Origin of the sequence: Bradyrhizobium yuanmingense (genome assembly GCF_900094575.1) — a bacterium.
In the GTDB taxonomy this organism is placed as follows: Bacteria; Pseudomonadota; Alphaproteobacteria; order Rhizobiales; family Xanthobacteraceae; genus Bradyrhizobium; species Bradyrhizobium yuanmingense.
The window spans coordinates 458190-514666 of sequence record NZ_FMAE01000001.1; the positions used below are offsets into that span (position 1 = coordinate 458190).

52 protein-coding genes and 1 pseudogene (1 of these 53 only partly in view) are annotated in these 56477 nt (G+C 65.1%); 19 read left to right on the top strand and 34 right to left on the bottom strand.

What is annotated here, in order from left to right; all coding sequences use genetic code 11:
- Positions 1-2 precede the first annotated feature (2 nt).
- The 6 genes from GA0061099_RS01995 to GA0061099_RS02020 form a co-directional block, all read right to left on the bottom strand.
- Positions 3-842: an aldo/keto reductase gene (locus GA0061099_RS01995; protein ID WP_036025862.1), complete on the bottom strand. Its 840-nt coding sequence runs from the start codon at positions 840-842 to the stop codon at positions 3-5.
- Positions 843-1042: 200 nt separating this feature from the next.
- Complete coding sequence (locus tag GA0061099_RS02000; protein ID WP_074447508.1) at positions 1043-1939, bottom strand: SMP-30/gluconolactonase/LRE family protein; 897 nt, start codon at positions 1937-1939, stop codon at positions 1043-1045.
- Between the two features lie 217 nt (positions 1940-2156).
- Complete coding sequence (locus GA0061099_RS02005; RefSeq protein ID WP_036025864.1) at positions 2157-4859, bottom strand: nitrate reductase; 2703 nt, start codon at positions 4857-4859, stop codon at positions 2157-2159.
- A 1-nt stretch (position 4860) separates the two neighbouring features.
- Positions 4861-6078, bottom strand: coding sequence for an NAD(P)/FAD-dependent oxidoreductase (locus GA0061099_RS02010; RefSeq protein WP_074447509.1), 1218 nt, complete (start codon positions 6076-6078; stop codon positions 4861-4863).
- A gap of 10 nt (positions 6079-6088) precedes the next feature.
- Positions 6089-6517: a globin family protein gene (locus GA0061099_RS02015; protein WP_036004577.1), complete on the bottom strand. Its 429-nt coding sequence runs from the start codon at positions 6515-6517 to the stop codon at positions 6089-6091.
- A 129-nt stretch (positions 6518-6646) separates the two neighbouring features.
- The gene (locus GA0061099_RS02020) at positions 6647-8038 is read right to left on the bottom strand and encodes an MFS transporter (protein WP_036025866.1); all 1392 of its coding nucleotides are present in this window, start codon (positions 8036-8038) and stop codon (positions 6647-6649) included.
- 96 nt (positions 8039-8134) lie between these two features.
- On the opposite strand from GA0061099_RS02020, the gene GA0061099_RS39720 reads away from it, so the two are divergent.
- A complete protein-coding gene (locus GA0061099_RS39720; RefSeq protein ID WP_141697547.1) occupies positions 8135-8368 on the top strand; it encodes a hypothetical protein in 234 nt (77 codons plus the stop codon).
- 9 nt (positions 8369-8377) lie between these two features.
- On the opposite strand, the gene GA0061099_RS02025 is transcribed toward GA0061099_RS39720, so the two are convergent.
- From GA0061099_RS02025 to GA0061099_RS02035, 3 genes are all read right to left on the bottom strand, one after another.
- The gene (locus tag GA0061099_RS02025; RefSeq protein ID WP_036004558.1) at positions 8378-9172 is read right to left on the bottom strand and encodes an ABC transporter ATP-binding protein; all 795 of its coding nucleotides are present in this window, start codon (positions 9170-9172) and stop codon (positions 8378-8380) included.
- 11 nt (positions 9173-9183) lie between these two features.
- Entirely contained in the window at positions 9184-10080 is an 897-nt protein-coding gene (gene ntrB, locus GA0061099_RS02030) for a nitrate ABC transporter permease (RefSeq protein WP_074447510.1), read from the bottom strand.
- Positions 10081-10144: 64 nt separating this feature from the next.
- Positions 10145-11464, bottom strand: coding sequence for a CmpA/NrtA family ABC transporter substrate-binding protein (locus GA0061099_RS02035; RefSeq protein ID WP_036025871.1), 1320 nt, complete (start codon positions 11462-11464; stop codon positions 10145-10147).
- A 676-nt stretch (positions 11465-12140) separates the two neighbouring features.
- On the opposite strand from GA0061099_RS02035, the gene GA0061099_RS02040 reads away from it, so the two are divergent.
- Both GA0061099_RS02040 and GA0061099_RS02045 read left to right on the top strand, forming a co-directional pair.
- The gene (locus tag GA0061099_RS02040) at positions 12141-12980 is read left to right on the top strand and encodes a formate/nitrite transporter family protein (RefSeq protein WP_036025912.1); all 840 of its coding nucleotides are present in this window, start codon (positions 12141-12143) and stop codon (positions 12978-12980) included.
- 60 nt (positions 12981-13040) lie between these two features.
- Positions 13041-14777 (top strand): bifunctional protein-serine/threonine kinase/phosphatase, encoded by a 1737-nt coding sequence (locus GA0061099_RS02045; protein ID WP_036025873.1) that lies wholly within the window; start codon positions 13041-13043, stop codon positions 14775-14777.
- Between the two features lie 75 nt (positions 14778-14852).
- Here GA0061099_RS02045 and GA0061099_RS02050 read toward each other — a convergent pair whose 3' ends face one another.
- Positions 14853-15722 (bottom strand): SDR family oxidoreductase, encoded by an 870-nt coding sequence (locus tag GA0061099_RS02050; RefSeq protein ID WP_036025874.1) that lies wholly within the window; start codon positions 15720-15722, stop codon positions 14853-14855.
- A 102-nt stretch (positions 15723-15824) separates the two neighbouring features.
- Here GA0061099_RS02050 and GA0061099_RS02055 point away from each other — a divergent pair, with 102 nt between their 5' ends.
- Positions 15825-16715, top strand: a complete 891-nt coding sequence (locus tag GA0061099_RS02055; protein WP_036025875.1) for a LysR family transcriptional regulator — start codon at positions 15825-15827, stop codon at positions 16713-16715.
- A 16-nt stretch (positions 16716-16731) separates the two neighbouring features.
- Here the strand turns inward: GA0061099_RS02055 and GA0061099_RS02060 are convergent, their stop codons facing one another.
- Positions 16732-17649, bottom strand: coding sequence for a dioxygenase family protein (locus tag GA0061099_RS02060; protein WP_036025877.1), 918 nt, complete (start codon positions 17647-17649; stop codon positions 16732-16734).
- Between the two features lie 160 nt (positions 17650-17809).
- On the opposite strand from GA0061099_RS02060, the gene GA0061099_RS02065 reads away from it, so the two are divergent.
- Complete coding sequence (locus GA0061099_RS02065) at positions 17810-19084, top strand: serine hydrolase domain-containing protein (RefSeq protein WP_036025878.1); 1275 nt, start codon at positions 17810-17812, stop codon at positions 19082-19084.
- 274 nt (positions 19085-19358) lie between these two features.
- On the opposite strand, the gene GA0061099_RS02070 is transcribed toward GA0061099_RS02065, so the two are convergent.
- The 3 genes from GA0061099_RS02070 to GA0061099_RS02080 all read right to left on the bottom strand — a co-directional run bounded on the left by GA0061099_RS02070 (position 19359) and on the right by GA0061099_RS02080 (position 22271).
- Positions 19359-20678 carry a TRAP transporter large permease gene (locus GA0061099_RS02070; RefSeq protein WP_036025880.1) on the bottom strand — a complete coding sequence of 440 codons (1320 nt, stop codon included), beginning with the start codon at positions 20676-20678 and terminating at the stop codon, positions 19359-19361.
- Entirely contained in the window at positions 20675-21190 is a 516-nt protein-coding gene (locus GA0061099_RS02075) for a TRAP transporter small permease (protein WP_036025883.1), read from the bottom strand. Before GA0061099_RS02075 ends, GA0061099_RS02070 begins: the two co-directional genes overlap by 4 nt.
- 82 nt (positions 21191-21272) lie before the next feature.
- Positions 21273-22271, bottom strand: coding sequence for a TRAP transporter substrate-binding protein (locus GA0061099_RS02080; protein ID WP_036004529.1), 999 nt, complete (start codon positions 22269-22271; stop codon positions 21273-21275).
- Between the two features lie 272 nt (positions 22272-22543).
- Between GA0061099_RS02080 and GA0061099_RS02085 the strand changes: the two are divergent.
- From GA0061099_RS02085 to GA0061099_RS02115, 7 genes and pseudogenes are all read left to right on the top strand, one after another.
- Positions 22544-22824: pseudogene (locus GA0061099_RS02085) on the top strand (hypothetical protein); the annotation flags it as partial.
- A gap of 197 nt (positions 22825-23021) precedes the next feature.
- Positions 23022-23843 (top strand): FadR/GntR family transcriptional regulator, encoded by an 822-nt coding sequence (locus GA0061099_RS02090; RefSeq protein WP_036025887.1) that lies wholly within the window; start codon positions 23022-23024, stop codon positions 23841-23843.
- 154 nt (positions 23844-23997) lie between these two features.
- Complete coding sequence (locus tag GA0061099_RS02095; RefSeq protein ID WP_225149946.1) at positions 23998-24819, top strand: ABC transporter permease; 822 nt, start codon at positions 23998-24000, stop codon at positions 24817-24819.
- A complete protein-coding gene (locus tag GA0061099_RS02100) occupies positions 24816-25622 on the top strand; it encodes an ABC transporter permease (protein ID WP_036004520.1) in 807 nt (268 codons plus the stop codon). Before GA0061099_RS02095 ends, GA0061099_RS02100 begins: the two co-directional genes overlap by 4 nt.
- The gene (locus GA0061099_RS02105) at positions 25619-26377 is read left to right on the top strand and encodes an ABC transporter ATP-binding protein (protein WP_036025889.1); all 759 of its coding nucleotides are present in this window, start codon (positions 25619-25621) and stop codon (positions 26375-26377) included. Before GA0061099_RS02100 ends, GA0061099_RS02105 begins: the two co-directional genes overlap by 4 nt.
- Positions 26374-26706 (top strand): hypothetical protein, encoded by a 333-nt coding sequence (locus tag GA0061099_RS02110; protein WP_036025891.1) that lies wholly within the window; start codon positions 26374-26376, stop codon positions 26704-26706. The genes GA0061099_RS02105 and GA0061099_RS02110 overlap by 4 nt, the downstream gene beginning before the upstream one ends.
- Positions 26707-26710: 4 nt before the next feature.
- On the top strand, positions 26711-27766 hold the full coding sequence (locus GA0061099_RS02115; RefSeq protein WP_036025892.1) for an ABC transporter substrate-binding protein: 1056 nt from the start codon (positions 26711-26713) through the stop codon (positions 27764-27766).
- 79 nt (positions 27767-27845) lie between these two features.
- Here GA0061099_RS02115 and GA0061099_RS02120 read toward each other — a convergent pair whose 3' ends face one another.
- From GA0061099_RS02120 to GA0061099_RS02135, 4 genes are all read right to left on the bottom strand, one after another.
- Positions 27846-29393 carry a peroxidase family protein gene (locus tag GA0061099_RS02120; protein ID WP_036025893.1) on the bottom strand — a complete coding sequence of 516 codons (1548 nt, stop codon included), beginning with the start codon at positions 29391-29393 and terminating at the stop codon, positions 27846-27848.
- A 255-nt stretch (positions 29394-29648) separates the two neighbouring features.
- Positions 29649-29921 (bottom strand): hypothetical protein, encoded by a 273-nt coding sequence (locus GA0061099_RS02125; protein ID WP_036025895.1) that lies wholly within the window; start codon positions 29919-29921, stop codon positions 29649-29651.
- Between the two features lie 143 nt (positions 29922-30064).
- Entirely contained in the window at positions 30065-30796 is a 732-nt protein-coding gene (locus GA0061099_RS02130; RefSeq protein ID WP_036004503.1) for a cytochrome c biogenesis CcdA family protein, read from the bottom strand.
- Between the two features lie 206 nt (positions 30797-31002).
- Positions 31003-31269 (bottom strand): hypothetical protein, encoded by a 267-nt coding sequence (locus tag GA0061099_RS02135; protein ID WP_025034806.1) that lies wholly within the window; start codon positions 31267-31269, stop codon positions 31003-31005.
- A 485-nt stretch (positions 31270-31754) separates the two neighbouring features.
- Between GA0061099_RS02135 and GA0061099_RS02140 the strand changes: the two genes are divergently transcribed.
- The 3 genes from GA0061099_RS02140 (at position 31755) to GA0061099_RS02150 (ending at position 34325) form a co-directional block, all read left to right on the top strand.
- Positions 31755-32804: a LysR family transcriptional regulator gene (locus tag GA0061099_RS02140; RefSeq protein WP_036025896.1), complete on the top strand. Its 1050-nt coding sequence runs from the start codon at positions 31755-31757 to the stop codon at positions 32802-32804.
- A gap of 29 nt (positions 32805-32833) precedes the next feature.
- Entirely contained in the window at positions 32834-33205 is a 372-nt protein-coding gene (locus GA0061099_RS02145) for a helix-turn-helix domain-containing protein (RefSeq protein WP_020608151.1), read from the top strand.
- A 298-nt stretch (positions 33206-33503) separates the two neighbouring features.
- Positions 33504-34325, top strand: coding sequence for an enoyl-CoA hydratase (locus GA0061099_RS02150; protein WP_036025898.1), 822 nt, complete (start codon positions 33504-33506; stop codon positions 34323-34325).
- A gap of 33 nt (positions 34326-34358) precedes the next feature.
- On the opposite strand, the gene GA0061099_RS02155 is transcribed toward GA0061099_RS02150, so the two are convergent.
- The 8 genes from GA0061099_RS02155 to GA0061099_RS02190 form a co-directional block, all read right to left on the bottom strand.
- Positions 34359-35438, bottom strand: a complete 1080-nt coding sequence (locus GA0061099_RS02155) for an isocitrate/isopropylmalate dehydrogenase family protein (RefSeq protein WP_036025901.1) — start codon at positions 35436-35438, stop codon at positions 34359-34361.
- A gap of 133 nt (positions 35439-35571) precedes the next feature.
- Positions 35572-36639 (bottom strand): alcohol dehydrogenase, encoded by a 1068-nt coding sequence (locus GA0061099_RS02160; RefSeq protein ID WP_036025902.1) that lies wholly within the window; start codon positions 36637-36639, stop codon positions 35572-35574.
- Between the two features lie 75 nt (positions 36640-36714).
- Positions 36715-37686, bottom strand: coding sequence for an ABC transporter ATP-binding protein (locus GA0061099_RS02165; RefSeq protein ID WP_074447511.1), 972 nt, complete (start codon positions 37684-37686; stop codon positions 36715-36717).
- Positions 37683-38675 (bottom strand): ABC transporter ATP-binding protein, encoded by a 993-nt coding sequence (locus tag GA0061099_RS02170; RefSeq protein WP_036025921.1) that lies wholly within the window; start codon positions 38673-38675, stop codon positions 37683-37685. The genes GA0061099_RS02165 and GA0061099_RS02170 overlap by 4 nt, the downstream gene beginning before the upstream one ends.
- Positions 38672-39544 (bottom strand): ABC transporter permease, encoded by an 873-nt coding sequence (locus GA0061099_RS02175; protein WP_036004454.1) that lies wholly within the window; start codon positions 39542-39544, stop codon positions 38672-38674. The genes GA0061099_RS02170 and GA0061099_RS02175 overlap by 4 nt, the downstream gene beginning before the upstream one ends.
- On the bottom strand, positions 39531-40481 hold the full coding sequence (locus GA0061099_RS02180; protein WP_036025925.1) for an ABC transporter permease: 951 nt from the start codon (positions 40479-40481) through the stop codon (positions 39531-39533). Before GA0061099_RS02180 ends, GA0061099_RS02175 begins: the two co-directional genes overlap by 14 nt.
- 7 nt (positions 40482-40488) lie before the next feature.
- Positions 40489-42024, bottom strand: a complete 1536-nt coding sequence (locus tag GA0061099_RS02185) for an ABC transporter substrate-binding protein (protein WP_036025927.1) — start codon at positions 42022-42024, stop codon at positions 40489-40491.
- Positions 42025-42154: 130 nt separating this feature from the next.
- Positions 42155-43351 (bottom strand): CaiB/BaiF CoA transferase family protein, encoded by a 1197-nt coding sequence (locus GA0061099_RS02190; protein WP_036025930.1) that lies wholly within the window; start codon positions 43349-43351, stop codon positions 42155-42157.
- 191 nt (positions 43352-43542) lie between these two features.
- Here GA0061099_RS02190 and glgA point away from each other — a divergent pair, with 191 nt between their 5' ends.
- Entirely contained in the window at positions 43543-44958 is a 1416-nt protein-coding gene (glgA, locus tag GA0061099_RS02195) for a glycogen synthase GlgA (protein ID WP_036004476.1), read from the top strand.
- Between the two features lie 141 nt (positions 44959-45099).
- On the opposite strand, the gene GA0061099_RS02200 is transcribed toward glgA, so the two are convergent.
- The 3 genes from GA0061099_RS02200 to GA0061099_RS02210 all read right to left on the bottom strand — a co-directional run bounded on the left by GA0061099_RS02200 (position 45100) and on the right by GA0061099_RS02210 (position 48167).
- On the bottom strand, positions 45100-46047 hold the full coding sequence (locus GA0061099_RS02200; protein WP_036025966.1) for an oxygenase MpaB family protein: 948 nt from the start codon (positions 46045-46047) through the stop codon (positions 45100-45102).
- 91 nt (positions 46048-46138) lie between these two features.
- Complete coding sequence (locus tag GA0061099_RS02205) at positions 46139-47284, bottom strand: DUF3734 domain-containing protein (RefSeq protein WP_036025933.1); 1146 nt, start codon at positions 47282-47284, stop codon at positions 46139-46141.
- A gap of 58 nt (positions 47285-47342) precedes the next feature.
- A complete protein-coding gene (locus GA0061099_RS02210; RefSeq protein ID WP_074447564.1) occupies positions 47343-48167 on the bottom strand; it encodes a 3-hydroxybutyrate dehydrogenase in 825 nt (274 codons plus the stop codon).
- A gap of 180 nt (positions 48168-48347) precedes the next feature.
- On the opposite strand from GA0061099_RS02210, the gene GA0061099_RS02215 reads away from it, so the two are divergent.
- On the top strand, positions 48348-49235 hold the full coding sequence (locus GA0061099_RS02215) for a LysR family transcriptional regulator (RefSeq protein ID WP_036025934.1): 888 nt from the start codon (positions 48348-48350) through the stop codon (positions 49233-49235).
- 186 nt (positions 49236-49421) lie between these two features.
- Here the strand turns inward: GA0061099_RS02215 and GA0061099_RS02220 are convergent, their stop codons facing one another.
- On the bottom strand, positions 49422-50138 hold the full coding sequence (locus tag GA0061099_RS02220; protein WP_036025936.1) for a peroxiredoxin-like family protein: 717 nt from the start codon (positions 50136-50138) through the stop codon (positions 49422-49424).
- Positions 50139-50411: 273 nt separating this feature from the next.
- Between GA0061099_RS02220 and GA0061099_RS02225 the strand changes: the two genes are divergently transcribed.
- Positions 50412-50891 carry a cupin domain-containing protein gene (locus GA0061099_RS02225; RefSeq protein WP_036025937.1) on the top strand — a complete coding sequence of 160 codons (480 nt, stop codon included), beginning with the start codon at positions 50412-50414 and terminating at the stop codon, positions 50889-50891.
- A 212-nt stretch (positions 50892-51103) separates the two neighbouring features.
- On the top strand, positions 51104-52306 hold the full coding sequence (locus GA0061099_RS02230; RefSeq protein ID WP_036025970.1) for an MFS transporter: 1203 nt from the start codon (positions 51104-51106) through the stop codon (positions 52304-52306).
- Here GA0061099_RS02230 and ccoS read toward each other — a convergent pair.
- The 4 genes in view from ccoS to ccoG are tightly spaced (at most 15 nt apart) and all read right to left on the bottom strand, a layout consistent with a single transcriptional unit that may run on beyond the window.
- Positions 52303-52470 carry a cbb3-type cytochrome oxidase assembly protein CcoS gene (gene ccoS, locus GA0061099_RS02235; protein WP_008550618.1) on the bottom strand — a complete coding sequence of 56 codons (168 nt, stop codon included), beginning with the start codon at positions 52468-52470 and terminating at the stop codon, positions 52303-52305. The two genes, GA0061099_RS02230 and ccoS, sit on opposite strands and share 4 nt — an antisense overlap.
- On the bottom strand, positions 52470-54659 hold the full coding sequence (locus GA0061099_RS02240; protein ID WP_036025939.1) for a cation-translocating P-type ATPase: 2190 nt from the start codon (positions 54657-54659) through the stop codon (positions 52470-52472). The genes ccoS and GA0061099_RS02240 overlap by 1 nt, the downstream gene beginning before the upstream one ends.
- Before the next feature lie 11 nt (positions 54660-54670).
- Positions 54671-55156, bottom strand: a complete 486-nt coding sequence (locus GA0061099_RS02245; protein WP_036025940.1) for a FixH family protein — start codon at positions 55154-55156, stop codon at positions 54671-54673.
- A gap of 15 nt (positions 55157-55171) precedes the next feature.
- A protein-coding gene (gene ccoG, locus GA0061099_RS02250; RefSeq protein WP_036025971.1) for a cytochrome c oxidase accessory protein CcoG crosses the window boundary here: on the bottom strand, positions 55172-56477 show its 3' portion. The gene runs 161 nt beyond the window's last position; 1306 of the gene's 1467 nt are visible here — the last part of the coding sequence; the start codon falls outside the window, past its right edge; its stop codon occupies positions 55172-55174.

The window sequence follows — 56477 nt, forward strand, 5'->3', positions numbered from 1 at the left end:
CACTACAGCATGGGCAGGCCGCGCGGCTTCGGCCCGCGCGGAAACACCGCGTCGAGCGCCGCAATCTCGTCCTTCGTCAGCACGAGGTCGCCTGCTGCCGCATTCTCGCCGGCATGTTCCGCAGACGAGGCCTTCGGAATGGCGAACACCGTAGTCGCACGGGTGAGAAAGCTCAGCGCAACTTGGCGCGGCGTCGCACGTCGCGCCTCCGCGATGCGCGCCAGCACGGCGCCGCCCTTGCTGCTGCCTGCGGGGAAATCGTCGTGGCCGAAAGGGGAGTAGGCAACGACGGCAACATTATGCCGTTCACACCACGGGATCACCGCATGCTCGATCGCGCGTTCTTTCAGGTGGTAGAGCACCTGGTTGCAGGCGATCCGCCCCTCGCCGGAGACGTCGAGAATCTCATCGAGATCGTCGGCATCGAAATTGGAGACGCCCCAGGACTTGATCTTGCCTGATTGCACCAGCTCCTCGAACGCAGCGACGGTGTCCTGCAGCGGATAGGAGCCGCGCCAGTGCAACAGATAACAGTCGAGCCGGTCGGTCTTCAGCCGCTTCAGCGAGCGCTCGCAGGCGGTGATGGTGCCGCGGCGCGAGGCGTTGCTGGGCAGCACTTTCGAAACGAGGAACACTTCATCGCGCCGGCCTGCGATCGCATCCGCAATGACGAGCTCGGCATCGCCGTACATCTCGGCGGTGTCGATGTGGGTCATGCCAAGATCGAGCCCGCGCTGCAGCGCCGCGATCGCGCGCTTGCGGTCGCCGTGGTCGAGATACCAGGTGCCCTGCCCGATGACGGAGACGCTGGCGCCGATCTTGCCGAAGGGTTTCTTGTTCATGGTCGCTCCGATCTCCGCTGTTATTTTTCCCTCTCCCCGTTCTTACGGGGCCGCGACGAGCTTCGCTCGCGCTGAGAGGGTCGGGGTGAGGGGCTGCTTCCGCAAACTCGACAGCAAAGAGACTCGCGGAGGCCCCCCTCACCCGCCGCGCTTTGCGCGTCGGCCTCTCCCCGCAAGCGGGGAGAGGCGAAGAGTCCGCGCTACAATCCCCCGATATCCGCCACCAGCACGCTGCCGGTCGCGGACTCCGTGATATAGAGCCGATCCTTGTTTTCGCCACCGATCGCGACATTGGTGCAGTTCGGTCCCGCGCACGATTTGATGCGCGCGATCAGTTCCCCGTTCGGCGCGAACACGAAGACGTGGCCGAGCGAGGGGTGGCCGACGAACAGGCGGCCCTTGGCATCCATGGTCAAGCCGTCGGGGCCGCTGGTGCCGAACAGCGAGCAGAAGCGGCCGACCTTGGACACGCTGCCGTCCTTCATGAACGGCAGCCGCCACACCGCGTTGTCGCGCGTCATCGCAACGAACAGCACGGTTTCGGTTGGGTCGAGCACCAGGCCGTTCGGACTGATGCCGGTGTCGAGCAGGCAGTCGAGCCGGCCGTTCGATGCCAGCCGATAAACCCGCCCGCTCGGATCATGCAGCCCGGTCTGGCCCTGATCGGTGAAGTAGATATCGCCGTTGGAGGCGAGATGCAGATCGTTGCAGCCGCGGAACGATTCCGAATTGCGCCCGGTCAGGACCGGCTTGACGCGGCCGGCTGCGGCATCGAGCTCCATGATGCCATGCCTGTAGTCGGCGACCAGGATGCGTCCGTCGGCTGCGATCTTCAGCCCGTTCGGCCAGCCCTCATATTCGATCACGAGCGACCATTCGCCGTCGGGCGCAATCCGGAAGATGCGGCCGAACGGAATGTCGACGATATAGAGATTACCGTCCTTGTCGAATGACGGCCCCTCGATGAAGCTCTCGGTCGGTATGTTCGGCCGGTTGGCGTCGGCCCAATCGGTTCGCACGCCCTTGCGGCGAAACTTGTCGGGCATGGCGGTGAACAGCCTGGTCTCGATCAGGCGCGGCGGCGTTTCCAGGTACATCATGGTTGTTGTGGATGTTGAAAGGAGCGCGGCACCATACGGCACATTAGCCGGCGCGTCGATTGGGGTGGTCCACATTGCAATGGTGCGGGCGCTGCGTAGGGTGGGTTAGCCCCGGGGGCTGCGCGAAGCGCAGTCCCTTGGCGTAACCCACCTCTTTCGCTTCCGCATTGACGAAGAGTGGTGGGTTACGCTGCGCTAACCCACCCTACGAGACCTATCCCGCCGCGCTCGCGACCTTCGCCTGCTGTGCAGGCACTTCCGTCATCGCAATCAGGCGTTTCAGCTCGGGGATGCAGGAGCCGCAATTGGTGCCGGCCTTGAGCTTGGCGCCGATGTCGGCGGCGGTGCGCGCGCCGCTGGCGATGCTGTCGCAGATGGTGCCGCGGCCGACGCCGAAGCAGGCGCAGACGATGGGGCCGGTCGAGGCCGCGCCTTCGCTTGACCTGCCCGACAGCAGCATGCGGCGCTGCTCGTCGCTGACCTGATCGGCCGCGAACAGACTCTTCACCACCTCCCAGTCGCCGGCATCATGCGCGGGGCCGACGAACAGGCAGGTCTCGATGCGATCGCCTACGAACGAAGCTGCGCGAAAAACCCCGCCGCCGAAATCGCGATATTCGGCAACGTCCTCGCCGGCGACGCTCTCGAGCCAGGCGGGCCAGCGGGCGAGATCCGCGTTGTCGGCGAAAAGATAGCCGAAGCCGCCGCTGACGGTCACGCGCGTCCACAACAGGTTCTGCGGCAGATCGAGCGGCTTGCGCGACAATGCAAAGCCGCGGAAGACAAATTCGTAAGGCGCGATCGCGGCCGGCGTCGCCTTGGCTTCCGGCTGCCCCGAGAACGGATCGGTGAACGGTGCGACCATCGCCCCGACGCGGCCGTGCGAGGCGTTCATCGCGCTCCAGTGGATCGGCACGAACAGCGTGCCGCGCTGCTGCCACTCGCTGACGACGACTTTCAGGATGCACTGGCCGTAATCGGTGGTGATGCGGGCATAGCCGTCATGGACGATGCCGTATTTGCCGGCGTCGTCGGGATGGATCTCGACGAAAGGCTCGGGCAGATGCGCGCCCAGGCGCTGGCTCAGGCCGGTGCGCGTCATGGTGTGCCACTGGTCGCGGATGCGCCCGGTGTTCAGCCTTAAGGGGCGCGACGGACCGGTCTCGCCGCGCAGCGCCGGCACCTCCGGCGCAACGAAGCGGCCCTTGCCGTCATTGGTGAAGAAGCCGCCAGCAGCGAAGAAGCGCTCGCCGGGCACCCCGCCTTCGCGCGCCGGCCATTGCACCGGCTTCAAACCATCGAAGGCTTCGTCCGACAGCGAGGTCAGCGCGCCGATGTCGAAATCGCGGCTGCCATTGTTCTCGAATGCCGAGAGCGCGGCATGCTCTCGGAAGATATCGGCGGCCGATTTGTAGTTGAAGCTGTCGCCGAAGCCGAGGCGCTTTGCGGTCTCACTCAGGATCCACCAGTCGGGACGCGCTTCCCCCGGCGCCGGCAGGAACGCGCGCTGGCGCGAGATGCGCCGCTCCGAATTGGTCACCGTGCCCGACTTCTCGCCCCAGGCCAGCGCCGGCAGGAGCACGTGCGGGCCGGCCGCGACGGTGTCGTTGGAGAGCACGTTCTCGGACACCACGAACAGCTCGAGCTTCTTCAGGGCATCGCGCACCATGTCGGCATCGGGCAGCGACACCGCGGGGTTGGTGCCCATCACCCAGAGCGCCTTGACCTCGCCGCGGTTGATCGCCTCGAACAGCTGCACCGCTTTCAGCCCCTCATGGGTGGCGATGCGCGGCGCCTTCCAGAACCGTCTGACGCGATCGATGTCGGGCGGCGTGAAGCCCATATGGGCGGCGAGCATGTTGGCGAGGCCGCCGACCTCGCGGCCGCCCATCGCGTTGGGCTGGCCGGTCAGCGAGAACGGCGAGGCGCCCGGCTTGCCGATGCGCCCCGTGGCGAGATGGCAGTTCAGGATGGCGTTGACCTTGTCGGTGCCCTGCGCCGACTGGTTGACCCCTTGCGAATAGAGCGTGACGACCTTCTCGGTGTCGCGGAACATCCGGAAGAAGGCGGCAACGTCCTGTTCGGAGAGGCCCGTGGCGAGCGCGGTCGCGGTGACGCTGCCGGCGATGCTGCGCGCGCGCGCCAGCGCATCATCGAAGCCAGACGTGTTCTGCGCGATGTAATCCTGGTCCAGCACGCCATTGTCGGCGAGATGCACGAACAGGCCGGAGAACAGCGCGGTGTCGGTGCCGGGCTTGAGGCCGAGGAACAGGTCGACATCGCTGGCGGTATCGGTGCGGCGCGGATCGATCACGATCATGCGGGCGCCGCGCTCCTGCCTGTTCTTCAGCATGCGCTGGAACAGCACCGGATGGCACCAGGCCGCGTTCGAGCCGACGAAGACGAGCAGATCGGCCTGGTCGAGATCCTTATAACAGCCGGGCACCGTGTCGGCGCCAAAAGCGCGGCGATGGCCCGCAACCGAGGACGACATGCAGAGCCGGGAATTAGTGTCGACATTGGCGGTGCCGACAAACCCCTTCATCAGCTTGTTGGCGACGTAATAGTCTTCGGTGAGGAGCTGGCCGGAGAGATAGAACGCGACCGCGTTGGCGCCATCGCGCGCCACGATGTGCTGCATGCGGTGGGCGACGTGGTCCAGCGCATCGCTCCAGGCGACCCGCTCGAGCACGCCCTTGCAGCGGATCATCGGATAGAGCAGCCGCCCTTCCAGCCCGACGGTCTCGCCGAGCGCGGAGCCCTTTGAGCACAGGCGGCCAAAATTGGCGGGATGATCGGGGTCGCCCGCGATCGCCGCGCCGCCCTTGCCGTCGGGCGTCGCCAGGACGCCGCAGCCGACGCCGCAATAGGGACAGGTGGTCTTGGTGGTGCGGAGATTTGGATCGATCGCCGTCATATCACGCCGCTTTCGAAGGCTGCGCCAGCGCGCGGCCGAACATCATGTCGGTGCGGATCGAAGCGACCTTGTCGCGATTGCGGATCAGCTCGAGGTACCAGAGCGCATCGATCGTATCGCCGATCAGCACCGCCCCGGTGAGCCGACCGTCGGCGATGACGAGCTTCTTGTAAGTGCCGCGCCTGCGATCCGACAGCACGAGGCTCTCGCTGCCCTCCCCGCCCATGAAGTCGCCAGCGGAGAACACGCTGACGCCGGAGACCTTCAGATTGGTCGAGACCACGCTGCCCTGATAGGCGGCGGGCCGGCCGGCCAGATGCCGCGCCAGCACGCGCGCCTGCTCGTAGGCGGGCTCGACCAAGCCATAGCAGGTGCCGCGATGCTCGGCGCATTCGCCGAGCGCAAAGATGTCGGACGCGGAGGTCTGCATCACGTCGTTGACGACGACGCCGCGGTTGACCGCGATCCCCGCCTCTTTCGCCAGCGCGACGTTCGGCTTGATGCCGGCGGCGAAGATCACCGCATCGGCCTCGATGCGGCTGCCATCGGCGAGCTCGACGGCCTGGACGTGGCCCTCGCCGTGGATGCGGGCCGTCGCGGCATTGAGCATGACGCGGATACCCTTGCGCTCGACCAGCGTCTTGAGCAGGTCGGCCGCGGGCGCGTCGAGCTGACGCTCCATCAGCCGATCCATCAGATGCAGCAGCGTCACGGGCGCGCCGGCCTTGGCGAGACCGTAGGCCGCTTCCAGCCCGAGCAGGCCGCCGCCGACCACGACGACGCGCTTCCTAGCCGCGGCCAGTGTCAGCAGCAGGTCGACGTCGCGGGTGTCGCGAAACGTGTGCACGCCGGCAAGATCGGCGCCTGGCACGTTGAGCCGCAGCGGCGTCGATCCCGTGGCGAGCACGAGCTTGGAATATTCCATGCTCTCCTCGCCCGCGATCTTGAGCTCACGGCGGCCGACATCGATCTCGCTGACGCGATAGCCGTAGCGCACCGTGACGCCGCGGTCTCGCCACCAACCGGCCGGCCGCAGCTCGATCTCGTGCGAGCCGGTCTCGCCCGCCAGCACGGAGGAGAGGAGCACGCGATTGTAAGCGAGCCGCGGCTCTTCGCCGATCACGGCGACCGCATAGCGGCCGAGCGCGGTCTTGGCGAGCTCGTCGACCAGACGCGCGGCCGCCATACCGTTGCCGACGATGACCAGCGGTTCACTCACAACGCATCTCCTATTCGGCGGCCTGCGCTTGCGCGCCGTAGGCCTCGGACATCATGTAGCCGGACAGCACGCCATAGGCGTCGGTCCAGGCTGCGGCGAGTTCGGGCGTCCAGGCTTCGCCAAGGCCCTTCTCGAGGGTCCACAGCAAGGTCGCGCCGACCACGGGGTAGTGCTCGGCCTTGGCGCCATAGTCGACGTGACGCTTGGCGAGCGCGGAGGCCGCGGGAAGAATCGATTCCAGGTTCGACAGGCCGCCGACCACGGCGGCGAGCATGCCCATCAGCTTCTTGCGCTGCTCGGTCATGTCCTCGGGAAACATCGCGCGCACGGACGGCGCCACCTCGAACAGTCGGTCGTAGAACAGCACCGCGGCGGCTTCCGAAATCGGGGCGACCTTGGCGAAGCTCTGCTGAATGAGAGTAATCTGCTCGGGCGTCATGATGTTCTCCTGTCTGTTTCGGTCTGCCTTCGTCCGCGCCATTGCGGACAAAGTTCATGGATCAAACGTCATCAGAGAGACTTCTCCCCGCGTACGGGGAGAAGCGACATTCGTGCCAGTTTGTCGTGCTCACACACGCGCCTCGGCGAGGCTTGGCGCGCCTTCGCCCTGCGGGCTGCGACGCAGGTAGAACCACCAGGTCAGAGCGAGGCAGGAGGCGTAGAAGGCGAGATAGACCACGAGCGCGAGCTGCGGCCCGCCGGTCATGGCGATCGACTTGCCGAAGCCGCTCGGGATCAGATAGCCGCCGACGGCACCGACCGCGCCGATGAAGCCGACCGCCGCGCCGCTCTCGATGCTCGCGGTCTTCAGGGCAGCGCTGCGTGCCGCATCGCCCTTGCCGCGCACCTTGAACAGGTTCTCCTCGCGGAAGATCGAGGGGATCATGCGGTAGGTCGAGCCGTTGCCGATGCCCGTCGTCACGAACAGGATCAGGAACATCGACAGGAAGCCGATGAAATCCTTGTGCCCCACGAAGTAGAGCGCGCCGACCGTGGCGCCCGCCATCACGATGAAATTCCAGAACGTGATGATGGAGCCGCCGACCCGGTCTGCGAGCCAACCGCCGAGCGGACGCGACAGCGAGCCGACCAGGGGGCCGAGGAAGGCGATCGAGATCGTCACGGTGGGGAACTGCGTCTTGAGCAGCAGCGGAAACGCCGCCGAATAGCCGATGAAGGACCCGAACGTGCCGATATAAAGATACGCCATGATCCAGGTGTGCTTGCGCTTGACGATCGCGAGCTGGTTCTTCACCGACGATTTCGCCGTGGTGAGGTTGTTCATGAAGAACACCGCGCCGAACACCGCGATTGCGATCGGCAGCACCCACATTAGGCCGGCATTCTGCAGGAAGATGCCGTCGACGGGCGTCGCCTGATACAGGTTGAAGACGGCGAGCGTCATCAGGATCGGGGTCAGGAGCTGCACGCTGGAGACACCGATATTGCCGCCGGCCGCGTTGAGGCCGAGCGCCCATCCCTTCATCCGGTCGGGAAAGAAGAAGGAGATGTTGGTCATGCTGGAGGCGAAATTGCCGCCGCCGAGACCCGCGGTCGAGGCGACCAGCAGCATGAGCCAGAACGGCGTGTCGGGCTGGCTGACGAAATAGGCGAGCGACAAGGTCGGGATGAACAGGATCGCCGCGCTGAAGATGGTCCAGTTGCGGCCGCCGAACGTCGTCACCGCGAAAGTGTAGGGAAAGCGCATGAAGGCGCCGATCAGGCCCGGCACGGCGACGAGCTGGAACAGCTGGTCGGTGGTGTAGTGGAAGCCGGCCTGCGGCAGCTTGGTGGTGACGATGCTCCAGATCAACCAGACCGAGAAGCCGATATGTTCGGCGACGATGGACCAGATCAGATTGCGCCGCGCGATCGACTTGCCGGTATTGTTCCAGAACGCCTCATCCTCGGGGCGCCAGTCTGAAATCCAGCTGGAGTTCAGGGTCGGATTCTTCGTCATTGCGTATCCCTTCCAGGCTCACCGCTGCGTCGTTGCAGGCTCTGCCTCCGGTCACGGAGGCGCGCTCCGAGGCTTCACCCCGGTGGCGAGATCACGATGCTGATTGATGATGTTGAGGGACGTCGTCGTTGGCGTCGCGCAAAGACGTTTCAATTTCCGTGCCAGTTGCGCGCATACGGGAAACACAGGGATTTCAGGATGTTATTCGTATTGCCCGAATTGTTTGCAGGGCTTTTCCGCACGCAAAATTTGCGTTTCGCTCAATCCCTGTGCGACGCACAAGGATTGAGCTTGATGTCGATTAATTGGGCGCGGGCAGATCTCGCGTGAACGCGTGACTTACGCGGCTTCGACGAAGCGATGACGCTCGTAGAGGAATTCGAGCACGCGCTGGCGACACTTCAGATATGTGGCGTTGGTCGCGAGGTCGAGCCGCTTGCGCGGCCGCGCCAGCGGCACTTCCAGCACCTCGCCGATGCGCGCGCTCGGTCCGTTGGTCATCATCACGATGCGGTCGGACAACAGCACGGCCTCATCGACGTCGTGGGTGATCATCAGGATGGTGTTGCCGAGCTTCTGATGCAGCGCCATCACCGAGTCCTGCAAGTGGGCGCGGGTCAGCGCGTCGAGCGCGCCGAACGGCTCGTCGAGCAGCAGCACCTTCGGCTCCATGGCCAGCGCCCGCGCGATGCCGACGCGCTGCTTCATGCCGCCGGAGATCTCCGATGGACGCTTGTCCCTGGCATGGGCCATCTGCACGAGGTTGAGATTGTGCATCACCCAGGCGTCGCGCTCGGCACGGGACTTGGTCTTGGCGAAGACCTTGTCGACGCCAAGCCTGACGTTTTCGTAGACGGTCAGCCACGGCAGCAGGCTGTGGTTCTGGAACACCACGGCACGATCGGGCCCTGGCGAGTTCACCTCGCGGTTTTCCAGCAGCACGCCCCCCATCGTGGCGCCGGTCAGCCCTGCGATGATGTTGAGCAGGGTCGACTTGCCGCAGCCGGAATGGCCGATGATCGAGACGTATTCGCCTTTCTCGATCGTCAGATTGATGTCCTTGAGCACCTCCGTGGTGGCGGTGCCGCGGGTGAAGACCTTGTCGATGTGGTCGAGTTTCAGGTAGGCGGTCATGTCCCCTCTCCTCAGTTCTGCGCCGTGCCGCGGGTGACGACCTTGCCGAGCCCCGCGATCAGGCGGTCAAGCACGAAGCCGATGATGCCGACATAGAACAGCGCCAGGATGATCTCGCTGATATGCGAGGAGTTCCAGGCGTCCCAGATGAAGAAGCCGATGCCGACGCCGCCGATCAGCATTTCGGCGGCGACGATCGCGAGCCACGACAGGCCGATGCCGATGCGCAGGCCCGTGAAGATGTAGGGCGCCGCCGCCGGGATCATGATCTTGGCGAAGAATTCCAGCGGATTGAGCTGCACCACCGCGGCGACGTTGCGATAGTCCTGCGGGATGTTGCGGATGCCGACCGCGGTGTTGATGATGATCGGCCAGATCGAGGTGATGAAGATGACGAAGATCGCGCTAGGCTGGCCGTCGCGGAAGGCCGCGAGCGAGAGCGGCAGCCAAGCCAGCGGCGGAATCGTGCGCAGCACCTGGAACAGCGGATCGAGCCCGCGCATCGCCCAGACCGACTGCCCGACCAGCACGCCGAGCGCGATGCCGGCGATGGCCGAGAGCGAATAGCCGAAGGCGACGCGCTGGAGACTGGCGGACAGATGCCAGAACAGGCCCTTGTCGATGCCGCCACGGTCGAAGAACGGATCGAAGATCAGCTCCTTGGTATCCGCAAACACTTTTGAGGGCGGCGGCAGCGCCGAGCCGGCTCTGCGGCAGACCAGCTCCCACACCAGCGTCAGCAGAGCGATCACGACCAGCGGCGGGATCACGCGCACGGCGGTCTCGCGTGCCATGCGTGCGTAAGCCTCAGTACGCGGGGGACGCTTCGGCGTCAGCGTGACGACCGGCGCAATCGTTGCAGCAGGCGTCGCGGTCTCAACCTCGATCTTCGTGGCAGTCATGTTCATCGCTATCTCTCTCCGGCGTGGCAGGGACGATGCGGCCGCCCCTAAAGGCGGCCGCAGGGCTCCATCAGACTTCGACGCGCTTGATCGCGAGCGACTTCAGATAGGCGGCCGGATTTTCAGGATCGAACACCTTGCCGTCGAAGAAGGTCTCCTTGCCGCGCGAGGCGGAGGCCGGAATGTCGGCGGCGGCGACGCCGAGGGTCTTGGCCGCATCGCGCCACATGTCCTCGCGGTTGACCTTGGCAATCAGCGCCTTGGTATCGAAGTTCGGCTCATACTTGCCCCAGCGGATGTCCTCGGTGAGGAACCAGAGATCGTGGCTCTGGAACGGATAGGAGGCATGATCGCGCCAGTACTTCATGACGTGCGGCGAGTTCTCGACCACCTTGCCGGGGATGCCATAGTCGAACTTGCCGGCGGTGCGATCGTAGACGTCCTCGACCGGGCAGTTGATCCACTGCCGCTTGGCCATGATGGCGGCCAGCTCCTGCTTGTTTTCCGCCTTGTCGGCCCATTGCTGGGCTTCCAGCACGGCCATTAGGATCGCCTTGCTGGCCTTCGGGTATTTGTCGACGAAGGCCGCGCGCATGCCGAAGGACTTCTCCGGATGCTTATTCCAGATCTCGCCGGTGTTGACGGCGGTGTAGCCGATGCCCTGGTGGATGAGCTGGAGATTCCAGGGCTCGCCGACGCAGAAGCAGTCCATGGTGCCGACCTTCATGTTCGCCACCATCTGCGGCGGCGGCACCACGATGGTCTCGATGTCCTTGTCGGGATCGATGCCGCCGGCGGCGAGCCAGTAGCGGATCCACAGATCGTGGGTACCGCCGGGGAAGGTCATCGCAGCCTTCACGGCCTTGCCGGACGCCTTCTTCTTCTCAAGCGCCGCCTTGAACGGCGCCGCATCGGTGCCGAGCTTGAGGTCGGCATATTCCTTGGCGACCGAGATGCACTGCGCATCGAGATTGAGTCGCGCCAGGATGTACATCGGCGTCGGCTGGTTGTTCTGCGTCACCTTGCCGGCCGAGATCAGGTACGGCATCGGGGTGAGGATGTGCGCGCCGTCGATGCCGTTGCCTTCGGAGCCGAGCACGAGGTTGTCGCGCGTGGTGCCCCAGGACGCCTGCTTCTGCACGTCGGTGTCGGGCACGCCGTGCTTGGCGAACAGGCCCTTGTCCTTGGCGACGAACAGCGGGCCGGCATCGGAGAGCGCAATGAAACCGAGCTTGGCTCCCTTGACCTCGGGGCCTGCGTCCTGCGCGAAGGCGCCGGCGGGGAAATTCAGCTTGGCGGCGGCGAGCAGTGCGGCGGTCGAGCCGGTGGCTTTCAACAATTGACGGCGGCTGAGGCCAGTCTCGGAGGGCCGGCGAATGCGCTTGGTCATAGGTCGTGTCGTCCTTTTGCGTCGTTGCGGAATGATTGCGTCAGTGCGCACGAGCAGCCCGTCCGTCCGTGACGCCAGAAAAAGGCGCATGCGAACGCGCGACGGGGAGACCCCGTTTGGGTGCGTCAGCAATTCGGATGAGAAGTCTCGCGGGACGGCTTCAATGGCGTCGGCCTGGAACTATTCAAGCTTCATGCCAAGCCTGCCACCGCCAAAAATGATGGATAATCAGATGCTTGGTAATTCCGCGTCTGACTAACGCAGCCCTGTTCCGCACGCGAAGTTTGCGATCTGCTCAATCCTTGTGCGCCGCACAAACGTTGTGCAGTCGCTCAAGCAAGAGGCGGCGCAGTTCTGCCAATCATCCCCCTGCAGCTGACATCCAGCTGAATTTGCTCGCTTTTTCGATCGACGCACCACGGCACACAAATTGCTTCTAAGGTTGCGTCAACGACGACTGCGGCTTGGCCGCATTGATGCAGCCTCTGGCGGCTGCATCCCGGAAGCTCACCTGCTTCGCGGTCTCCGGCTTCAGAGTCCTCGTGACGCGATTCCCAAGGCTTCCAGACTTTCCATAGCCCTCGTGCGCGGCAGGCTGCCCGCACGGCCGATGACGTTCAGCCGCGCCCTCGTCGGGGGCGTGTCGATCTCACTTACCAAGCAAAAGGAACCATTGATGTCGTATCTCGCGCCTTCGGAATTCGTCACCAAGATGGTGGATGCGGGCGAGTCCAAGATCTTCATGTCCACCCGGGATACCATCATCCGCGCCTACATGGCCGGCGCGATCCTGGCCCTCGCAGCCTGGTTTGCCGTCACGATCACCGTGAACACCGGCCAGCCGCTGGTCGGCGCGCTCTTGTTCCCGGTCGGCTTCGTCATGCTCTATCTCCTGGGCTTCGACCTCCTGACCGGCGTGTTCGTGCTCTCGCCGCTCGCGCTGATCGACAAGCGCCCGGGCGTTACGCTCAACGGCGTGCTGCGCAATTGGGGTCTCGTCTTCGTCGGCAATTTCGCCGGCGCCTTCACCGTCGCCTTCATGATGGCCTTCGTCACGACCTTCGGCTTCACGCAGGCGCCCGACAAGGTCGGCGCCGCCATCGGCAATATTGGCGAGGGCCGAACCCTTGGCTATGCCGCGCACGGCGCGGCCGGCATGGCGACGCTGTTCCTGCGCGGCATGCTCTGCAACTGGATGGTCTCGACCGGCGTCGTCGGCGCCATGATCTCGACTTCCGTCCCCGGCAAGGTCATCGCGATGTGGATGCCGATCCTGGTGTTCTTCTACATGGTGTTCGAGCATTCCGTCGTGAACATGTTCCTGTTCCCGTCGGGCCTGCTGCTCGGCGCGAAGTTCTCGATCATGGATTATCTGATCTGGAACGAGATCCCGACCGTGCTCGGCAACCTCGTCGGCGGCCTCGCCTTCACCGGCATGACCCTCTATGCCACCCACGTCATGACCCTGCCGAAGCGCCAGGCGGAGAAGGCTGCAAGGCCCCGCGTCGCGGCCTGATCGAATAGGTATCGACAGGGGAGCCTCGCCCAAGCACGGTGAGGCTCCCCTCTCCCGGTGATGACGATGCCCCGCGGACTCCAGATTTCGGTCGGCCAGCATTCCGACAAGGGTCGCAAGCCCATCAACCAGGACTTTCACGGCGTCCTGATTCCGGAAGAGCCGCTGCTCAGCCTGAAGGGCATCGCGGCCGTTCTCGCCGACGGAATTTCCTCGAGCACGGTAAGCCAGATCGCCAGCGAGTCGGCGGTCAAGAGCTTCCTGATGGACTATTACTGCACATCGGAGTCGTGGACGGTGAAGACCTCCGCCCGCCGTGTGCTGGAGGCGACCAATTCCTGGCTGCATGCGCAGACGCGCAAGAGCCAATATGCCTATGACCGCGACAAGGGCTATGTCTGCACGCTCAGCGCCATGGTCATCAAGGCAACCACCGCGCACATCTTCCATGTCGGCGATTGCCGCGTCTATCGCGTCGCCGGCAAGGCGCTGGAGCAACTGACCGACGATCACCGCATCATCGTCTCGTCTGAGCAGACCTATCTCGGCCGCGCGCTCGGCATCAATCCGCAGCTCGAGATCGACTATCAGGCGATCGAAATCGAGGCCGGCGACACCTTCCTGCTGGCAACCGACGGTGCGTACGAGTTCGTCGATGCGCGTTTCGTCACGAGTGCAATCGACGAGCACGCAGCCGAGCTGGACGGGGCGGCGAAGGCGATCGTGGAGGAAGCCTATCGGCGCGGCAGCGACGACAACATCACCGTGCAGATCCTGCGGATCGATGCGGTGCCGCAGCGCGATCCGGCCGGCATCTTCAATCAGAGCTCCGAATTGCCGCTGCCGACGCTGCCGGAGCCGCGGGCGATCTTCGACGGCTACCGGATCGTCCGCGAGATCCACGGCAGCAGCCGCAGCCATATCTACCTCGCCGTCGACACCGAGACCGAGCAGCCGGTCGCGCTCAAGCTGCCGTCGGTCGACCTACGCGACAACGCCGCCTATCTCAAGCGCTTCTTGATGGAAGAATGGATCGCACGCCGGATCGACAGCCCGCATGTGCTCAAGCCGCTGTCGCAGTCGCGGCGACGCGGCTATCTCTACGTCGCGACCGAGTTCGTCGAGGGGCAGACCTTGAAGCAGTGGATGACCGACAATCCGCGGCCCGATCTCGAAACCGTGCGCGGCCTCATCGAGCAGATCGCCGCAGGCCTGCGCGCCTTCCATCGCATGGAGATGCTGCATCAAGACCTCAGGCCCGACAACATCCTGATCGACAAGACCGGCACCGCCAAGATCATCGACTTCGGATCGGTCAGGGTCGCCGGCGTGGCCGAGGCGGCGCCGCCAGGGGAGGCCGACGAAATCCTGGGCACCGTCCAGTACACGGCGCCGGAATATTTCCTGGGGCAAGGGGGCTCGCCGCGCTCCGACATGTTTTCTCTGGCCGTGATCTGCTACCAGATGCTGACGGGAAAGCTGCCCTACGGCACCCAAATCGCCAAAATCCGGCGCAAGGCGGATGTGCGAAAGCTTAAATATCGCGCCCCCGACGGTGACCGCAACGTTCCCGCCTGGGTCGACGGCGCGCTCCGGCGCGCGCTCCATCCCGATCCCTACAAGCGGCACGAGGATCTCTCGGAATTCATCTTCGAGCTTCGCACGCCCAACCCGGCCTATCTCGACACGCGCATCACACCGCTCCTGGAGCGCAGCCCGCTGATGTTCTGGAAGCTGACAACGGCGGCGCTCGCCTGCGCCGTCGTCGTGCTGCTGGCCTTGCTGCATGCGCGCTGATCGAGATTGCCGCTCGCCACATGATTAATAGCGAGCGGCGCAGCCAGCCCGCCTGCGCTTCTGCTCTGGCAAGCCTCAAACGGGGGCCGCGATCTCGGCGACGAAGTCGCGATAGGAGCGCAAGGGACGGCCCAGCATGCCGGTCAGACGCTCGACGTCGCCGGGCTCAGGGATCATTCCCTCGGTGAGGAAACGCTCGCCCATCACCCGCATGTCGAAAGCCATCCAGGGCGGCATGAACTGCCTGAGGTTCTTCTCGAACCCCGCGGTGTCGTCTCCGCCGTAGGCGATCGCGCGGCCGAGCACCTCCGACCAGATCTCGGCGGCCTTCGCGCCAGTGAGTGTCTCAGGGCCAACAAGATTGATGCGTTCGAGCGGAAGCGGCGCTGCGGATGTCTCGCGGCGGATCAGTTCGATCGCAGCAATCTCGCCGATGTCGCGCGCGTCGATCATCGCAAGGCCCTTGCTGCCGATCGGCATCGGGTAGACGCCATATCCGGTCACGGCATCCTTGATCATGAGTTCGTTGTTCATGAAATAGGCGGGCCGCAGGATGGTCGCCTTGAAGCCCATCTGCTCGATCATGCGCTCGACCCCGAACTTGCCGGCGAAGTGCGGCACATTCACGTAGAGGTCGCTGTGAATGACCGACAGATAGACGAACCGCTCGATGCCGGCTTCGCGGGCAAGGTTGAGCGCAGTCAGCGCCTGAGTGAATTCGTCGGGCACCACGGCGTTGAGCAGGAACAGCGTCGAGACGCCCGAAAACGCAGTGCGCACGGAATCGACGTCCAGCAAGTCGCCCTGGGCGACGGCAACACCTGCCGGAAGGTTGGCCTTCTCGGGATTTCGGACGAGTGCGCGCACATCGGCGCCGCGCTTGACGAGTTGCTCGACGACGTTGCGGCCGATGGTGCCGGTGGCGCCGGTAACGAGGATGGTCATGGGATCACTCCGGTTGGGTATTGGAAGACACCCGGAAACTAATGATCCACATGCGAGCCGATAGGCGTTATATTTGGACAGACCGTCTCATTGGTGGAACAGATGGATTTGCTTGCGCTCGCCGATTTCAATCTCGTCGCCCGTCACGGAGGGTTCGGAAAGGCCGCGCGAGCAGCGGGGCGTCCGAAAGCGACCTTGTCTCGACGTGTGTCCGAACTGGAGAGCAGTCTTGATCTGCGTCTGTTCGAGCGCGGCGGGCGCACGCTCAAGCTCACCCAGGAAGGGCGCGCGCTCTATGAGCGGACGGGCGCACTCCTCACCGAGCTCGACGAGACCGCGGCCGCGATCGCCTCGGGCGGGGACAAGCCAAAGGGCAGGTTGCGGATCAGCGCACCCCTGCTCTTCTCGCAAACCGCGATGGGCCGTCTCGCGGCCGGCTTCGCCCTTCGGCATCCGCAAGTCCGGCTCGAAGTCACGACCGATGACCGCTACGTCGACATGATCGAGGAAGGCTTTGATCTCGTGATCCGGGTCAATCCCGATCCGGATGAAAGCCTGGTCGGCCGCATCTTCTTGCGCGACCGAATGCTGGTCGTCGCCAGCCCCGCTCTGAAGCACCCGAGAGGAAACCTCGCCGTTCCGGCCATCGTGCGCGGCGATGACAAAGCTGCGGTTTGGGACATCAGACGGCCAAGCGGCCCATCGCGCATCGCGATCGATCCCGTGCTTCGACTGTCATCCCTGATGATGGTTCGCGATGCCGTGAGAGCCGGTATCGGCGCCGCGAGGCTGCCGCTGTCGCTCGTCAGCCACGATCTTGCCGCCGGCACGCTCGTTCGCTGGGGCGACGTCGAGGGAGCCGACATCGCCCTATGGACGCTCTATCCCTCGCGGCGATTGCTCAGTGCGCGCGTCTCCGCTTTCCTCGATCATCTGAAAGACGCCTTTCCAAAGGGTACGCCCGACGAGTTGGCAGCCTATATCGGGGGATGACTGAGATTTCGCATCCTCACGCCGGCTCGGTCGCCTTCATCCCGAGCGGCTTCGGCGCCATGCCGCCGCCCGGCTTGAGGTGGAATTCGTAAGTCATCAAATGCCACCGCCCGTTCGCCGTGGTGCCGTCGGGCATCTCAAGGTCGTTGCGCGGCTCGACCTTGGCGACGAGGTCGTCCTTCACGCCGAACACCACGTCGGAGTCGAGATATTTGTCACCGTCCATAAAGACGTGCGTGATCAGCGGCTCATAGCCTCTGGCATTGACCAGGAAGTGCACATGCGCCGGGCGCATCGGGTGGCGGCCGGTCTGCACGATCATTTCGCCGACCGGACCATCGGTCGGGATCGGATAGCTGCACGGCAGGATGGTGCGGAAGAAGAAGCGGCCATCGTCATCGGTGATGAAGCGCGCCCGCGCCGAGGCGCCGACCTCATCGTAGTTCGGCTTCTGGGAATCGTAGAAGCCGTCGTCATCGGCGTGCCAGACGTCGACGGGAACGCCGGCGAGCGGCTTGCCCTCGAGATCGGTGACGCGGCTCTGCACGAACATCCGCTCGCCGGTCTGGTTGTTCGGCGAGATGTCGGTGCCGTGCGCAGTCACCTTGTGCTCGCCGACATAGAACGGGCCGAGCACCGTGGTCTCCGTGGCACCGTCGCGATCCCTGTGATTGACGGCGTCGACGAGCATGGAGACGCCGAGCACGTCGGACAAGAGGATGAATTCCTGGCGGGTGTCGGTGCATTTCTGCCCGGTCCGGGTCAGGAAATCGATGGCATATTCCCATTCCGCGAAGGTGAGACCGGTCTTGCTCACGTAATCGTGCAGCGAGCTCACCAATTCCTGCAGCAGAAATTTCGCGCGCGCATCGGGCGTGTGGTCGAAGCTCCTGACGACGGCTTCGGTGAGTTCGGTCTCGGTGAACTGAGTCATGGTGCGTTTGCCCTCGCGTTCTTCTCGTTGGCCCTGGCGGGCTCCTTGCGTTCCGAGCCCGAGTCTACACCAGCCGGCCCGGCCTCGTTAAGCGCAACCGGCTTGGAATGCGGCCGTCATTTCGGTATCAACTTTCCGACAAAACGCCCCGGAGGAACTGATGCTCGCCCCCACCCCCGCTTCGCCCGAATCCGTCGGCATGTCCAAGGCCGCGCTCGACCGCATCGATGCGCATCTCAAGCGCCGGTACATCGATGCCGGGCGTTTCCCGGGCACGCATCTTCTGGTCTACCGCCGCGGCAAGGTCGCGCACAGCTCAGTGCAGGGCTTTGCCGATGTCGAGCGCAAGGTGCCGGTGAAGGACGATACGATCTATCGCATCTATTCCATGACCAAGCCGCTCACCAGCGTCGCCTTCATGATGCTGGTCGAGGAAGGCCTCGTCGCCATCGACGAGCCCGTCGCGAAATATATTCCGGAGTGGAAGGACCTCGGCGTGTTCGTCGCCGGCACCTATCCGGCGTTCCTGACCCGGCCGCCGTCGCGGCCGATGCTGATCGTCGACCTCTTGCGCCACACCTCCGGCCTAACCTATGGCTTCCAGCAACGCTCCAACGTCGATGCCGCCTACCGCAGTGAAAAGATCGGCGAGGTCGAAAAATCAGGCACACTCCAGACCATGGTCGAGGGCCTGGCCAAGATCCCGCTGGAGTTTTCGCCGGGCGAGTCCTGGAATTACTCCGTTGCGACCGACGTGATCGGCTATCTCGTCGGCAAGATCTCCGGCATGCCGTTCGAGCAGTTCCTGAAACAGCGCATCCTCGACCCGCTCGGCATGACCGACACCGACTTCCACGTCCCGGCCTCGAAGGCGCATCGCTTCGCCGCCTGCTATTCCGCCGATCCCGGCGGCGGCATGACCTTCCATGCGGGCCAGCGCCGCGAGGGGTTGACGCTCCAGGACGACCCGGCAACGAGCTCGTTCCTGTCGCCGCCCTCGTTCATCTCCGGCGGCGGCGGGCTGTGCTCGACCGTTGCCGACTATCTGACCTTCTGCCGTGCGCTGCTCAATGGCGGCGAGCTCGGCGGCGTCAGGCTGATCGGGCCGAAGACGCTGGCGCTGATGACCACCAACCACATTCCGGGCGGCCGTGCGCTGCCGGACGTCTCGCGCTCGCTGTTCTCGGAAGCGACCTATAACGGCATCGGCTTCGGTCTCGGCTTCGCCGTGACCATGCGCCCGGCCGAGACATTGATCGCCGGCAGCCCCGGCGAATACAATTGGGGCGGCGCCGCCACGACCTCGTTCTGGATCGATCCGGCCGAGGACCTGATCGCGATCTTCATGACGCAAGTGCTGCCGTCGAGCGCCTATCCGATCCGCCGCGAGCTGCGCAGCATGGTCTACGCCGCAATCACTGAAAGCAATCTGTAGCCCACCGCGACGACCCCGCGGCCGTCGGCCGCGGCAGCACGATCGCATATGACTCGCTGCGGCGGCCTGCGAGCACGCCTCGTCCTTCGAGACGGCGCTTACGCGCCTCCTCAGGATGAGGCTAATCGGCGTCAGTGCCCGTTTCGACTGCTGCCGCACACTCCGTCCTCATCCTGAGGAGCCCGCCTAAAGCGGGCGTCTCGAAGGATGGCCACGGGGAAAATCCCTCAGATGCGATAGCCCTGCCCGGCTGCGGGGTCCTCCTATCAGGCGGTCACTTGAGCATCTCCGGCACGATCAGGCGCGGCAGGAACAGCGACACGCTGGGCCAAATGATCACCGCCGCCAGCACGAGTAGCATCGGGATCAGCATGATGACCGTGTCCTTCAGGGCATAGCGCAGCCGCACGCCCGCGATCGAACAGGCGATCATCAGACAGAGGCCGTAGGGCGGCGTCACCAATCCGAAGGCCAGCGAGACGATGGAGATGATCGCGAACTGGACCGGATGCAGATCGACGGACCTGGCGAGCGGCTCCAGCACGGTGCCGACGATGATGATCGCGGGGATGGCGTCGAGAAAGCAGCCCACCACCAGAAAGCAGAAGGCGATGAAGAAGCCGGCCGCGACGGGACCCATGCCCCATGTCGAAACGTTCGCCAGCAGTTCTTGCGGGATCTTGTAATAGGCCAGCAGCCAGCCGAACGCACTGGCGGTGCCGACGCAGAACAGCGCTACGCCGGCGAGACGCCCAGTGTCGAGCAAGGCTCTGTACAATTCACGGATTCCCGTCTCGCGGTAGAAGAACGCCGAGAGCACGACGGAATAGAGCACGGCAACGCAGGCGGACTCGGTCGCGGTGAACCAGCCGAGCAGAATGCCGCCGACGATGATGAACGGCGTTATTAACGCGGGTATCGACCGCCAGATGGCGCATCGCATGTCGACCCAGGTCGACTTCGGATAGGTCGGGTAGCCGCGGCGCACCGCATAGACGTGCACCGTCGCCATCTGCGCGCCCGCGATCAGCAGCCCGGGCACGATACCGGCCAGATACATCGCCGCTATCGAGGTCGAGATCAGACCGCCCCACACGATCATCAGGATCGAGGGCGGAATGACGACCGCAAGAACCGCGGAGGCCGCCGTGATGGCAATGGAGAACGAGAGATCGTAGCCCTCCTTGGTCTGCGCATCGATGAAGATCTTCGATTGGCTCGCCGCATCCGCAGTGGAGGAGCCGGAGATGCCGGCAAAGAACACCGACAGCACGACGTTGATCTGCGCCAGCGACCCCGGCCAGTGCCCGACCATCGAGCGCGACAGCGCCACCAGGCGATCCGTGATACCGCCGATACTCATCAGGTTCGCCGTCAACAGAAAGAACGGCACCGCGAGCAGGATGAACGAGTTGTACGCGTTGAAAGTCTCCTGCGCGAGCGTCATCAGCGACAGGCGCGGCTCGATCAGAAGGATCGGCACGCAGGCAAGGCCCAGCGCGAAGGCGACCGGCACGCGCACGATCAGCAGGCCGACGAAGACCCCGAACAGCACCATGGCGGCCTGTCCGGCAGAAAGTACAGTGCCGTTCATTGCTGTGCCCCGACCAGAACGCGCAGTTCATCGAGTATCTGTTCGCCCGCAAACACGATCCAGGTCACGCCGGCCACCGGCCAGGCAACGTGGATCAGCCAGAGCGGCAGATCGGCCAGCTCCGACGTCCTGTTCCAGGCGAAGCGTGTGAATTCGATGCCGGCCGACACGAACACGAGGGCCAGTGCCAGCACGCCGATCCGCGCGATGATCCGCACTGCGGCCTCCGACCGCCGCGACAAATCGGGCCACACGTCGACCTCGAAATGCTGAGCCTCGCGGATGCCGACCATGGCGCCGATCATGATCGTCCAGATGAACAGGAATCGCGCCATCTCCTCGGTCCAGATGTAGGAGGGAATGAACGGCGTGTAGCGCGAGACGATCTGCAATGTGACGGGGATGACCAGGATGCCGACGCAGGCGGCAAGCAGGAATTCCAACAATTTCGCATAGGCCGCGGTGACGCGACGCCACAGCGACGGTGTGGACGGGACGTGCATTTCGGACATTGGAGCTCCGTACGGCGCTCATCCGCCATGTCCGGGCAGGAAGCGGGGCCTGCCCGGAATGCTGTCGGCGGACAGGGCGGCCTCAGACGACGTTGATCTTCTCGAAAATGCCCTCCGCGCCGATCTCCTTGGCGTAGGTGGCCATCACGGGGTCGGCGAGCTTCTTCATGGCGTCCCGCTCCTCGAACGGAACGCGCTTGAGCTTGCCGGCCTTCTCCAGCGTGTCGAGCTTGACGACCTCTTCGCTCGACTCGAGCTGGCGGCCGTAATCGCCGGCCTCCTTGCCCGCTTTCATGATCGCGTCCTGCAGATCCTTCGGCAGGGTCTTCAGCGTCTTGACGGAAAAGCAGATCGGCCGGATCGACACGGCGTGCTGGGTCAGGTTGAGATGCGGCGCCACTTCATAGAACTTCATCGCCTCGACGCCGGCCGCTTCGTTCTCGCCGGCTGATATCACCCCGTTCTGGATCGCGTTGTAGACTTCGTTATAGGCGATCACCGTGGGGCTCATGCCAACGGCCGCAAAGGTCTTCGACCAGATCGGCGCGCCCTGCACGCGCACCTTGAGGCCCTTGAGGTCGGCGAGGTTCTTGAGCGGCTTGTTGGCGAAGATGTTGCGGATGCCGCCGCCGGCATAACCGATCAGAACCACGTCCGCCTTGGCCGCGACCTCGTCGGCGACTGGCGCCAGGATATTGGCTTCGACCACCTTGTTCATGTGCTCGATGCCCTTGAACACGAAGGGCGCATCGATGAACGGGGCGGCCTTGGCGAAGGTCGACATGTGAGCCGGCGAGACGATGCCGTAATCGACTGCCTTGCCTTGCGACATGTACTCGAAATACTGCTTCTCGAGGCCGAGCGAGGAGTTCCTGTGCAGGGTGAAGTTGACGGGCTTGCCGTAATATTTCTTCACCAGCTCCTCGAACCGCAGCAGGGCCCGATTGAAGGCATGGTCGTCATTGAACTGCACGGCACCGTTCAGTGTGATCGGGGCTTGCGCCCTCAGGATCGACGGCATGCCGATGGCAGCTGCCGCAGTGGTTGCACCGATCCCAGCGAGAAATGACCTTCGCTTCATCGTCTCCCCTCCCTTTGATGCTCCGGCCCTGTCGCCGGGCCGTGAGCGCAGCCGTTATGCGGCTTGCGAGAGGCAAGCGTATGAAAAACCTCGGCGGGACGGAAGTCATTTCGCGTGGGCTGGAGCTACCCCTTCGTCGCAGGACTGCACGTAAACGCCTGCTGCACTGCAACTCGCCGCTTCGGTATGCGGCGGAGGCGCGAGGTCTCCGGCGATCAGGAGCGCGCTGGACGGACGGCGAAAATTCGTGGCGCAGCACAATTCCTGCGCCTATGGTCTCTTCAAAATCATTGTCCGGTGCTGCCGCGCTGGAACCGGGACGCCTGCGTTCGCCAAAGCTTACCTTGCCCGTTCGGCTCGCCTCCTTGTCGCCGGAACGACGCTACCGCTGATCGTTTTCGCGGTGGGCCTTGCCTATTACAACTACCATCAGGATCGCAGCGAGGCTGCGCGCCGTTTGCTGGAAACGGTGCGTAGCATGCGCATGGTGCTCGATGCCGAGGTGCAGCGGATCACGGGGGCTTGCCCCTGCCGCGCGGCGTCGTCTGCACTGTGACCTGCACGCTTGAGGAGACGCTTTGATCCGCGGTCCACGCGCATATCGCAACGCAACACGGGGTGTGCTGCGACAATTGCGCTTGCCCTCATCCATTCATCCGATGTTAAACATCCGATGATTGCAGCTGCCGGGGCGTGGCAGCCAAATACAAACGAACCAGCCGCGACAGGCCGGACGGGAGAAACGTACGAGTGGCAAGAGCGCGCCCGAGCCCCGTCGACAAGCCGATCAAGCCCGGCCGCATTCGCGCCGTGCTGACGACGCTCGGCCGGGAGATCGCGCAGGATCTCATTCCGGTCGGGACAGCCCTGCCGCCGGAACCTGAGCTCGAAGCCCGCTTCGGAGTCGGGCGCGGCGTGGTGCGCGAAGCCATCAAGACGCTCGCCGCTAAAGGTCTGGTCAGCGTGCGGCCGCGCCACGGCACGCACGTGCTGCCGCGCCACGAATGGAGCCTGCTCGACCGCGACGTGCTAAGCTGGCTGGTCGGTCAGGACGAGCCGGATCGGGACCTTCTGCTGGCAATCCAGGAGGTGCGCTCGATCATCGAGCCCGCTGCCGCAGCGCTTGCGGCCGAGCGTGCAACAAAGAACGACCGCTGGCGGATCGACACGGCCCTGGCGGCGATGCAGACTGCAAAGGACCAGGCCAGCGCCCTCGCTGCCGACAAGGCTTTCCATCTCGCCATCCTGGACGCGACCCACAATCCGGTCCTCCAGGGCTTTCGCGGGGCGATCGATACCATTCTGGGCACCGTCTTCACCGTTGCCGTCGGCGGCCCCGGCGGCTGGTTCAAGGACAATCTGCCGAACCACGTCATAGCGGCGCGGGCCATCGAGAGCGGCAACCCGGAGAAGGCGCGCGCCGCGATGGAACGGCTGCTGGGCTACACCCGATCGAAGCTGTCGAACCGAAAGACCATTATCGCCGCGGCGGCTCGCAAGGCGGATGGATCGACCCTGCGCGCCGTCAGGAAGCCGAGCCTCAACCGCAAGAGAAAGCGCCATGCACCGTGACATGAGGGGGCTCGGCCCGGATCCCCGCTCCGCGCGGATCGCGAGGAGGGTCGCAACCGATACAGATATGCGATTGCGCGAGACGCGGCTACGATACCAGCAATGATCAGTGGGAAATGCCGGTACAGGCATAGCTGAGCGTCAGGGAGGTCGAATGCAGCTGACGGGCAGTCTGAAAGGCCGATCGTCGCGGCTGATGCGCAGCGTCAACTCTCTGGCCGGCGCTGCAATGTTCGTCGCGCCGCTGCTTGCGCTGGTCGCGGTCTGGGCCGCCGTGGTCCCGCTGTTCAACGTCAATCCCCGCGTGTTTCCCTCGGTCGGCGCGGTCGGCACCGCCGCGCTTGACTCGATCCGGGACGGCACGTTGTTCGCGCATGTCGGCGCCAGTCTTTTGCGCGTCGGCCTGGGCACACTGATCGGCATCGCCACCGCGGTGCCGCTCGGTATCGCCATGGGCGTCAGCCCGACGGTCGCGGCCTTTCTCACGCCGCTGTTCCGGTTCTTCTCGGTGCTCGCCGGCATTGCCTGGATCCCGATCGCGACGCTGTGGTTCGGTTACGGTTTCGGCGCGATCGTCTTCGTGATCTTCAACGCCGTATTCTTCGTCGTCGCCTACAACACGCTTCTCGGCGTCAGGACCATCCCGCACACGCTGCGCAACGCTGCCGCCTCGCTCGGCGCCGGCCGCTGGGCGCTGCTGACCGAAGTACTGCTGCCGGGCGCGCTGCCCAATATCGTCACCGGCATTCGCACCGGCCTGGGCTTTGCCTGGCGCGGCCTGATCGCCGCGGAGATGATCGCGACCAATGTCGGGCTCGGCTACATGCTGTTCGTCGCGCGCGATTTCTACCGCACCGAGGTGATCGTGTTCGGCATGATCGTGATCGGCGTGCTCTGGCTTCTGATCGACCGTTTGCTGCTGGTCCCGCTGGAACGCGCGACCATCGAGCGCTGGGGCATGGTGAGGCGCGCATGAACGTCCTGCTGCAAATCTGGGCCGGCTATGCCCGCCTGACCCGGCGCTGGCCGGGCATCGCCGCGATCATTCCCTTCATCCCGGTGCTGGCGCTGTGGACCGCGGTCAGCGAGGCCGGGCTGTTTCCACGCGCGTTCTTCCCCGGCCCGGCCGACGTCATCCGCGCATTCTTCACGCTGACCTACAAGGGCATCCTGCCCGACTATCTCCAGGACAGCCTGATCCGGCTCGCGACCGGCGCCGCGGTCGGCATGGCGCTCGGCATACCCTTGGGCATCCTGATCGGCACCAGCCGCTGGGCGCATCGCATCTGCTGGCCGGTGCTGCTGTTCTTCCAGGCCATCGGCGACATCGCCTGGCTGCCGATCCTTCTGATCTGGTTCGGCTTCGGTCTGACGACGATGACCTTCGTCATCGTCTACACCGTGCTGTTCCCCGTCGTGCTCAACACCGTGCTCGGCGTCGAATCGGTACCGCGCGATCTGTCACGCGCCGCCTTGAGCCTCGGGGCTTCGCGGGCGCGCGTGCTGTGGGAGGTGACGCTGCCGGGCGCCCTGCCCAACATCATCACCGGCCTGCGCAACGGACTCGGCTACGGCTGGCGCGCGCTGATCGCGGTCGAGATGATCGTCGGCACGTCGGGCATCGGCTTCATGATGTTCGATGCGCGCCGCGCCGGGTCGACCGTCGAGATCATCCTCGGCATGATCATTCTCGGACTGCTCTGGTACATCGTGGACGCCTGGATTCTCGCCCCGCTCGAGCGTGCGACCGGCCAGCGTTGGGGATTAGTGACATCATGAAGACGCTCTCGCTGCGCAATCTCGGCAAGACCTATTTCGACCCTTATGCAGGCGCGCATGTCACCGCCGTCCACGACGTCTCACTCGACGTCGAGCCCGGCGAGTTCATCTCGGTGGTCGGCCCCTCCGGCTGCGGCAAGACGACGATCCTGAACATGATCGCCGGCTTCATTCCCTATTCGAAGGGGGACATCCTGCTCGACGGCAAGCCGGTGCACGGGCCCGGCCCCGAGCGGGGCGTCGTGTTCCAGTCGTTCGCGCTGTTTCCCTGGAAGACCGTGCTCGACAATGTCGGCTTCGGGCCGAAGATGCGCGGCGTTCCGAAGGCCGAGCGCGACCGCATCGCGCATGAATATCTCGCGCTTGCCGGGCTCTCGCATGCGGCGCACCGCTATCCCAACGAGCTTTCCGGGGGCATGCAGCAGCGCGTCGGCGTGGTGCGCGCACTCGCCAACAACCCTGACGTCCTCTTGATGGACGAGCCGTTTGCCAGCGTCGACGCGCAGACGCGCATGACGCTCCAGGAGGAGCTGACGCGCATCTGGCAGGAGCGCAAGCCGACGGTGATCTTCATCACCCATGACGTGTCGGAAGCGGTGTTTCTCGCCAATCGCGTGGTCGTGCTCTCGAAGGGACGCGTGCTCGACGAGATCGCGGTCGACCTGCCGCGTCCTCGCATCTGGGACGATCTCGTCAGGGATGATGAGTTCAAGCAGCTCTCGGCGCGCGTGCTGCAGATGGTGCGCGCAGCATGAGCATCGCCTCCGAAGCCTTGCGATCACCCAAGCTGCGCATCGCGCTCGGCGCAATTGCGGCATGGGCGCTGTTTCAGCTCTGGCTGACCATCGCGGCGCCCGGAAAGATCTCGCCGCAGCTCACGGGCACGTCGGAAAAGGTGAACGTGCAGATCGAGCTGCCGTTCACGCCGGAGCGTTTCCACGTGCTCGCCTTCCAGCAATACGGACGCGTCTCGGGCACGGACGAGCATTCGATCGAGCTGCGCGGTGTCAAAAGAACGGACCTCAATGCCGTGGCCCGGCCCTATTGGGTGACGGCGGTGGGGCCGATAAAAGAGGGAGGCTGAGACTATGAAACGACTCTTGCTGCTTGGATTGGCGCTTCTGGCCGGCATGGTGCCGGCAAGCGCCCAAACCCTGACGAAACTCAAGGCCGGCATGGTCACTGGCATCGACCAGATTGGCCTGCCCATCGCGCTCGAGCGCGGCTTCTTCGAGAAGTACGGGCTCGACGTCACGATCGCACGCCCCTACGCCACCGGTGTCGACGCGCTGAACGCGTTGCAGGCCGGCGAGAGCGAGATCGTGCAGGTCGGCGTACCCATGATCGGCGCGGTGCTGCGCGGCATGGACCTCGTCGCGCTGGGCAATTACAGCGGCAACGCCACCAAGGCCGGCTCCGATGCCACGATGGCGATCATCGCGCGCGAAGGCTCGGGCATCGTCAAGGGCGACCTGTCGACGTTGAAGGGCAAGAAGATCGCGGCGTCGTTCGGCACGATCAACCATCTCTACGTCCTAGCGACGCTGGAGAAGGCCGGACTGAAACCCGACGACGTAACATTGGTCAACACCCCGCCCCCGGACATGACCGTCGCCCTGCTCGCCAAGGGCATCGACGCGTTCTCGGGCTGGGACCCCTGGCCGATCGTCGCGGGCAAGGACGTGCCGGGCGCCGTCGAGATCATTCGGGGCGGCGACGTGATCTCCTATATCGGCTTCAACGTCGCGCTACGCCCATGGGTGCAGGCCAACGGCGAGACCATCGAGAAATTCCTCGCCGCCGTCTCCGAGGCCGACCAATGGATGCGCAAGAACCCGAAGCTGGCGGCACAAGTCGCGACGCGCTGGATTCCAGGCCTGAAGCAGGAGGTCGCGGAGGCCGCGATGCAGTTCAACATCCAGCAGGCGGACCGCCGGCTGTCGGCGAACAACTACCGCGCGCTGTGGAGCGCCCAGGACCGGCTCACCCGGCTCGGCATCCTCAAATCGACCTTCGACGTCAATGCGCATATTGAGCCGAAGCACATTCTCAAGGTCATGAAAGACCGGCCTCAGCTGTTCGCCGACCTGCCGCCGATCCCGGAGACGGCGGCGATCACGCCGGGCTACGTGTTCAAGCCCTGAGCATTGTTGCAAACGTCCAGACCGGCGCGCCATGCGCGCCGGTCCGGCCCATCGTCTGCAACGCTGGCGGGCGTCTGGTCTAGACGGTCGAGATGCCGTCGATCGGGCTGATATCCCCGACGAAACGCAGCAGGTCGGCCATCGTGAATTCGCCCGGCACTTGCGACGGCAGCGTCGGCTTCCAGGTCTTGCCCTTGAGCCAGAGATACGACTGGTGGTCGCCATGGACGAGGCCGACGAAGACCTCGGCAAGCAGGGTCGCGCCGACCGGGCCGAGCCTTTCGCCGCTGCCCCGCTGCTCCGCCTCCTTGAGGATGTAGTACCAGAGCGGGGTGTTTTGGTGCAGGCCATGCTTCTTCGCCACGGCGCCGTCGCTCCCCTTCGAGATTTCTTCCGGCGTCAGCGGATTCTTGATCTTCATGGCCTTGGCGACGTCCTGCCCGGACGGCAATCCGAGCAACACGCCGCGCTTGAGGTTGCGGAACGGCAGGCTGCCGCCGTCACCAGGCAGGGTATGGAGTTGCGGCACGATGAACGGGTCGATCTTGCGGGAGGGATTGAGCGTCACGCCCGCAGGGTTGCTCGGCAGCACCTGAAAGTAGCGCCGCCAGTCGATGATCCAGTTGCTCGAAAGCACCGGAAGCGGGAGCGGCGGCTGAATCGGATTGGGCGCGAGATCTCCGATGATTCCTCCCGAAAGTCCCGTGAACCTGAACAGCAAATCGAGAGTTGCAGGAATCCCGCCCGGGCCGGGCGTGAAGATCCGGTTGTGGCTATAGACCTGGCGCACCATGCTGTGGCCGAGACGATAGACGGCGCCCGAAAACTCGACGGGCATGTAGGGGATCTTCTTGAAGCGGTAGAAGCGCCGCCCCTGCTCGAGGATCTTGGCGACGAGCCCCTTCTCGGTGATCCGCTCCACGAAATCGTGCAGGACCATCCATTGGTAGTGCCAGGTCACGATCCGGCGCGCTTCCTCGAAGATCTCGCCCGCCGGCTTGCCGGACGCCGCGAGCTGATCGCAGACCTTGTTGTGAAACTTCAGCATCGCAAGGTGGGTTTGCGCGACGACCAGGTTCTCGTCGTTGCGGTGATCGCCGATCAGGGCAAACCCCTCGGGATTGCGCGGCAGGTCGTTGCGATGATCGCCGGTGATGTCATCGACGTTGACGGTCTTGCCGATCAGCAGCTTGGGGCCCGGTGTCTTGCCGCTGTCGCTGGCCGAATTGCGCGCGTAGAGATGACGGCTGCCGTCGGGGCCGAGACCATAGACGCTGTCGAGATCGAGTGCGGGCGTGCGGAAATTCGTGACCGCCGTCGGATCGGCTTCCTTCTCGCCGAAGGAGGTCAGATCGAGCGTGATGTCGTGATCCACGAATTGGCCGAGATAGGTGAAACCCGCCGGGACGTTGAGGTTGTTGCCCGCGGCGTCGCCGGGGGCGGGATCCTTCATCGCGTCGGCGAGCTCGCGCAGCGGACCGTCGTCGACAGCCAGCGGCTCCAGGGTTGGAAACATCCGGCCAAACATGCCCGGATCGTCGTGTCCGGAAAGCGTATCCAGAAATTGTCGCGTCGGTTGACGTCCGGCCTTGCCGTGACCGGGATGAACATTCACGTCGGTTCCCATCGCTTGCTCCTGCTCAAATGCTTTAGGGGAGAGGGGCGCCGAAGATGTCGCTTCCAAAATTCTCGTTTCAGTATACGTTCAGAAGAATTGCCCCTCAGGGTGTAGTACGATGAAATATTACTACAGATTGCATTCTCTGGGCGGCTCCTACCGCGAGGCTTTTTGCCCCACCAGCCACACAGGCTTTTGATCGTCCGAAGCTCGAGCAGGAAAGACTAAGGCGCGATCGACGCGTCGGCTGAATCTCTCAGCGCGTCAGCGCTTGGCAGCGAACCGCGACCAGATCTCAGCGTCCGTGTAGAAGTCCACGCCGCCATCGAGATCTCTCACCAGCCACTCGCCGAGATAGACGATCTGGGTGCCGCTGCGCCGCTCGTGCCGAAGCTCGAATTTTCCGTCGGCATCCTTCTGCAGCGAGCAATTCGACTGAACCCAGCTCGGCCACTCCTGCAACGGCTGCCCCAAAAATTGCCAGGCAACCAACGCCGCGTTGTCCGACAGGGGTTCTAAGCGCAGTGTCTTGGTCACGTGATCTCCACCATGCGAATTGTCCCCCGATGCAACGCCTCGGGACCGGAAAGGTTTGGAATCGTCGTTCCGTGGCAGCATGCCTGACCGTTTTCAACGGTTCCTCTACTTTTTCGTCCGTGAAAACCCGGTCCCCGCGCGCCCTAACCGATCGTCTGCAGCACCGGAAACGTCTCCAGCAGCCAGATGCTCACATTCGAGACCGCGCCGGTGAGAAAGCCGATGCCGGTGAGCACCATCAGGACGCCCATGGCGCGCTCGACGTTGACGAGGTGGCCCTTCATGCGCGCGAACAGTGCGGAGAACTGTTCGATCATCAGCGCGGCGATCAGGAATGGGATGCCGAGGCCCGCGGAATAGACCGCGAGCAGGCCGGCGCCCCTCGTCACCGTGGCTTCCGCCGCGGCGACCGAGAGGATCGCGGCGAGGATCGGGCCGATGCAGGGTGTCCAGCCGAACGCGAATGCGAGGCCCATGATATAGGCGCCCCACAGGCCGACCGGTTTGGGGATCGGCAGGCGTCCTTCCCGCATCAGAAAGCCGATCCGCGTCAGGCCGAGAAAGTGCAGGCCCATGATGATGATGACGATGCCGGCGAGGATCGACAGCTCCGCCGACCAGGCACGGATCAGCCCGCCGATCAGCGAAGCGCTGGCGCCGAGCGCCACGAAGATGGTGGAGAAGCCGAGCACGAACAGGAGCGCCGACATCATGATCGCGCGCTTGGAGGCCGCGACCGGCTCGTCGCTCTCGACATGCTCGATCGTGGCGCCCGTGAGGTAAACCAGATAGGGCGGAACCAGAGGCAGGACGCAAGGCGAGAGGAAGCTGACGAGGCCGGCAATCAGTGCGGCCGGAATCGAAACATTTTGCATGATGCAATCGGAGCCATCTCAGGCCCCGTCAGGGCGCGCAGGGAACGCGCCCGGCCCGGAGCCGAACCGGCTCTGGTGTAGCCCATGCCGGAGAATGCGCAACAGAGGCGCACAAAGCCAGGGCTCCGCCCGATGCCCTCCGTGATCACAGATGCGGCATCGGGACGCGCACAAACCTCGCCGGAAAGCGAGATTGGGCGGCGCGGCTACTTCACCACGCGGAGCAGCGGACGCCGGGGCTGGTCCTGCGTCTGCTTGGAAGGGGGCGGCGGCTCGCTGGCAGCGCTCCGCAGCATTTCGTCGCACAGCGCCTTGAGATCGGCACTGTCGATTCCTTTCAGTTTCATCCTGACGTCGAGGATGACGATGGACAGCATCTCGGCCGACTCGCGGCTGTTGCAGGCATTGAGAACCCTGCGGCACTCCTCGAGCGTTTCCAGCACCGACTGCAACTGTTCGTCTGAATGCGACACCGGCGTTCTTTCCGTTAATTCGGCCTGCGAGACGTATCTGTCACGCCCCCTTCGGCCCCCATGGAAGACGATAGATAGCACGAGGCGACTGCGCCTTCGAACCTGATTTCAGTGTGTTTCTGCTGTGGAACCGGGTTCCCGCTCGCATCGCCATGCGGCGCCTTTGGCGACCGCAGCAATGCTCCGGGAGCGAACGCCTGACGCGGTGCGATTGATCCAGCAACGGCGAAGAGCACCGACTCCTGCGCAAGACCGTTCATTGCAGTCAGCGCCGGCACTCCCGCAGCCATCTCGCGGCTCGCAACGGAACTCACGTCATACCCCTCACTCGAGCCGATTAGCCTCGCCCGAATTCCCAGCCCATGGGAGCATCCAAATACCGCCCTAAGGTAGTAAGGATGACGTTCAAAACTCGTCGTTCCCCAACCCGTCGTGGTTGTGGTTTGCGCCAGATTCTGCCAGTTTAGCGTTCCAAAGGGAATTGTATGCACTCCTTGGCGGAAAGGGGCGTTCCTCTGGAGGAACGCCCAAAGACAAATATCAGCGGCCTCTCCGACTGGGACGCCGCCCGCATATTCTTGGAAGTCGTCCGATGCGGAAGCTTTCGCTCGGCGGCCGAGCGCCTGTCTCTGTCGATCAACGCCGTGCGGCGCCGCATCGACGATTTCGAACGCCAGACCGGCACCACGTTATTCACGCGCGACGTCCACGGCACCCATCTGACCGATGAGGGCGCCCTGGTGGTCTCCGCCGTCGAGCGCATGGAGGCAGCCACCTTCGACGTGCTGCGCGCCAGCGATTCGATGGCCAACGCGCTGTCGGGCGAGGTCCGCGTCGCCGTCACCGAGGGGCTCGGCACATTCTGGCTTGCCCCCCGCCTGGTCGAATTCCAGCAGGCCTATCCGAAGATCCTGGTGGACCTGCATTGCGCGATGCGCTCGGCCGACGTCTCGCGCCACGAGGCCGACGTCGCCATTCATCTGTCCCGTCCCTCGGCGCTGGACATCAAGCTGGTGCGGCTCGGCCGCATGCATCTGATGTTCTGGGCCTCGGAGAAATACATCGCAAAGCATGGCGCGCCGCGCTCGGCGGCGGAATTGATCAAGCATCGTCTGGTGCTGCAATTCGCCGACCAGCTCGCCGCCAAGGAATCCTTCGAAAGCTTCTTCCCGGGCGTGTCCGAACGTGACCTTCTGGTCATGAAGACCAACGTCTCGAGCGCCAACTATTGGGCGGTCGCGAATGGCGCCGGCATCGGCGTCTTCCCGAGCTACGCCATTGCGCTCGGCGGGAAATTAATTCCACTGGAGGTCGAGCTGAACCGACCGCTGGATATCTGGCTGTCCTACCACCCTGGTAGCGGCCGTATCCCGCGCGTGCGGCACATGATTGACTGGCTGATCGAGGCTTTCAATCCGGCCCGCTTCCCGTGGTTTAAGGAAGAGTTCGTGCACCCGCATGAATTCAAGGACTCGTATATGGGCGAACCCCTGACCCAGCTCTTCGGGGGATTTTCAACCGAAGAACAAAGGTGAAAACAGAGATGAAAGCAGCGGCCAAAAGAATGAAGCAGCGCAGCGCGGGCAAGCCGGACATCGAGCTTGGCAAGCGGATCCGTCTGCGGCGCGTCGAGATGAAGATCTCGCAGGCCGAGCTCGGCGAGAAGCTCGGCGTCAGCTTCCAGCAGGTGCAGAAATACGAGAAGGGCGTCAATCGCGTCGGCGCGGCCCGGCTTCAGCAGATCGCCTCCGCCCTCGATGTGCCCGTGACCTTCTTCTACGACGGCGACAACAAGGCCCGCGAAGTCGAGAGCCTGCTCTTTCTCGATTCGGCCTTCAGCCTCCGCCTGCTGCGCGCCTACAGCAAGATCAAGGATCAGACGGTGCAGCGTCAGCTCGTCTCGCTGATGGAATCGATCGCGGCGAACGAGAGCTGAGGCCGGTCGACGGTCCGGCCTTCACGGCCGACGTTCAATCCGCCGCGTCACGGGGGCGCGGCCGGATTGCACGAGATCGGCCGAAAGATGTCTGCGCGCAACCGCGCGCGGCCGGTCTCGGGGCGGCATGGCCGCCCCTTTTTGTTGGCGGTCTTCCCCCGACCTTTCCGCCTCCGTCGAACGCCGCGCGCCATGCAATCGCAGCACAGGCGGATGCAGGCTCTGCTCTCCCGCGCCGGTTGACCGCGGCGGCGCCTGCGCCGCACATTGCGCCTCGCCACCGAGCAGCGAGCGCGCGATGCCAGACGTTATCAGCACGACCGGAACACCTTACGCCGACGGCAAGATTCTGACGCACACGGCCGATGGCGTCGGCGTGATCACCTTCAACAATCCCGACAAGCGCAACGCGATGTCGCTGGAGATGTGGGAGGGATTTGGCGAGGCGTTGACGGCCTTGCGCGACGACGACACGGTGCGCGTCGTGATCCTGCGCGGCGCCGGCGGCAAGGCGTTCGTCTCGGGTGCCGACATCAGCCAGTTCGAGAAGGTGAGGCACAATGCGGCGGCATCCGAGCAATACGCCAAGCGCAGCGCCGCCCAGCGCGCGCTGCTCGCCGATTATCCCAAGCCGACCATCGCCTGCATCGACGGCTATTGCCTCGGCGGCGGCATGCAGGTCGCCATGCTCGCCGACATCCGCCTCGCCTCGCATGAAAGCCAGTTCGGCATTCCCGCCGCCAAGCTCGGCATCGCCTATGGCTATGACGGCCTGCGGCATCTGGTGTCGCTGGTCGGGCCGTCCTGGGCGCGGCTGCTGATGTATACGGGCATGCGCATCGATTCCGCCGAGGCGCTGCGCATCGGCCTCGTCGAGCGCGTGTTTCCGCAAGGCGAGCTCTGGGGCGAGACCATGGCGATGGCCGAGACGATCGCGCAGAACGCCCCGCTCGCGATCAAGGCGGCCAAGATCACAATCGCGCAGGTGCTGAAGGACGAGAGCCGGCGCGACATGGAGGCGATCAAGGTGATCGGCAATGCCTGCATGGACAGCGTGGATTTCCGCGAGGGCCGGCAGGCCTTCATGGAAAAGCGGAAGCCGCAGTTTAGGGGGAAGTAATTTCGTCGTGGAGAGAGGCCAGGAGCACAGCCCCTACAGCGCTCCCAGCACCGCTTTCGTGATGTCAGCCGTGCCATTGCCGCCGCCGAATTCCATCGGCTTGATGCCGCCGGCATAGACCTGGTCCACCGCACGCTCGATCGTCTCGCCGGCTTCCGCAGCGCTCTCGATGCCGTGCTTGTCGGCGAGCCAATCCAGCATCATCGCGGCGGACAGGATCATGCCGGTGGGGTTGGCCTTGCCCTGCCCCATGATGTCAGGCGCCGTGCCGTGGCACGGCTGGAACACCGCGTATTTGTCACCGATGTCGGCGGACGGCGCCATGCCGAGGCCGCCGATCAGGCTCGCGGTGATGTCGGAGACGATGTCGCCGAACATGTTCTCCATCACCATCACGTCGAAATCCCAGGGACGCTTGACCAGCATCGCCGAGCAGGCATCGACATAGAGCCGGTCGGTCTTCACGTCAGGATGCTTCTTCTCGATCTCGTCGAAGATGCCGCGGAAGAACGCGAACGCCTTGAATACGTTCGCCTTATCGACGCAGGTGAGCGCGCCCGGCTTGCCGCGCGCCTTGCGCCGCTCGGCAAGGCGAAACGAGAACTCGAACAAACGCTCGGAGGTTTTGCGCGTGATCACCATGGTCTCGCGCGCGTCCTCGTGGGTGACGATGCCCTTGCCCATCGAGGCGAACAGGCCTTCGGTGGACTCGCGGATCACGACGAGATCGATGCCGCGCTGGTCCGCGCCGACGATCGGGCTCGGCACGCCCGGAATGAGGCGCGCCGGGCGCACGCCGGCATAGAGATCGAAGATGAAGCGCAGCTCGATCTGCGGCGCGATCTCGGTGTTGTCGGGATAGCGCACCGACGGCAGGCCGCAGGCTCCGAGCAGGATCGCGTCCGCCTCCTCGCAGAGCTTGATGGTGCTATCCGGCATCGACTTGCCGGTCGCGAGATAATGGTTGGCGCCGGCCGGCGCCTCGGTGAAGCGGAAGCCGAGGCCGGACTTCTCGCCGACCTTGCGCAGCACCTCCAGCGCCGGCGCCATGACTTCAGGGCCGATGCCGTCACCGGCGAGCACGGCAATGTGGAAGGCGTTGTTTGCGGACATTTAAGGCCTCAAGGGAGGTGTCAACCAGGTCGTCATTGCGAGCGAAGCGAAGCAATCCAGAACTGCATCCACGGAGACATTCTGGATTGCTTCGTCGCTTCGCTCCTCGCAATGACGAGGGAGAGAGCATTCGTTACGGCGTCAGCACCGTACGCCCGACCACCGCGCCCTGCTGCAATTGCAGCAGCGCGTCGTTGGCCTTGGCGAGCGGTTGCGGCGTCACCGGGATCGGCGGCACCTTCTTCGACCGCACCAGGTCGAGCAGCTCCTGCGTCTCGCGCAAGTTTCCGACATAGCTGCCCTGGATCGTCACCGCCTTGATCGGAATCAGCGGCAACGCCCAGGTCGCGCCGCCGCCGAACAGGCCGACAAGGACGAGCTTACCGCCCTTGGTCAGGCAGTCGAAGCCGAGCTGCGTCGTAGCAGCGTTGCCGACGAGGTCGATCACGGCGCGGATAGGGCCGCCCGCCTTCTTGGCAAGCTGCTCCAGCGCGTCAGGGGCCTTGGGATCGACGGTCGCAAGCGCACCGGCCTTCTCCGCCGCCTCGCGCTTCCTCGCGTCGATATCGACCATGATCGCGCCCTTGCCGCCCATCGCCTTGAGCAGCGACAACGCCATCAGGCCGAGGCCGCCGGCGCCGAACATCACGATCGGCGTGTCGAAATGCTGCTCGACCTTCTTCAGCGCGCTGTAGGTGGTGACGCCCGAGCAGGCATAGGGCGCGGTCGTCGCGGGATCGAGGCCCTTCAGATTGAGCAGGTAGCGCGGATGCGGCACCAGCATGTGATCGGAATAGCCGCCGTCGCAATAGACCCCGAGCGAGCGCGGCGTCAGGCACATGTTCTCGTCACCGGCGAGGCACGTTGCACATTTGCCGCAGCCGATCCAGGGATAGACCAGCCCGACATCGCCGACCTTCAGGTCGCCCTGGTCGGTCGGCTTCACGTCGGGGCCGAAGGCGAGGACTTCGCCGACCGTCTCGTGGCCCATGGTCAGCGGCAGGTTGATGCCGCGGTCCTTCAACGAGAGCGGCTTGCGGCCATGGCCGAGATCGTAGCCGCCTTCCCAGATGTGGAGGTCGCTGTGGCAGACGCCGGCGGCCTTCACCTTGATCAGCACCTGCGTGCCCGAGGGCTGCGGCGTCGCCTCGTCGACCTCCTGCAGCGGCGCCTTGAAATCGGCAACCTTGAAACTCTTCATCGGCGTCCTCCCGCATGCTTCTTGTTGTCGCGCCACCATGCCATGGTCGGCGCGACCAGACAAACCGGTCTTAGTTCAGGCCAGCGGATGATGGCAAGCCGCGAACTGGCCGGGTGCGACCTGGCGCAACTCCGGTATCTCCGCGCTGCAACGCTGATCCGCGCGCGGGCAGCGGGTGCGGAAGCGGCAACCGGACGGCGGCGCAATCGGCGATGGCGGCTCGCCGGCCGCCACACTTTCGGCGGGTCGCACGTCCGGATCCGGCACCGGGATCGCCTGCAACAGCAGCGCGGTGTAGGGATGCGCAGGCCGCGCGAACAATTGCTCGGAGGGGGCGACCTCGCAGAGCCGGCCGAGATACATCACCGCGACGCGGTCGCTGACCGCTTTGACCACCGCGAGGTCGTGCGCGATGAACAGCAGCGTCAGACCGAAGCGCGCCTTCATCTCCTCCAGCAGGTTGAGGATCTGCGCGCGAATGGAGACGTCGAGGGCCGACACCGGCTCGTCGCAGACGATGAACTCCGGGTTGAGCACCAGCGAGCGCGCGATACAGATGCGCTGGCACTGGCCGCCGGAGAATTCGTGCGGCAGGCGGGTCGCCACGAGATCGGGGTCGAGCCCGACCGCGGAGAGCACCTCGTGAACGCGCCGTTTGCGCTCGGCGGCATCCTTGATCCCGGCGATGATCAGCGGCTCGGCGACGATGTCGCCGATGCGCCGGCGCGGATTGAGCGAAGCAATCGGATCCTGGAAGATCAGCTGCACGCGGCGGCGCATCCGGCGCAGCGCCTCGCCCTCCATCGCGGTGAGGTCCTCGCCGTCGAACATCACGCGGCCGGACTTGGCGCGGCGCAGTTGCAGCACCGCGCGCCCGAGCGTCGACTTGCCGCAGCCGGATTCGCCGACCAGCCCAAGCGTCTCGCCGCGCGCGACCTGGAGGCTGACACCGGAAACGGCATGAACAATCTTGTTGCCGAGGCCGTATTCGACCACGAGATTGTCGACGTTGAGAAGCGGCGCGGGGCGCGCGGCAAGCTGCATCATGCCTCGATCCCCTCCGTCATCCGGATCGGATGGAAGCAGGCATAGAGATGTCCCGACACCTCTGCGCTGGTCAGGACCGGTTTGGCCTCCTGACAGCGCCCGCCGGCATAACTGCAGCGCGGCGCGAAGGAGCAGCCCTTCAGCGGGCGCGTCGGATCGGGTGGACGGCCCGAGATCGCCGGCAGCGGCGTATGCGGCGCGGTATCGAGCTTCGGGATCGCCGCCAGCAGTGCCTCGGTGTAGGGCATGTGCATGCGCTTGAACAAGGCTTGCGTCGGCGCGCGCTCCACCACCCGGCCGGCATACATCACCGCGACCTCGTCGGCCCGGCCGGCGACGACGCCGAGATCGTGGGTGATGATGATCATCGCCATGTGGCGGCGGCGCTGCTCGCGCGCGAGCAGATCGAGGATCTGCGCCTGGATGGTGACGTCGAGCGCGGTGGTCGGCTCGTCCGCGATCAGGAGCTTCGGCTCGCAGGACAGTGCGATCGCAATCGCGATGCGCTGGCGCATGCCGCCGGAGCATTGATGCGGATATTGCGCGAGCCGCTGCTCCGGGGCGGGAATGCCGACGGCGGCGAGCAGCTCGATGCTGCGGGCCTTCGCGGCGGGAGCGTCAAGCTCGAGGTGCTCCTGGATCGTCTCCATCAGCTGCGTGCCGATGGTGAGCACAGGGTTGAGCGAGGTCATGGGGTCCTGGAATACGACCGCGAGGTCGCGCCCGCGCAGCCGCCGCAGGCTTTCAGGCTCGAGCCGCACCAGATCCTCGCCGTCGAACATCACCCGGCCCGTCAGCTTCGCCTTCTTCGGCAGCAGCTGCAGCACGGCGCGCGAGAGCATGGTCTTGCCGCAACCGGATTCACCGACGATTCCGAGCGTGCGGCCGGCCTGCAGCGAAAGGTCGACGTGATCGACCGCGCGCAGGTTTCCGCGCGGGGTCGGCAGCTCGACCGCGACATCCTCGATGGCCAGGAGCGGCGCGGTCACAGTGCCCCCTGACGTGGGTCGGTGAGAGCCCGCAAGGTGTCGCCGACGAGGTTGAACGCCAGCACCGTCGCAAACAGTGCTGCCGCCGGCAGAAAGGCGAGGCGCGGCGCGACGTCCAGACTGTCACGTCCCTCCCCGATCATGCTGCCCCAGCTCGGCATCGGCGGCGGCACGCCGAGGCCGAGGAAGGACAGCGCGCCCTCGACCACGATGGTGACCGCGACGCCGAGCAGGAAGAAGGCGAGCAGCGGCAGGATGACGTTCGGCAGCAGCTCGCGCAGCAGGATGCGCGCATGGCTAGCCCCTAACGCCTCGGCAGCGATCACGAACTCGCGCCGCGCCAGCGTCAGCGTCGCCGCGCGCGCCACGCGCATGAAAGCGGGAATGCCGAGCACGCCGAGGACAATAGTGAGGTTGGGGACCGACTGCCCGAGATAGGCGACCACCGCGAGCGCGAAGATCAGCGGCGGAAAGGCGAGCAACACATCCATGCTGCCGACCACCAGCGTCTCGAACCGGCCGCGGAAATAGCCGGCCAGCAGGCCGAGCGCGCCGCCGATGACGAGGCCGATCATGGGCGCGATCAGCCCGACCGTTAGCGACACCCGCGCACCAAAGATCAGCCGGGCGAGCTCGTCGCGGCCGAGCCCGTCGGTGCCGAGCCAATGTTCCCCGGAGAAGGCGGCGCGCCGTTCCAGCATGTCCATATCGGTCGGGTTCTGCAGCGGCAGCACCGGCGCCAGGATCGCTAGCGAAAGGATGATCGCAACCCAGGCGCTTGCGATCCAGAACAACAGGCCGAGCTTGGGCTTGCGGCCGACCGGCGCAGCTACCTCCTCGTCCTGGATCGACAGCTCAAGCGTGGCCATGGCGGATCCTGGGGTCGAGCACGGCATAGAGCATGTCGACGATGAAGTTGACGATGACGAAGCCGCAGGCGACCAGCAGCACCACGCCCTGGAGAATGACGAGGTCCCGGGTGTAGATCGCCCCGACCAGCAGCCGGCCGATGCCGGGCAGCGCGAAGATCGTTTCCACGATCAGCGTGCCGCCGAGCAGGCGACCGATATTGATGCCCGTCACCGTCACCAGGGTCAGCGAAGAAGGCTTTAGCGCATGCACCAACAGGATGCGCGATGGCTTGAGACCCTTTGCTTTCGCCAGCGCGATATAGTCCTCCTGCAACGTCGCGATCATGTCGGAGCGCAGCACCCGCATGATGCCCGGCCATTCCGCCAGCGCCAGCGTCAGCGCCGGCAGCACGAAGAAGCGCAAATTGGCCAGCGGCGCCTCGGTGAACGGCACATAGCCGGTCGCCGGCAGCCAGCGCAGCTCGACCGCGAACAGATAGATCAGCAGGATCGCAGTCAGGAACGACGGCATCGACAGCATCGCGAAAGCGCTGCCGGTCATGAAGCGGTCGAACGCACCGCCGGCGCGCGCGGCACAGGCGATCGCAACGGGAACACCGATCAGGAGCCCGATGAACTCGGCCATCAGCATCAGCTGCAGCGAGACCGGGATGCGCTCGGCCACCGCCTGCAGCACCGTCTGCCCGGTGCGAAACGAGCGGCCGAGATCGCCCTGCACCACGTGGCCGAGCCAGCTCAGGTAACGCCACCACAGCGGCTGGTCGAGTCCCATGTCGCGGCGCAGCGCCGCGACGTTCTCCGGCGTTGCCTGATCGCCCAGGATGACGAGCGCGAGATCGCCCGGCAGCAGCGAGGCGATCAGGAACGTCAGCAACGAGACGGCGAGCAGGACCGGCAGCATGGCAAGCAGCCGCCGCGCGACGAAGTTCAGCATCGCGCGGTCATTCCAGCCAGGTGGTCGAGACGTCGATCACGCCGTTGTAGATCTTCGGAAAGCCCTTCAGCTTGGCGCTGGACAGCGCGTAATAGGTATTCTGGAAGGTCCAGAACCAGATCGCCTCCTTGTTGATCAGACGGCTGATGGCGCAATAATCCTCGGTGCGCTGGCCGATGTCGGCGGTGACGCGCGCATGGTCCAGAAGCTTGTCGAGCTCGGGGTTCGCGTATCCGGCGAGCGCCAGCGGGCTGCCGCTGCGGAAATTCGCGTACATCTGCGGATCGGGATCGGCGAGATCGACGATGCGCCACGGCGTCAGCTGGAACTGCCGGGTGAAGGCGCGCGTCGGAATCGTGGCCTGGTCGACCTGCTCGATCTCCATGTTGGCGCCGACGCGCTTCCAGAATTGCTGCAGCACTTGGCCGACCATGCGGCCGCGCGGCGTCGCCGTCACCAGCATCTTGAACTCGACCGCCTTGCCGTACTCCTTGATCAGCGCCTTGGCCTTCTCAACGTCGAACGGCAGCGCCCCGTCGTCCTTGCACTTGACCCAGGAGCCGTCGCCGTAAGGATTGCTCGCGGGCCGGCTCAGGCCGTTGCTGATCGCTTGCGACATCTTGGGACGGTCGATCGCCATCACCAGGGCCTGCCGCACCCTCACGTCATCGAACGGCGCCACCTTGGTGTTGAAGGCGTAGACCTGCGCGCCCGAGCCCTTGTAGGTGTGCACGGTGAGCTTGGGGTCCTTCTGCGCCCTCATGATGTTGTCGGCGTCGTTCTCGTCATCCCAGATGATGTCGGCCTCGCCCGATTGCAGCGAGGCAAAGCGCGACTGCGCGTCGGGCAGCGGCTTCAGGACGATGCGGTCGAGATACGGGCGACCCTTGTCCCAGTAGTTCGGGTTCTTCTCCAGCACCATGCGGTCGCCGGCGGTCCATGATTTCAGGATGTACGGGCCGGTGCCGACGGGATTGCGGTTGTAATCGTCGCCCTTGGTCTTCCAGGCGGTCGGCGAATGGATGACGTTGTTCTGGCTCTGGATGGTGATCGTCGCCGGCAGGTTCACGGAAGGATCGGTGAGATTATAGACGATTGTGTATTCGTCCGGCGCCAGCACCTCCTTGACGTTGGTGATGTAGAAGGCGCAGCGGCACTTGTTGGCGGGGTCCTTCTGCCGGTCGAAATTCTCCTTGAAGGCCTGCGCATTGAACGGCGTGCCGTCGTGGAATTTGACGCCTTCGCGGAGCTTGAAGGTCCAGGTCTTGTAGTCCTCGGAATGGCTCCAGGACACCGCGAGCTTCGGCGCGGCCTCGCCCTTGTCATTCAGCGTCGTCAGCGTGTCGAAGATCGCGGCGGCAGCGGTGAAGGTCGAGGTGTCGTAGACGCCGACCTTGAGCGGATCGAAGCCTGCGATCTCCAGCTCCTGACCGACGGTGATGCTGCCGCCCGATTTCTGCGCCTGCGCTGGCGTAGCCAGTGCAAATGCCGCAACGAGGAAAATAGGCACGCGCCTGCGTGCCAAGGCCGCCGCGTTCGTCATGGTTCCTCCCGGGATCCCTCGTCCGATGTTTCGGATCGTGAATGACTCGGAGGCGAGCTTGGCGACAAATGCCCGCCTCGGCAAGAGGAACGAACGAGAGTTCGAACGCCGCATGTGGCGGCGATGAGACTCAGGATGTCGCGGCCGTTTTGCCTGGCGGAATTGCCGTACCGTCCGCAAGGCCGATCTCCTGGCGCAACGCGTCGGTGTGCTCCCCGAGCACGGACACGGTCTTGGCCGGCGCCGTGTCAGCCCCCGACATCCGAAACGGCAGGTTGAGCACCTGGAACGAGCCGCCCTCGTCCCGCACCTCGGAGAGTGCCTGGCGGTGCGCAAGCTGCGGATCGGCCAAGGCCTCGGACACGCTGCGATAGGCCGAGGCCGGCACGCCGGCAGCGCCAAGCACGCGCAAGCACGCATCGGTCGAAAGCTGCCGCGACCAGATTTCGACGCCGTCCATCAGCTCGGCCCAGTTCGCGCGGCGCGCGGCATAGGTGGCGAAGCGTGGATCGGAGACCCAGTCCGGGCGGCCGATCACCCCCATCAGGGCCTGGAACGTCTTCTCGCTGGCGATCGTGATCATGACGTAGCCGCTTGCCGTCTCGGTCGGTCCGAACATCGGGCGTGGCGGCGGCGGCACCGCGAATTGCGAGCTCTGCAGCTCGGTCAGCGTCAGCGACAGCATGGTTTCCAGCATGGAGACGTCGATGTGCTGGCCGGCGCCCGTCACGCTGCGTTGATAGAGCGCCGACGCGATCGCGCCAAAACCATATGTCCCGGTGACGACGTCGGCGTGGTAGATACCGCAATAATCGGGACGGTTGCGGCCCGGCTGGTAGGCGAGATGGGCCATGTCATAGCCCGAGGCCGCGTGGATCACCGGGGCGTAGGCCGGCAGCTCGGCCGAAGGGCCGGTCTGGCCATAGCCCGAGATCGAGCAGTAGATCAGCCTCGGGTTGACCTGACGCAGGCTGTCATAGTCGAGCCGAAGGCGGCGCATCACGCCGGGACGGAAGTTCTCGACCAGAATATCCGACGTCGCGGCCAGCCGGCGCACCGCCTCCTTGCCGTCCTCGGACTTGAGGTCGAGTACCACGCTCTTCTTGCCGACATTGAGCTGGCCGAACGCGGTGCTGCAGCCGTTGCGGAGGGGAGGCCGGGTCCGCATCGTCTCGCCGCCATCGGTCTCGATCTTGATGACCTCGGCACCCATGTCGGCGAGCATCCGCGTGCAATGGGGCCCGGCGATGGTGGTCGAAAAATCCAGCACCCGCAGGCCCGCGAAGGCCTTTGTCGTCGTCCCCTCATGCTTATCTGCTAGCTGCATGCCTGCCTGCGCCCTTGAACTCGTGGAACCATCGAAGATCTTTGTTGTTGATGCGGCGACCCTAGAGGGCGGCGGCTGAGTAGGAAAGTGTTTACCGAACAGACGTGCCGCGTGGGCGGGCTTTGGATTTCCAGCACAACTGGACCCGTTCTTGCATAGCAGCAAGCGGGGTCGAAAGAGGGCGGTTGTTCTTGAGGGTCTTGTTCGTCACCACGGAGATGGACGACTTCGTCCGCGTCGGCGGACTGGGCGCCGTTTCCGCCGCCCTCCCCCGCGCACTTCGCTCCTTCGCCGATATCCGGATCATGCTGCCCGGCTATCGCGACATCATCGAGCAACTCACGCATATTCAGGTCGTTGGCCGCTGTCCCGCATTCGCGGAGATGCCGGCCTGCTCGCTCGGCCGTGCCGCGACCAAGGACGGCCTGCCGGTCTATGTGCTGTTGTGCTCGCAGCTCTACGACCGACCGGGCAACCCCTATGGCGACGAGCTCGGGCGCGATTGGCCCGACAACGACATCCGCTTCGCGCGCTTGGCCTCGGCCGCGGCTGAGCTCGCCATGGGCAAGCTGGACAAGAATTGGGCAGCAGACCTGATCCATGCCAACGATTGGCAGGCCTCGCTGGTGCCGGCCTATCTCGCCTGGCAGGGCGCCAAGCTGCCGTCCATCCTGACCATCCATAACCTCGCCTATCAGGGCCTCTTCCCGAAGGACTCGTTGCGGCGGATCGGCGCACCGGAGAGCTCCTTCCACATCGACGGCGTCGAGTTCTACGATCAGGTCTCCTTCCTCAAGGCGGGCCTCGTCTACGCCTCGCACCTCACCACGGTCAGCGGCACCTATGCGCGGGAGATCACCACGGCCGAATTCGGCTGTGGCCTCGAGGGCCTGCTCCGCCTGCGCTCGGACGCCGCCGAGCTCACCGGCATCCTCAACGGCATCGACGAGAGCTGGGACCCGCGCTCCTGCGCCCAGCTCGCCCAGCAATTCGGCGCCGGCGACTGGGTCGGCAAGAAGGCCAACGCGGACTACGTCCGCAAGCAGTTCGGGCTGGCGGTCTCGCGCGGGCCGATGTTCGGCATCGTCGCGCGGCTCGTGCACCAGAAGGGGATCGACCTCGTGCTGTCGGCGGCGGACGAGATCGTCGATGCCGGCGGGCAGATCGTGGTCACCGGCTCCGGCGAGCCGGCGCTTGAGCAGGCCTTGATCGACGCGCACCGCCGCCGCCCCGACTCCATCGGAGTTGCGATCGGCTTCAACGACGCCCAGGCGCGGCGGATCTTCGCCGGCAGCGACTTCACCTTGATGCCGTCGCGGTTCGAGCCGTGCGGGCTCAGCCAGATGTACGCCCAGCGCTTCGGCTCGCTGCCGATCGGTCACCAGACCGGCGGCCTCGCCGAGACCATCAGCGACGGCGAGACCGGCTTCCTGTTCTCGAGGCCGTCGCGCGAGTCCTTCCTCGGCGGCGTGCGGCGCGCCTTCTCGGCCTTCATGGCCCACGACCAGCTCGATACGATGCGCCGCAGCGCCATGGGGCGCTCGTTCTCCTGGAGCATCTCGGCCGGCAGCTACAGCGCGCTGTACCGCAAGCTGGCGTCGGTGTGAGGCACCGCTGTCATTCCGGGGCGCGCCGTTTGGCGCGAGCCCGGAATCCATCGTGCGGCCGGAACGCTCGGAGAAATGGATTCCGGGCTCGCGCTCCGCGCGCCCCGGAATGACAAGCTGCAACGAGCTTGCCTCGAGTCCCTATTTCCCGCGCACATCCATCTGCGGACGGCCGATCCAGGCGCGATTAAGACACCGCGTCATCCAGTCGGGCCGCGCTTCGCCCCGCAGCCGCGCCTGCGCTTCCTGGTAGGGACCGACATAGCGCAGCCGGCCAGGCAATTTCGGATAGACGCGCCGGATCCACCGCAGCGCGTGATCGGCGGATCGGATCGCACGCGCGTCGAGCTCGAAGCCGAAGCCTGCGCGCAAGCGCTCGGGCAGCATGCTCGCGGTGAGCGCGCAATACCAGCGCGGCGGCCGCAGCCACGGGCGCGCGCCGCTGAATATCTGCGCGGCGATCTCGCGGGCCGCAGGGCCAACGGTTAGCGTCTCCGACTGCGCCATTGCCTTGGTGTAGGCGACGAAGTCGGACCAGTCCGCCGGCAAATCATCCCCCTTTAATCCGAAGAGGGCGCCGTACAGCCTGGCCTCGCTCCAATAGCGATCGCGCTCCTCCGCCGAGAGTGGCGGCAGCACCAGATCATGTGCCATGAGCGCGGTCTCGACCAGCGTGGCGTGGACCCAGCGCAGCGCGGGGATGTCGTTGGCGCAGTAGCGCGAGCCGGCCGCGAACGGCCCCACGGTCTCGGGCATCTCGCCGACGATCATGCTGTGACGCCGATGCAGCTGCCGGGACGACAGCAGCGCCCGGTCCAGCGAGCCGAACACCATCGTAAAGACGATGTCGAAGGTGCGATGGAAGCGGCCGATCGGATCAGCGAGGGTACGCGAATGCTCGGCGATCGCCGCCGCCACCCAGGGATGGGCCAGTTGCAGCAGCAGCGCACGGCCGGCGCCGAGAAAGAGCACGGCCTCCCGGTCGATCTGCCAGGTCAGTGAGGCCGGACCGAATACGCCCGCGACCGGTCCCGCCGCGTTGGCACGCAGCGTATCGAGCGACTCCTCCAGATCTTTCTCAGCGACCAATTGCAAGCCTCGCGACGAAGATACGGCGACCATACTCCGGACCGCGCGCCTGCAAAATCGTCGTCGTGCGAGGCTATGACGGACAGAGCCCTCACTCCGCCGCCATCGGCATCTCGTCCATATGCTCGTGCAGCACGACGCCGGCGAGCGGATCGAATTCGCCGATCCAGGGCTTGCGCGCCAGCACCGATTTCGTGTGCGCATAGCCGGCGTGCCAGCGCCGCGTGATCCCGGACGGACTGAAGTCGATATCCTTGGTATGGGTCTCGTGCTCGAGCTGCGGCGCCAGCAGACGCACCACATGCATGCGGGTCGGGCAGCCGTAGCTCGTCAGTTCCCTCACCGCGGGATCGTTGCGCTCGCTCTCGGGCAGCCGCGCCGCGAGCTGGTTAATGACGTGGCGCAGACGATGGGCCTGCTGCTGTCGCACGATCTGGCTGGCGATGCGGCTGGAATATTGCACGTCCTTGTGCCGGTTCAGCACCTCCGCCATCGTGGTCGGCTCCGGCCCGACCGGATTCCACAGATGCACGGAGAAGATCAGCGAGTTCCTGCGTGGATTGTCGTCGAACACGGCTTCGGTCGGCGTGTTCGACAGGATGCCGCCGTCCCAATAGAGCTCGCCGTCGATGCGCACGGCGGGGAAAGCCGGCGGCAGCGCGCCCGAAGCCATCACATGCTTCACCGTCAGCTCGCCGTCGCGGCTGTCGAAATAGCGCATTTCGCTGGTGCCGACATGAGCCGCACCGACCGTCAGACGCGGCGCGCAGCGGTTGGCGAGATCAAAATCGACGAGCTCGCTCAGCGTCTTCTCCAGCGGCGCGGTCGAATAATAGCCGGCGTAATCGGCGCCCAGCGGATAGGAATCGCCGGCATGGGCCAGCGGATTGGGCCGGAAGAAACCGGCAATGCCGTGGGTCACGGTCGACCAATAGGCCAGCTTCTCGTTGAAGCCGGGAAACGCGGCTCGCCAGTCCCAGACCGGCTTCTGCTCCATCCGCTTCCAGAACTCCCGCAAGCGCGCGAGCCGGTGCTCGGGCGCGTTGCCGGCGATGAGGCTTGCATTGATGGCGCCGATCGAGGTGCCGATGATCCAGTCCGGCTCGATGCCGGCTTCGTGCAAGGCCTGGTAGACCCCGGCCTGGTACGAGCCGAGCGCGCCGCCGCCCTGAAGCACGAGCACGACCTGACCCGGCAGGTCGTGCTGCTTATGCTGAGAATTGTCCTGCGTGCCCATGTCTCGCTCCTGGTGAGCTTGCACTGTTCGAGTATTCGACTTGCTGCGCCGGCCCATGTCAATGCGCGGTCCAACCGCCGTCGACCGGCAGCGCAACGCCGGTGATCGAGGCCGCCGCGTCCGTCGACAGGAACACCGCGAGTGCGCCGAGCTCCTCGACCGCAACAAAGCGCTTGTTCGGCTGTTGCGCCAGCAGCACGTCGCGGATCACCTGATCGCGGGAGATGCCATGGGCCTTGGCCTGGCCGTCGATCTGCGCCTCGACCAGCGGCGTATGGACATAACCAGGGCAGATTGCGTTGCAGGTGATGCCCTGCTCCGCCGTCTCCAGCGCCGTCACCTTGGTGAGGCCGACGATGCCATGCTTGGCGGTGACATAGGCTGCCTTGAACGGCGAACCGACCAGGCCGTGCGTGGAGGCAATGTTGATGATCCGACCGAAACCGTGCTGCCGCATTGCCGGCAAGGCCAACCGCGTGGTGTGGAAGGCCGAGGACAGGTTGATTGCGAGGATCTGGTCCCACTTCTCGACCGGAAACTGGTCGAGCGGCGCGACATGCTGGATGCCGGCGTTGTTGACCAGGATGTCCAGCCGGCCGGATTGGGCCACCGTCGCCGCGATCATCTCGGCGATCGATTTCGGCCTCGTCATGTCCGCCGGCGAATAGCTGGCCTTGACGCCGAACTCGGCGGCGATCTGCTCGCGCGTCCGGCCGATCTCGCTGGCGACACCAAGGCCATTGAGCACGATGTCGGCGCCCGAGGCGGCGAGGGCCCGCGCGATACCGAGACCGATGCCGCTGGTCGACCCGGTGACAAGCGCCACCTTGCCGGCAAGCACGCGTGATGAAGCGGACGTCTGCGTCTTGATGGGAATATTCATGATCCAGACCTCTTCTCGGCGCGACACCGCGCCAGCCTGGAGCGAAATGTGCGGGATCTCCGGGATCTGCGGAAATGCCGGTTGGCTTCCGAGTCGATACGTCCGCGCTATCGCAGGCGGGATGTCATTTTTCGCCCTGATCGGCTAGATTTCCGGTCGATTTTTGCTGGGAGCCGATCCATGGAAATGCACCAGGTCCGCTATTTCCTCGCGGTGGCGCAGCTCTTGAACTTCACGCGCGCGGCCGAGGAATGCAACGTCACGCAGCCCTCGCTGACGCGAGCGATCAAGCAGCTCGAGGCCGAGCTGGGCGGCGACCTGTTCCGCCGCGAACGCCCCGCCGCGCAATTGACTGAGCTCGGCCAGCGCATGCATCCACTCCTGAAGCAGTGCTATGACGCGGCCATCGGCGCGCGCTCGCTCGCCTCCTCGTTCAGGAGCGGAGAGATCGGTGCGCTCCGCATTGCGCTGACGCATTCGATCGACCTCGCTTTGCTGATTCCGCATCTCAACGAGATCAAGCGGCAGTTCAACCGGCTCGAATTCCGCTTTCTCCGCGGCTCGGGCCGGGAGGTCGGCGACTTCCTGAAGAAGGGCGAAGCCGAGCTCGGCATTGCTGCCGAGATCGACGAGGCCTGGGACCGGCTGGATGTCTGGCCGCTGTTCACCGAGAGCTTCGAGCTCGTCGTCGGCGACGGGCATCGGCTGGCCGGCCGCAGCTCGGTCGAACTGGACGATCTGCGATCAGAGCAGCTGCTGAGCCGAACCTTTTGCGAGCACGCGCGCCGCATCTCCGCGAGCCTGCGCGAGCACGGCATCGACATCGAACAGGGCCATGAGGTCTCGAACGAGCGCGACTTGATCGAGCTGGTCGAGGCCGAGATGGGCATCGCCATGGTGCCGCACACCTCGCCAGTGCCGGAGCGGCTGACCCGCGCCGCAGTCACGGGGCTGGACGCCCGCCGCACCGTCAATCTCTATGGGGTCGCCGGCCGGCAACGCACCGCCGTGGGCAACGCCGTGATGCGCATGCTGCGCGGCGCCGACTGGCGCGAGATCGCGGGGTAGTCTTTACAGTGTCGACCGCCCTTCCCCTCTCCCCCTGAGGGAGAGGGTGGCTCGCCGCATAGCGGCGAGACGGGTGAGGGGTATCTCTCCGCGACTCCAATCCTCATTTGTGATTGCGGAGGTACCCCCCTCATCCGGCGCTTCGCGCCACCTTCTCCCACAAGGGGGGAAGGAAGAAAGCGTAGCTCAATTCTCCTGGCTCGCGCGCTCCAGCGCTTCGATCAGATCGTCAATCTCCATGCGCTTGCGGAAATCCGGATCGACAAAGCGGGCTTTCACGATGCCGTCGCGTCCGACCAGGAACACGGCCGGGATCGGCAGCATCCAGCCGTCATTGCCGTGGAATTTCGCCATGTCCTGATAGGACAACAATTGCTGGATCTCGGCACCTAACCAGATCGCGAGGTCGAGCGACAGCGCATAGCCGTTGTCGAGATCCGTCAGGATCGGAAACGGCGCGCCGGATTCGGCCTTGAGCTGCCCGGTATATTCCTGCGTCTCCGGCACGATCGCGACGACCTGCGCCCCCATCGCCTTGATGCGGTCCAGCGCCTGGACCACGGCGCGGACATTGAGCCGGCAATAGGGACACCAATGGCCGCGGAAGAACATCACCGCGACGGGGCCTCCCTCCAGCAGCGAGGGCAGCGACACGAGACGGCCACCCTCGTCGGGCAGCATGAACGGCGGCATCGGGTCGCCCGGCCGCGGCGCGGTCTCGCCGCCGCCGTTGTCGCTCAATCGCGCGACCAGGCGATCGACCGCCTCGCCATAGGCCGGAAAGACCTCGCGGCTGGCATCGGCATAGGCGCGGAGCTGTTCGTTCAGCGTGGTGTCCATGTCGCGGCAGCGCTGGAACGCGAGCCTGAGCTGTTCGGCATCGGCTGGCGAGAGAGACGTCATCTTCCTGCTCCGGCTTCCTTGCGGGCGAATATTAGTTTCCCGGTTCGCCCGCCCGCAAGGGGCGACCGCAATCGGGCGTGCTGGCATCGGACGCCGGATGCTGCGAAAGCGGAAATGCCGATGCCCAATCGGTTCGATAGCTGCCGCCTATCGGCATAGCGCGGGGCTATCGCATCGAAAGCAAGCCGGCATTTCAACATGGAAAAGGTCTCGACGAAGCTCCTGCCATAGCCCGCGGCCATCAGGGCTCGCGGCCAACAGAGGAGACTTTCCATGTCTAGCCATCTCACAATGTCGCGCGTGGTTTGGACAGGCGTTGCCGTTCTCGGCGCGCTGACATTTGCGACGCCGGTTTTCGCCGGCGAATGTCCGGCCGGCAAGACCAAGCCGAATGCGCAGCCGATGGTCGACTACAAGCCTGTCGGCGTTACCGACGTGACGCTCGGCGCGATCGATCTCGGCAAGCAGCCCGCCCGTATTGAGGGCCGCGAGCTGCGCTTCCGCAAGCTGACCATCGAGCCCGGCGGCATCGTGCCCTGGCACAGCCATGACGACCGTCCGGCCCTGATCTTCGTGCAGCAGGGCGAGATCGTCGAATACGCCTCCAACTGCGTCGACCCGATCGTGCACAAGGCCGGCGACATCCGCCCCGAAGTCCACGGCACCTCGCACTGGTGGAAGAACATCGGCAAGGAGACCGTCATTCTCTATGTCGGCGACGTCCGCAAGGATCCCAACGACCGCCATATGTAATTCCGTGCGGCCATCCTTCGAGACGCCCGCTTCAGGCGGGCTCCTCAGGATGAGGACGGAGTGTGCGGCAGCAGCCTCGGCGGCCACGATGTCGCTTAGCCTCATCCTGAGGAGACCGCCACCGGGTCCGCGCAGAGCGCGGCCCGATGACAGGCTCCGCGGTCGTCTCGAAGGACGAGGCGCGCGCTCGGGGCATGAGGGAGCGCAACGACATGACCGATCTTTCCGCATCGATCAAACCGATCGCGACGACGATGAATGCGCATTCCCCTGGCTTCGCGTTTCGCTCGCTCGTGATCGGCCTCACCGCATTCCTGACGGTCGTCGATCTCTTCGCGACGCAGGCGATCCTGCCCTCGCTGACACGGCACTACGGCGTCACACCCGCGGCAATGGGCTTTGCCGTCAATGCCAGCACCTTCGGCATGGCCGCAGCCAGCCTCGTCGTCGGCTTCTTCAGCCCGCGCATCGACCGGCGAACGGGCATCCTGCTCAGCCTGGCCCTGCTTGCGGTCCCCACCAGCCTGCTTGCTGTCGCGCCCAATCTTGCCGTCTTCACCGCGTTGCGGGTCGCGCAGGGCCTGAGCATGGCGTCCGCCTTCGCGCTCACCCTCGCCTATCTCGGCGAGCAATGCAGCGCCATGGACGCCGGCGGCGCCTTTGCCGCCTACATCACCGGCAATGTCGCCAGCAACCTCGTCGGCCGGCTGATCTCGGCCGCATTGGCCGATGGCCTCGGCCTCGCCTGGAACTTCTACTTCTTCGCGGCGCTCAATCTTACCGGCGCAGCGCTGGTCTATTTCACCGTCAACCGCGTGCGGCCGATGCATGCGATGATGCCGGCGGCTGCGCCGCTCGCCGCCACCATCGCGCATTGGCGCAATCCGCAGCTGCGCGCCTCTTTCGGCATCGGCTTCTGCATCCTGTTCGCCTTCATCGGTACCTTCACCTACGTCAATTTCGTGCTGGTGCGGCCGCCGCTGTCGCTCGGCATGATGGATCTCGGCCTCGTCTATTTCGTCTTCCTGCCGTCGATCGTCACGACGCTTCTGGCCGGCAGGGTGGCGGCGCGGCTGGGAACGCGGCCCACGATCTGGGGCGCGCTCGCTGTTGCCGGGCTCGGCCTGCCCTTGATGCTGTCGCCGCGTCTGGGCGAAGTGCTCGCCGGCATGGTCCTGGTCGGGGTCGGCACATTCTTCGCACAGGCCGCCGCGACGGGTTTCGTCGGACAGGCCGCAGCCGACAATCGCGGCATCGCCAGCGGGACCTATCTTACGTGTTACTTCTGCGGCGGACTGGTCGGCACCGCCGTGCTTGGGCGCCTGTTCGACGCTTTCGGATGGCAGGCGTGCGTATTCGGCGTGGGCGCGGCGCTCGCTGCCGCAGCCCTGCTTACATTCGCCCTGAAACGCTAGCGCTTGGCCGGCGCTTCCTGCGGCGGCTCGTCGTCGGCGATCGCGCGCCAGGCGGCGCCGTCGAGATCGTCGTACTGGCCGCTCCTGAGCGACCACAGGAAAGCGACGAGACCGGCACCTCCGAGCATCAATGCTAGCGGGACCAGGATGACCAGTATCTCCATTACACGATCTCCCGCGAGGCGCTGCGGGCGCGCAGCGAGTTCAGCATCACCAGGATCGACGATCCGCTCATGGCGGCAGCGGCGATCAGGGGCGTCACGACGCCGCTGATCGCAACCGGCACCGCGAGCACATTGTAGCCGATCGCAAGCCAGAGGTTCTGCCGCATCAAATGCAGCGCCTTGCGCGAGGCGTCGATGGCGGCAACCACCGGCGCCAGCGGCCGGCCGAGGAAGACGAGATCGGCGGTGGCCTGGCTGAGATGCGCGGCCGAGATCGGCGACATCGAGACATGGGCCGCCGCGAGCGATGGCGCATCGTTCATGCCGTCGCCGACCATCAGCACTTTCGCACCGCGCCGTTTCAGCTCCTCGATCCGCGCGATCTTGTCGGCCGGGGTGACGCCGGCGCGCCACTCGGGGATGTCGAGCGATTGGGCCGCGGCCTTCACGGCCGGCTCGCGATCGCCGGACAGGATCTCGATGCCGATGTTGCGCGCCTTCAGAGCCGCGATCACCGCCTTGGCATCGGGTCGCAGGCCCTGGCGAACCGAGAGGATGAATTTTTCGCTGCCCTTGCTGAACGCGACGATGGAAGCTTCGGGATCGACCAAGGCGCTGGCGACCAGCGCCTCGGCACCGCAGAAGGAGGGACGGCCGAGGCGAAGCTCGAGGCCGTCGACGGTCGCACGGACACCCTGCCCGGCCTCCTCCACCGCACTGAGGATCGGAGACTTCGCACCGGCAGCTTGCGCGACGGCGGCAGCCACCGGGTGATGGCTCGACAGTGCGAGCCGGCCGGCGAGTTCGAAGACATCGGCGGGAATGTCGGCGGCATTCATCACTTCGAGCTCGGGCAGCGTCAGCGTGCCGGTCTTGTCAAAGATCACATGGTCGGCTTCAGCCAGCCGCTCGATCGCATCGCCCGCATTGAGCAGCACACCGGCCTTGAACATCGCGCCCGAGGCCACCGTCTGCACCGTCGGGATCGCAAGCCCTAGGGCGCAGGGACAGGTGATGATCAGCACGGCGACGCCGGTCACGATCGCATCGTGCCAGCTCGCACCGGCGAGGACCCATCCGAGAATGGTCAGGAGCGCGGTCGCATGCACCACCGGCGCATAGAGCCGCGAGGCCCGATCGGCGAGGCGCATGTAGCGCGAGCGCGCCTGGAGCGCGTTGTCGAGCAGCCGCGTGATCTCGGCGAGTAGCGTCGCCTCGGAGGCCGCCGAGACCCGCACCCGCAAGCTGCCGGAGATGTTCATCGATCCCGCATAAACCGGCGTGCCCTGCTCGGCCGTGACATAGAGCGTCTCGCCGGTGATCAGGCTCTGGTCGATCTCGGAACGCCCTTCGATCACGGTGCCGTCGACCGCGCAGCGCTCGCCGGGCCGGAGCAGCACGATGTCGCCCGGGTTGATCGCCGCAACCGGCACCTGCGAGATCTCGTCGGGCCCGATGAACTTCGCCGCCGTCTCCGCCTTCAGCGCGGCGAGATTGCCGGCGACCGCGCGGGTCCGCCGCCGCATGTTCTGGTCGAGGAAGCGGCCGACCAGGAGGAAGGTCAGCAGCATGATCGCGGCGTCGAAATAGGCATGCTCGGCGTGGTGGATGGTCTCGACCACGGACATGCCGAGCGCCAGGATCACGCCGATCGAAATCGGCACATCCATGTTGGTGGTCTTGGCCGACAGAGCGCGCCAGGCCGAGCGAAAGAACGGCTGGCCGGCATAGGCCGCCGCCGGCAGCGCGATCAGCGCCGACAGCCAGTGGAAGAAATCGCGCTGCTCCGGCAGCATGTCCGAGACGTTGCCGGACCACACTGGGATCGACAGCATCATCACGTTCATGGTGGCGAACGCGGCGACCCCGAGGCAGCGCAGCAGGAAGCGGGATTCGGCGACCTCGGCCACTTCCGCACTCTCGGTCTCGAACGGATAGGCCTTGTAGCCGAGCTCTTCGAGCCGGTCGATGAAACGGCCGGGGTCGAGCGTGCCCGCCTTCCATTCCAGCGCGACGCGGCGGTCGGTGAGGTTGACGCGCGCCAGGGTGACGTCGGGGATGGCCGAGAGCCCGCGCTCGATCTTGGCCATGCAGCCGGCGCAGTGGACGCCCTCGACGGCGAGATCGATGTGACGGAGGCCCTCGCCCGCATCGCGGACGTAGTGAGAGAAATCGCGCGTGACCTGCATGACGGAATCCTTCAGTTCAGGATCACGCGGTTGCGCGACATGAACACGCGCGTCCCCCGCGCCTCACCCTCGATCACCAGGTCCCATTGGCCCGGCGCGACGGACACCGCATTGCCGCGATAGAGGCCGATGCCGGATTCGCTGAGCTCGACGGCGAGGTCGGCGCGCTTGTCGGTCGGCCGCTCCAGCCGGCCGCCGAACTTCAGCCCGGAGATCGGCTGGCCGCCGGCGTCGCGGGCCTCGACCTGGACCGAGGCGCCGCCATCGTTGCGGCGCTCGACATGGGCGTTGACCTTCCACTTCCGCGCGGCCTGGTCCTGCGCCGCCGAGATCTCGCGATCGTAGACGAGGCCCGCGGCATAGGGGCTGTCGACGTCGGTGCCGGGCAGCGTTGCGATGGCGAGCTTCATCATGGTGGCATTGACGCCGATCACGAGGCCGAAGAAAGCGACCAGCATCAGGAAAACCTTGGTTCCGGTCAGCGGCTTGGATGACATGGTGGTCTCCTGATCTTACGGCGCGACAAAATTGTCGGTGGCGCTCGCGGCGACGCCGAGCCCGATGTCCATGACGTGGAAGCGGACCGGAATCGATTTCTCCGGATTGTTTTCGGCCGGCGCGGTGACCAGCAGCCGCAGCTCGCTGGTCGCATCGCGCGGGATCACGATGATCGGACGGTCCGGCGTGACCGAATCGATGCCGACGACGTGCATCGTGGGGTTCACGGGCCCCTCGACGTCGATCGCGATGACGCGGTCGTAGCCGCTCTTGTTCAGCAGCCGCACCGTATAGGCGTTGCGGATCGAGCCGTCGCTCAGCTTGACCGCGACCGGGTTGCGGTCGTGCAGCACGTTGACGTCGAGCAGGCTGCGGGTCGCCAGCGTATAGATCATGAAGCCGCCGACGGCCGCGATAATGGCACTATAGACGACGGTGCGAGGCCGAACGATCCGGTAGATCGGCGCCTTGCCTGCCTGGCGGCGATGGATGTTGATGTCGTTGTCGTAGCCGATCAGCCGCTTCGGCCGGCCGATCTTTGTCATCACGTTGTCGCATGCGTCGATGCAGAGGCCGCACTGGATGCATTCCATCTGCGGCCCGTTGCGGATGTCGATGCCGGTCGGGCAGACCGCGACGCATTGGTAGCAGTCGACGCAATCGCCGACCTGCTGGCCGAGGGCGCGCAGCTCGGCGGCCTTTTTCACCGAGGTGCGCTTCTCGCCGCGGTCATAGCGATAGGTGACGTTGAGCGCCCATTCGTCGGTGAGTGCGGCCTGAATGCGCGGCCACGGACACATATAGGTGCAGACCTGCTCGCGCATGAAGCCGGCGAGCAGATAGGTCGTCGCGGTGAGGATGCCGATCCAGATATAGGCGAGCATCGGCCCCTGGAAGGTGACGAGCTCCTTCACCAGGGTCGGCGCGTCGTTGAAATAGAGCACCCAGGCGCCGCCGGTCCACCAGGCGATCATGAGCCAGATCGAATGCTTGAGCACGATCTCGGAGATGCGCTCCAGCTTCATCGGATCGGACGATTTGTCCTTCTTCATCCGCTCGCGCCGGTCGCCCTCGATCAGGCGTTCGACCGCGTAGAACAGGTCGGTCCACACCGTCTGCGGACAGAGATAGCCGCACCAGATCCGCCCGCCGATGGAGTTCATCAGGAACAGCGCCACCGCGGCGACGATCAACAGGCCCGTGAAGTAATAGACCTCCTGCGGCCACAGCTCGATGAAGAAGAAATAGAAGCGGCTGTTGGGAAGATCGATCAGCACCGCCTGGCTCGGCGCACCGAGACCGCGATTCCAGCGCACGAAG

Bases quoted from the DNA above. Each gene is read 5' to 3' on its own strand.
- GA0061099_RS01995 (WP_036025862.1), bottom strand. From the start codon at position 842: ATGAACAAGAAACCCTTCGGCAAGATCGGCGCCAGCGTCTCCGTCATC.
- GA0061099_RS02000 (WP_074447508.1), bottom strand. From the start codon at position 1,939: ATGTACCTGGAAACGCCGCCGCGCCTGATCGAGACCAGGCTGTTCACC.
- GA0061099_RS02005 (WP_036025864.1), bottom strand. From the start codon at position 4,859: ATGACGGCGATCGATCCAAATCTCCGCACCACCAAGACCACCTGTCCC.
- GA0061099_RS02015 (WP_036004577.1), bottom strand. From the start codon at position 6,517: ATGACGCCCGAGCAGATTACTCTCATTCAGCAGAGCTTCGCCAAGGTC.
- GA0061099_RS02020 (WP_036025866.1), bottom strand. From the start codon at position 8,038: ATGACGAAGAATCCGACCCTGAACTCCAGCTGGATTTCAGACTGGCGC.
- GA0061099_RS39720 (WP_141697547.1), top strand. From the start codon at position 8,135: ATGCTGATTGATGATGTTGAGGGACGTCGTCGTTGGCGTCGCGCAAAG.
- GA0061099_RS02025 (WP_036004558.1), bottom strand. From the start codon at position 9,172: ATGACCGCCTACCTGAAACTCGACCACATCGACAAGGTCTTCACCCGC.
- ntrB (WP_074447510.1), bottom strand. From the start codon at position 10,080: ATGAACATGACTGCCACGAAGATCGAGGTTGAGACCGCGACGCCTGCT.
- GA0061099_RS02035 (WP_036025871.1), bottom strand. From the start codon at position 11,464: ATGACCAAGCGCATTCGCCGGCCCTCCGAGACTGGCCTCAGCCGCCGT.
- GA0061099_RS02040 (WP_036025912.1), top strand. From the start codon at position 12,141: ATGTCGTATCTCGCGCCTTCGGAATTCGTCACCAAGATGGTGGATGCG.
- GA0061099_RS02045 (WP_036025873.1), top strand. From the start codon at position 13,041: ATGACGATGCCCCGCGGACTCCAGATTTCGGTCGGCCAGCATTCCGAC.
- GA0061099_RS02050 (WP_036025874.1), bottom strand. From the start codon at position 15,722: ATGACCATCCTCGTTACCGGCGCCACCGGCACCATCGGCCGCAACGTC.
- GA0061099_RS02055 (WP_036025875.1), top strand. From the start codon at position 15,825: ATGGATTTGCTTGCGCTCGCCGATTTCAATCTCGTCGCCCGTCACGGA.
- GA0061099_RS02060 (WP_036025877.1), bottom strand. From the start codon at position 17,649: ATGACTCAGTTCACCGAGACCGAACTCACCGAAGCCGTCGTCAGGAGC.
- GA0061099_RS02065 (WP_036025878.1), top strand. From the start codon at position 17,810: ATGCTCGCCCCCACCCCCGCTTCGCCCGAATCCGTCGGCATGTCCAAG.
- GA0061099_RS02070 (WP_036025880.1), bottom strand. From the start codon at position 20,678: ATGAACGGCACTGTACTTTCTGCCGGACAGGCCGCCATGGTGCTGTTC.
- GA0061099_RS02075 (WP_036025883.1), bottom strand. From the start codon at position 21,190: ATGTCCGAAATGCACGTCCCGTCCACACCGTCGCTGTGGCGTCGCGTC.
- GA0061099_RS02080 (WP_036004529.1), bottom strand. From the start codon at position 22,271: ATGAAGCGAAGGTCATTTCTCGCTGGGATCGGTGCAACCACTGCGGCA.
- GA0061099_RS02095 (WP_225149946.1), top strand. From the start codon at position 23,998: ATGCAGCTGACGGGCAGTCTGAAAGGCCGATCGTCGCGGCTGATGCGC.
- GA0061099_RS02100 (WP_036004520.1), top strand. From the start codon at position 24,816: ATGAACGTCCTGCTGCAAATCTGGGCCGGCTATGCCCGCCTGACCCGG.
- GA0061099_RS02105 (WP_036025889.1), top strand. From the start codon at position 25,619: ATGAAGACGCTCTCGCTGCGCAATCTCGGCAAGACCTATTTCGACCCT.
- GA0061099_RS02110 (WP_036025891.1), top strand. From the start codon at position 26,374: ATGAGCATCGCCTCCGAAGCCTTGCGATCACCCAAGCTGCGCATCGCG.
- GA0061099_RS02115 (WP_036025892.1), top strand. From the start codon at position 26,711: ATGAAACGACTCTTGCTGCTTGGATTGGCGCTTCTGGCCGGCATGGTG.
- GA0061099_RS02120 (WP_036025893.1), bottom strand. From the start codon at position 29,393: ATGGGAACCGACGTGAATGTTCATCCCGGTCACGGCAAGGCCGGACGT.
- GA0061099_RS02130 (WP_036004503.1), bottom strand. From the start codon at position 30,796: ATGCAAAATGTTTCGATTCCGGCCGCACTGATTGCCGGCCTCGTCAGC.
- GA0061099_RS02140 (WP_036025896.1), top strand. From the start codon at position 31,755: ATGCACTCCTTGGCGGAAAGGGGCGTTCCTCTGGAGGAACGCCCAAAG.
- GA0061099_RS02145 (WP_020608151.1), top strand. From the start codon at position 32,834: ATGAAGCAGCGCAGCGCGGGCAAGCCGGACATCGAGCTTGGCAAGCGG.
- GA0061099_RS02150 (WP_036025898.1), top strand. From the start codon at position 33,504: ATGCCAGACGTTATCAGCACGACCGGAACACCTTACGCCGACGGCAAG.
- GA0061099_RS02155 (WP_036025901.1), bottom strand. From the start codon at position 35,438: ATGTCCGCAAACAACGCCTTCCACATTGCCGTGCTCGCCGGTGACGGC.
- GA0061099_RS02160 (WP_036025902.1), bottom strand. From the start codon at position 36,639: ATGAAGAGTTTCAAGGTTGCCGATTTCAAGGCGCCGCTGCAGGAGGTC.
- GA0061099_RS02165 (WP_074447511.1), bottom strand. From the start codon at position 37,686: ATGATGCAGCTTGCCGCGCGCCCCGCGCCGCTTCTCAACGTCGACAAT.
- GA0061099_RS02175 (WP_036004454.1), bottom strand. From the start codon at position 39,544: ATGGCCACGCTTGAGCTGTCGATCCAGGACGAGGAGGTAGCTGCGCCG.
- GA0061099_RS02180 (WP_036025925.1), bottom strand. From the start codon at position 40,481: ATGCTGAACTTCGTCGCGCGGCGGCTGCTTGCCATGCTGCCGGTCCTG.
- GA0061099_RS02185 (WP_036025927.1), bottom strand. From the start codon at position 42,024: ATGACGAACGCGGCGGCCTTGGCACGCAGGCGCGTGCCTATTTTCCTC.
- GA0061099_RS02190 (WP_036025930.1), bottom strand. From the start codon at position 43,351: ATGCAGCTAGCAGATAAGCATGAGGGGACGACGACAAAGGCCTTCGCG.
- GA0061099_RS02205 (WP_036025933.1), bottom strand. From the start codon at position 47,284: ATGGGCACGCAGGACAATTCTCAGCATAAGCAGCACGACCTGCCGGGT.
- GA0061099_RS02210 (WP_074447564.1), bottom strand. From the start codon at position 48,167: ATGAATATTCCCATCAAGACGCAGACGTCCGCTTCATCACGCGTGCTT.
- GA0061099_RS02215 (WP_036025934.1), top strand. From the start codon at position 48,348: ATGGAAATGCACCAGGTCCGCTATTTCCTCGCGGTGGCGCAGCTCTTG.
- GA0061099_RS02220 (WP_036025936.1), bottom strand. From the start codon at position 50,138: ATGACGTCTCTCTCGCCAGCCGATGCCGAACAGCTCAGGCTCGCGTTC.
- GA0061099_RS02225 (WP_036025937.1), top strand. From the start codon at position 50,412: ATGTCTAGCCATCTCACAATGTCGCGCGTGGTTTGGACAGGCGTTGCC.
- GA0061099_RS02230 (WP_036025970.1), top strand. From the start codon at position 51,104: ATGACCGATCTTTCCGCATCGATCAAACCGATCGCGACGACGATGAAT.
- ccoS (WP_008550618.1), bottom strand. From the start codon at position 52,470: ATGGAGATACTGGTCATCCTGGTCCCGCTAGCATTGATGCTCGGAGGT.
- GA0061099_RS02240 (WP_036025939.1), bottom strand. From the start codon at position 54,659: ATGCAGGTCACGCGCGATTTCTCTCACTACGTCCGCGATGCGGGCGAG.
- GA0061099_RS02245 (WP_036025940.1), bottom strand. From the start codon at position 55,156: ATGTCATCCAAGCCGCTGACCGGAACCAAGGTTTTCCTGATGCTGGTC.